44 protein-coding genes (1 of these 44 running past the window's edge) are annotated in these 57,671 nt (G+C 65.1%); 13 read left to right on the top strand and 31 right to left on the bottom strand.

The features are described 5' to 3' along the window. Positions 1 to 555, top strand: the 3' end of a protein-coding gene (locus KTJ78_RS05340; RefSeq protein WP_369807996.1) for an MMPL family transporter. Its footprint begins 1,665 nt before the window's first position; 555 of the gene's 2,220 nt are visible here — the last part of the coding sequence; the start codon falls outside the window, past its left edge; the stop codon is at positions 553 to 555. A gap of 89 nt (positions 556 to 644) precedes the next feature. Here KTJ78_RS05340 and KTJ78_RS13885 read toward each other — a convergent pair whose 3' ends face one another. From KTJ78_RS13885 to nrdI, 21 genes are all read right to left on the bottom strand, one after another. Beyond that, a complete protein-coding gene (locus KTJ78_RS13885) occupies positions 645 to 1,523 on the bottom strand; it encodes a MurR/RpiR family transcriptional regulator (protein WP_217133339.1) in 879 nt (292 codons plus the stop codon). Further along, the gene (gene phnE, locus KTJ78_RS05330) at positions 1,501 to 2,364 is read right to left on the bottom strand and encodes a phosphonate ABC transporter, permease protein PhnE (protein WP_217133337.1); all 864 of its coding nucleotides are present in this window, start codon (positions 2,362 to 2,364) and stop codon (positions 1,501 to 1,503) included. Before phnE (KTJ78_RS05330) ends, KTJ78_RS13885 begins: the two co-directional genes overlap by 23 nt. Continuing rightward, entirely contained in the window at positions 2,361 to 3,242 is an 882-nt protein-coding gene (gene phnE, locus KTJ78_RS05325; protein ID WP_217133335.1) for a phosphonate ABC transporter, permease protein PhnE, read from the bottom strand. The genes phnE (KTJ78_RS05330) and phnE (KTJ78_RS05325) overlap by 4 nt, the downstream gene beginning before the upstream one ends. Further along, the gene (gene phnC / locus KTJ78_RS05320) at positions 3,239 to 4,069 is read right to left on the bottom strand and encodes a phosphonate ABC transporter ATP-binding protein (protein WP_217133332.1); all 831 of its coding nucleotides are present in this window, start codon (positions 4,067 to 4,069) and stop codon (positions 3,239 to 3,241) included. Before phnC ends, phnE (KTJ78_RS05325) begins: the two co-directional genes overlap by 4 nt. A 20-nt stretch (positions 4,070 to 4,089) precedes the next feature. Continuing rightward, on the bottom strand, positions 4,090 to 5,109 hold the full coding sequence (locus KTJ78_RS05315; protein WP_217133330.1) for a phosphate/phosphite/phosphonate ABC transporter substrate-binding protein: 1,020 nt from the start codon (positions 5,107 to 5,109) through the stop codon (positions 4,090 to 4,092). Between the two features lie 6 nt (positions 5,110 to 5,115). Continuing rightward, a complete protein-coding gene (locus tag KTJ78_RS05310) occupies positions 5,116 to 5,988 on the bottom strand; it encodes an HAD family hydrolase (RefSeq protein WP_217133329.1) in 873 nt (290 codons plus the stop codon). Between the two features lie 491 nt (positions 5,989 to 6,479). Beyond that, entirely contained in the window at positions 6,480 to 7,052 is a 573-nt protein-coding gene (locus KTJ78_RS05305) for a hypothetical protein (RefSeq protein ID WP_217133327.1), read from the bottom strand. Then, entirely contained in the window at positions 7,049 to 7,669 is a 621-nt protein-coding gene (locus KTJ78_RS05300) for an Asp23/Gls24 family envelope stress response protein (RefSeq protein WP_217133325.1), read from the bottom strand. The genes KTJ78_RS05305 and KTJ78_RS05300 overlap by 4 nt, the downstream gene beginning before the upstream one ends. Further along, entirely contained in the window at positions 7,666 to 8,232 is a 567-nt protein-coding gene (locus tag KTJ78_RS05295) for an RNA polymerase sigma factor (RefSeq protein WP_217133323.1), read from the bottom strand. The genes KTJ78_RS05300 and KTJ78_RS05295 overlap by 4 nt, the downstream gene beginning before the upstream one ends. A 241-nt stretch (positions 8,233 to 8,473) precedes the next feature. Next, the gene (locus KTJ78_RS05290; RefSeq protein WP_217133322.1) at positions 8,474 to 8,689 is read right to left on the bottom strand and encodes a hypothetical protein; all 216 of its coding nucleotides are present in this window, start codon (positions 8,687 to 8,689) and stop codon (positions 8,474 to 8,476) included. Positions 8,690 to 8,728: 39 nt separating this feature from the next. Continuing rightward, the gene (locus tag KTJ78_RS05285; protein ID WP_217133320.1) at positions 8,729 to 9,346 is read right to left on the bottom strand and encodes a hypothetical protein; all 618 of its coding nucleotides are present in this window, start codon (positions 9,344 to 9,346) and stop codon (positions 8,729 to 8,731) included. Continuing rightward, positions 9,343 to 9,933 carry an Asp23/Gls24 family envelope stress response protein gene (locus KTJ78_RS05280; protein ID WP_217133319.1) on the bottom strand — a complete coding sequence of 197 codons (591 nt, stop codon included), beginning with the start codon at positions 9,931 to 9,933 and terminating at the stop codon, positions 9,343 to 9,345. Before KTJ78_RS05280 ends, KTJ78_RS05285 begins: the two co-directional genes overlap by 4 nt. After that, on the bottom strand, positions 9,934 to 10,320 hold the full coding sequence (locus KTJ78_RS05275) for an NTP pyrophosphohydrolase (protein ID WP_217133317.1): 387 nt from the start codon (positions 10,318 to 10,320) through the stop codon (positions 9,934 to 9,936). Then, the gene (locus tag KTJ78_RS05270; protein ID WP_217133316.1) at positions 10,317 to 10,508 is read right to left on the bottom strand and encodes a DUF2273 domain-containing protein; all 192 of its coding nucleotides are present in this window, start codon (positions 10,506 to 10,508) and stop codon (positions 10,317 to 10,319) included. Before KTJ78_RS05270 ends, KTJ78_RS05275 begins: the two co-directional genes overlap by 4 nt. Beyond that, on the bottom strand, positions 10,505 to 11,014 hold the full coding sequence (locus tag KTJ78_RS05265) for an Asp23/Gls24 family envelope stress response protein (RefSeq protein WP_217133315.1): 510 nt from the start codon (positions 11,012 to 11,014) through the stop codon (positions 10,505 to 10,507). The genes KTJ78_RS05270 and KTJ78_RS05265 overlap by 4 nt, the downstream gene beginning before the upstream one ends. A 508-nt stretch (positions 11,015 to 11,522) precedes the next feature. After that, the gene (locus KTJ78_RS05260) at positions 11,523 to 12,320 is read right to left on the bottom strand and encodes a hypothetical protein (protein ID WP_217133314.1); all 798 of its coding nucleotides are present in this window, start codon (positions 12,318 to 12,320) and stop codon (positions 11,523 to 11,525) included. A gap of 221 nt (positions 12,321 to 12,541) precedes the next feature. Continuing rightward, positions 12,542 to 18,979, bottom strand: coding sequence for a fibronectin type III domain-containing protein (locus KTJ78_RS05255; protein ID WP_217133313.1), 6,438 nt, complete (start codon positions 18,977 to 18,979; stop codon positions 12,542 to 12,544). 229 nt (positions 18,980 to 19,208) lie between these two features. Further along, positions 19,209 to 19,793 carry an NADPH-dependent FMN reductase gene (locus KTJ78_RS05250; RefSeq protein ID WP_217133312.1) on the bottom strand — a complete coding sequence of 195 codons (585 nt, stop codon included), beginning with the start codon at positions 19,791 to 19,793 and terminating at the stop codon, positions 19,209 to 19,211. A 171-nt stretch (positions 19,794 to 19,964) separates the two neighbouring features. Continuing rightward, complete coding sequence (nrdF, locus tag KTJ78_RS05245) at positions 19,965 to 21,032, bottom strand: class 1b ribonucleoside-diphosphate reductase subunit beta (RefSeq protein WP_254259420.1); 1,068 nt, start codon at positions 21,030 to 21,032, stop codon at positions 19,965 to 19,967. A gap of 145 nt (positions 21,033 to 21,177) precedes the next feature. Further along, positions 21,178 to 23,397, bottom strand: a complete 2,220-nt coding sequence (gene nrdE, locus KTJ78_RS05240; RefSeq protein ID WP_217133311.1) for a class 1b ribonucleoside-diphosphate reductase subunit alpha — start codon at positions 23,395 to 23,397, stop codon at positions 21,178 to 21,180. Continuing rightward, a complete protein-coding gene (nrdI, locus tag KTJ78_RS05235; protein WP_217133309.1) occupies positions 23,394 to 23,885 on the bottom strand; it encodes a class Ib ribonucleoside-diphosphate reductase assembly flavoprotein NrdI in 492 nt (163 codons plus the stop codon). Before nrdI ends, nrdE begins: the two co-directional genes overlap by 4 nt. A gap of 292 nt (positions 23,886 to 24,177) precedes the next feature. On the opposite strand from nrdI, the gene KTJ78_RS05230 reads away from it, so the two are divergent. After that, positions 24,178 to 26,019 (top strand): phosphoenolpyruvate carboxykinase (GTP), encoded by a 1,842-nt coding sequence (locus KTJ78_RS05230; protein WP_217133306.1) that lies wholly within the window; start codon positions 24,178 to 24,180, stop codon positions 26,017 to 26,019. On the opposite strand, the gene KTJ78_RS05225 is transcribed toward KTJ78_RS05230, so the two are convergent. Beyond that, the gene (locus KTJ78_RS05225; RefSeq protein ID WP_217133305.1) at positions 26,014 to 26,595 is read right to left on the bottom strand and encodes a TetR/AcrR family transcriptional regulator; all 582 of its coding nucleotides are present in this window, start codon (positions 26,593 to 26,595) and stop codon (positions 26,014 to 26,016) included. The two genes, KTJ78_RS05230 and KTJ78_RS05225, sit on opposite strands and share 6 nt — an antisense overlap. 62 nt (positions 26,596 to 26,657) lie before the next feature. Here KTJ78_RS05225 and KTJ78_RS05220 point away from each other — a divergent pair, with 62 nt between their 5' ends. Further along, positions 26,658 to 27,560, top strand: a complete 903-nt coding sequence (locus KTJ78_RS05220) for an SDR family oxidoreductase (protein ID WP_217133303.1) — start codon at positions 26,658 to 26,660, stop codon at positions 27,558 to 27,560. Here KTJ78_RS05220 and KTJ78_RS05215 read toward each other — a convergent pair. Both KTJ78_RS05215 and KTJ78_RS05210 read right to left on the bottom strand, forming a co-directional pair. Further along, positions 27,557 to 28,294, bottom strand: a complete 738-nt coding sequence (locus KTJ78_RS05215) for a metal-dependent transcriptional regulator (protein WP_217133302.1) — start codon at positions 28,292 to 28,294, stop codon at positions 27,557 to 27,559. The genes KTJ78_RS05220 and KTJ78_RS05215 overlap by 4 nt on opposite strands. 268 nt (positions 28,295 to 28,562) lie before the next feature. After that, positions 28,563 to 30,197 (bottom strand): thiamine pyrophosphate-dependent enzyme, encoded by a 1,635-nt coding sequence (locus KTJ78_RS05210; protein ID WP_217133301.1) that lies wholly within the window; start codon positions 30,195 to 30,197, stop codon positions 28,563 to 28,565. 233 nt (positions 30,198 to 30,430) lie between these two features. On the opposite strand from KTJ78_RS05210, the gene KTJ78_RS05205 reads away from it, so the two are divergent. Next, on the top strand, positions 30,431 to 31,660 hold the full coding sequence (locus KTJ78_RS05205) for an RsbRD N-terminal domain-containing protein (protein ID WP_217133300.1): 1,230 nt from the start codon (positions 30,431 to 30,433) through the stop codon (positions 31,658 to 31,660). Positions 31,661 to 31,857: 197 nt separating this feature from the next. Here the strand turns inward: KTJ78_RS05205 and KTJ78_RS05200 are convergent, their stop codons facing one another. After that, positions 31,858 to 32,808, bottom strand: coding sequence for a C-terminal binding protein (locus KTJ78_RS05200; RefSeq protein ID WP_217133298.1), 951 nt, complete (start codon positions 32,806 to 32,808; stop codon positions 31,858 to 31,860). Positions 32,809 to 33,021: 213 nt separating this feature from the next. Here KTJ78_RS05200 and KTJ78_RS05195 point away from each other — a divergent pair, with 213 nt between their 5' ends. The 3 genes from KTJ78_RS05195 (at position 33,022) to KTJ78_RS05185 (ending at position 37,412) form a co-directional block, all read left to right on the top strand. Further along, positions 33,022 to 34,359, top strand: coding sequence for an MFS transporter (locus KTJ78_RS05195; protein ID WP_217133296.1), 1,338 nt, complete (start codon positions 33,022 to 33,024; stop codon positions 34,357 to 34,359). Positions 34,360 to 34,432: 73 nt separating this feature from the next. Next, positions 34,433 to 36,091 (top strand): amidohydrolase, encoded by a 1,659-nt coding sequence (locus KTJ78_RS05190; RefSeq protein WP_217133295.1) that lies wholly within the window; start codon positions 34,433 to 34,435, stop codon positions 36,089 to 36,091. A gap of 67 nt (positions 36,092 to 36,158) precedes the next feature. Continuing rightward, positions 36,159 to 37,412 (top strand): M20 family metallo-hydrolase, encoded by a 1,254-nt coding sequence (locus KTJ78_RS05185; protein WP_217133294.1) that lies wholly within the window; start codon positions 36,159 to 36,161, stop codon positions 37,410 to 37,412. Positions 37,413 to 37,516: 104 nt separating this feature from the next. On the opposite strand, the gene KTJ78_RS05180 is transcribed toward KTJ78_RS05185, so the two are convergent. Continuing rightward, complete coding sequence (locus KTJ78_RS05180; protein WP_217133293.1) at positions 37,517 to 43,384, bottom strand: CLIPPER-2 domain-containing protein; 5,868 nt, start codon at positions 43,382 to 43,384, stop codon at positions 37,517 to 37,519. Between the two features lie 43 nt (positions 43,385 to 43,427). Next, positions 43,428 to 44,771 carry a hypothetical protein gene (locus tag KTJ78_RS05175; protein ID WP_217133292.1) on the bottom strand — a complete coding sequence of 448 codons (1,344 nt, stop codon included), beginning with the start codon at positions 44,769 to 44,771 and terminating at the stop codon, positions 43,428 to 43,430. Positions 44,772 to 45,104: 333 nt separating this feature from the next. On the opposite strand from KTJ78_RS05175, the gene KTJ78_RS05170 reads away from it, so the two are divergent. Together KTJ78_RS05170 and KTJ78_RS05165 are read left to right on the top strand one after the other, a co-directional pair. Beyond that, positions 45,105 to 45,938 (top strand): siderophore-interacting protein, encoded by an 834-nt coding sequence (locus KTJ78_RS05170; protein WP_217133291.1) that lies wholly within the window; start codon positions 45,105 to 45,107, stop codon positions 45,936 to 45,938. Positions 45,939 to 46,005: 67 nt separating this feature from the next. Beyond that, positions 46,006 to 46,590, top strand: coding sequence for a hypothetical protein (locus tag KTJ78_RS05165; protein ID WP_217133290.1), 585 nt, complete (start codon positions 46,006 to 46,008; stop codon positions 46,588 to 46,590). A 38-nt stretch (positions 46,591 to 46,628) separates the two neighbouring features. Here KTJ78_RS05165 and KTJ78_RS05160 read toward each other — a convergent pair whose 3' ends face one another. After that, positions 46,629 to 47,564: a LysR family transcriptional regulator gene (locus KTJ78_RS05160; RefSeq protein ID WP_217133289.1), complete on the bottom strand. Its 936-nt coding sequence runs from the start codon at positions 47,562 to 47,564 to the stop codon at positions 46,629 to 46,631. 121 nt (positions 47,565 to 47,685) lie between these two features. On the opposite strand from KTJ78_RS05160, the gene KTJ78_RS05155 reads away from it, so the two are divergent. Further along, positions 47,686 to 48,096 (top strand): CBU_0592 family membrane protein, encoded by a 411-nt coding sequence (locus tag KTJ78_RS05155; protein WP_217133288.1) that lies wholly within the window; start codon positions 47,686 to 47,688, stop codon positions 48,094 to 48,096. A gap of 42 nt (positions 48,097 to 48,138) precedes the next feature. Further along, a complete protein-coding gene (locus KTJ78_RS05150) occupies positions 48,139 to 49,314 on the top strand; it encodes a hypothetical protein (RefSeq protein ID WP_217133287.1) in 1,176 nt (391 codons plus the stop codon). Here the strand turns inward: KTJ78_RS05150 and KTJ78_RS05145 are convergent. Next, positions 49,311 to 50,729 (bottom strand): APC family permease, encoded by a 1,419-nt coding sequence (locus KTJ78_RS05145; protein ID WP_217133286.1) that lies wholly within the window; start codon positions 50,727 to 50,729, stop codon positions 49,311 to 49,313. The genes KTJ78_RS05150 and KTJ78_RS05145 overlap by 4 nt on opposite strands. Positions 50,730 to 50,762: 33 nt before the next feature. Then, positions 50,763 to 52,385: an amidohydrolase gene (locus tag KTJ78_RS05140; protein WP_217133285.1), complete on the bottom strand. Its 1,623-nt coding sequence runs from the start codon at positions 52,383 to 52,385 to the stop codon at positions 50,763 to 50,765. A 123-nt stretch (positions 52,386 to 52,508) separates the two neighbouring features. Here KTJ78_RS05140 and KTJ78_RS05135 point away from each other — a divergent pair, with 123 nt between their 5' ends. After that, complete coding sequence (locus tag KTJ78_RS05135) at positions 52,509 to 53,174, top strand: TetR/AcrR family transcriptional regulator (protein WP_217133284.1); 666 nt, start codon at positions 52,509 to 52,511, stop codon at positions 53,172 to 53,174. Positions 53,175 to 53,233: 59 nt separating this feature from the next. Here the strand turns inward: KTJ78_RS05135 and KTJ78_RS05130 are convergent, their stop codons facing one another. Next, positions 53,234 to 55,015 carry an AMP-binding protein gene (locus tag KTJ78_RS05130; protein WP_254259418.1) on the bottom strand — a complete coding sequence of 594 codons (1,782 nt, stop codon included), beginning with the start codon at positions 55,013 to 55,015 and terminating at the stop codon, positions 53,234 to 53,236. Positions 55,016 to 55,240: 225 nt separating this feature from the next. Here KTJ78_RS05130 and KTJ78_RS13880 point away from each other — a divergent pair. Further along, positions 55,241 to 57,671: right-handed parallel beta-helix repeat-containing protein (locus KTJ78_RS13880; RefSeq protein WP_217133279.1), on the top strand; the 2,431-nt coding region annotated here is incomplete at its 3' end.

The following is a 57,671-nucleotide window of genomic DNA, read 5'->3' as shown; positions in this document are numbered from 1 at the left end:
ATTCCCATCGTGCTCGCGGTCATTCTCGTGATTCTCATGATGCTGCTGCGGTCGATCGTCGCACCCATCATCCTCATCGCAACGACCGTGCTCTCGTTCGGAACCGCCCTCGGGGTCGCCGGCTGGATGTTCAAGCACGTCTTCGACTTTCCCGGCGCCGACCCCGCCGTGCCGCTCTACAGCTTCGTGTTTCTCGTGGCGCTCGGCATCGACTACAACATCTTCCTCATGACACGGGTGCGCGAGGAATCGCTACGCCACGGAACCCTCGAGGGCATCTCGCGCGGCCTCGCCATCACGGGCGGCGTCATCACCTCGGCGGGCCTCGTGCTCGCGGCGACCTTCGCGGCGCTGTCGGTGATCCCGATTCTGTTTCTCGTGCAGATCGCGTTCATCGTGGCGTTCGGCGTGCTGCTCGACACCTTCATCGTGCGCTCACTGCTCGTGCCGGCCCTCGCGACCGACATTGGCCGCGCGATCTGGTGGCCGTCGCGCCTGTCGCGCGGTGGTGGCGGCGGGGCTGGGTCTGGGCCTGGCTCGGCAACTATTGCCTGATTTTGACGCCGAAAAGGGGCAAAAACCCGCAAATCGACTCTTAAATCAGGCAATGGTTGGCGCTTTGACGGGCGAAACCCGGCGCGCCGCTACTCGCCGCGGGGCTCCTGCAGGGAGCCGGCCAGCACCGAGAGGGCCGCGAGGCGCGCCTGGCGGCCGCGCTCGCCACGGTGCTCGACGAAGGCCTGCACGAGCAGCTCGGTCACGAGCATGAGGGCCGCGCGCGAGGTGTGCATGAGCTCGTCGTGAAAGCCACCGTTCACGGGAGGAACCACGAGGGTCGTGTCGGCGAGGTCGTGCGCGGCCGACTTCGCGAACGAGGTGATGACGATCTGGTGGGCGCCGCCCGCACGCACCGCCTCCATCACGTCGAGGGTCGCGCGGTTGGCGCCAGAGCCCGAGAGCACGATGCAGGTCGAACCCTTACCAAGCTGGTGAGCCGCGATCATCTGCGCCATACCGTCGCTGAAGTATTCGGCGGGGCGGCCGGCGGCGTTGAGCCGCAGCACGAGGTCGAGCGCGAGGGGGCCCGAGAGCCCGTTTGCGACGACGAGCACGCGGTCGGCGGTGTCGAGCGCCTCAACAAAGGCGTCGACCCCCTCGGCGGTCAGCGCCGCGACCGAGTCGCCGAGCCTGCCACTGAACTGCGCGACCGATTGGCGCAGCTTGCCGAGCCTCGTCTGGTCAGAGGGCTCGGCGTCGTCGGCCACCGTTTCGAGCGCGAGCTCCTGGGCGAGGGCCACTCGCAGCTGCGGAAACCCGTCGTAGCCCAGGGTGCGGGTCGCGCGAATGACGGTCGTGCGCCCGACACCAACCTGATCGGCGATGTCTTGAGCCGAGCATTCGACGGCCGCTTGACGATCTTGCGCGATCCACAGGGCAACACGACGCTCGGTCGGCTGCATCGAGGGCGCGAGCGACGCGATGCGCACGCTCGGGTGTGAGTCACTTGCTCCTTGCCAGGTCACGAACCGGGGCTCCCTCCATGATGCGACGGCGGATCTTGCCCGACACCGCGTCCATCAGCATTGTCGCGACGATCACGACGATGAGTAGCATACCGACCGTATCCCACTGCCTGAAGTTCGCGTAGTTCGAGAGCATGCTGCCGATGCCGCCGGCGCCGACGAGGCCGAGCACCGCCGAGGTTCGAATGTTGATCTCGAACCGGTAGAGCGCAAACGAGAGAATCGCGGGGGCCGCCGCAGGCCAGAGGGCCCAGCGGGTGACCTCGGCGGTCGTTCCGCCTGCTGCGAGCACCGCCTCTTTCGACCCGTCTTCGACCGACTCGATCGTCTCGTACACCCATTTCGCCTGCGTGCCGATGCCCGCGATGCCGAGCGCGAGGGCGCCCGTGAGCGGGGTGAGGCCCGTGACGGTGAGCAGAATGAGGGCGATGATGACCTCGGGCACGGCACGAATGACCGCAAAGAGGCCCCGCAAGAGGGTGCGCAGCCAGAACGGGCCTACGCCACGCGCCGCGATCATGCCGAGCGGGATCGAAATGACCACGCAGAGAATCGCGCCGATCCACGCCATTGAAATCGACCGCCACGTCTCCATGAGCGCGCGCGGCAGCTTCTCCCAGTTGGGCGAGGCGAACATGAGCTCGAGATAGTTGCCGACCTGGGCGGGCAGCTTCGGCAGGTCGCTCCACGTGATCTGCAGGCCACTCGCGGCGGCAAGAATGATAATGCCGGCGATGAGCGACCACACGGTTGCGCCGAGCCGAGAGGGGCGCTTCGGCACGGCGAGGGGCGCCGGGCTTACCGTGCCGCGGCCCTGCTTCGTAAGGGGTGCGGGGGTCATACGAGCCTCCTTCGCAGCACGTTCGAGAGCACCTCGATGGCGATGACCACGACGAGAATCTCGAGAATGATGACCGACACGTCAGAGTAGGCGTAGAAGCCACGTCGCTCGTCGAGCAGCCGGCCGATGCCGCCAGCGCCAACGATGCCGAGAATCGCCGAGATGCGCACGTTGAGTTCGAGGGTGTACAGCCACTGGTTCATGAAGAGCGGCCAGGTTTGTGGTAGCGCGGTGGCCCGGTTGATCTGAAACTGGGTTCCGCCGGCGGCGCGGCCAGCCTCCATGTAGCGGTGATCGGCCGAGTCGATCGCCTCAGAGACGAGCTTCACGATGATGCCAATGTCGAAGAGAAAGAGCGTGATGACGCCGGGAAGAGCCCCGACGCCGACCATCGCGACGAGCACCATCGCAAAGACGAGGTCAGGAACCGCACGCACAACGTTCACGAGCGTGCGCACGATGCGCCGCGTCACCCCGTTCGGGTTGGTCGGCGAGGCAGCCCAGAGCGTCAGCGGAACCGACACGAGCGCCGCGAGCACCGCACCCACGACCGCCATTTGCAGCGTCTCAAGCATCGGCACCCACGTGCGCGGCAAGAACGCGAAGTTCGGCTGCATGAGCTGCGCGACCTTGTCGACACCGTTGCGCCAGTTCTTCACGAGACCCGCGAGGTCAAGCTCAATGCCGCCGATCGCCGGCAGACAGGTCGCGACCGTGAACGCCGCGAAGGCGGCAATCACGAGCGCCGTGCGCAGCCGGCTCGTCTGCTTCTTGGGCACGCGCTGCTCGCGCTCCCGCGCCGCGAGATCGTTTGGTGTCTCGGATGCCGCGTGATCCGCCGCTTGTTCCCTCGCCGCGGCCCGCGTGTGCTCGGTCATGCACCGGCTCCCAGGCGGTCCTTCGGCTGAATCGGGCGGCCGTAAATCTGCTCAAAGTCGGCGTCAGTCGCGCCAGCGCTCGGCCCGTCATAGACGATCTCGCCGTCGCGCAGCCCGATCATGCGAGTCGTGTACTCGCGTGCGAGATCCATGAGGTGAATGTTGATGAGCACCGTGAGGCCGCTCTCGGCATTGATGTGCTGCAGGTCGGCCATGACCGAGTGCGCAGTCGGCGGATCAAGGCTCGCGACCGGCTCGTCGGCGAGCATCACGCCCGGCTCCTGGGCGAGGGCGCGCGCGATCGCGACGCGCTGCTTCTGGCCTCCCGAGAGCGCTCCTGCGCGGGCCCACACCTTCTCGAGAATGCCGACCGAGTCGAGCGCGCGAAGGGCGATCTCGCGGTCTTTCGCCGAGGCGATGCCGAGCAGGGTGCGGTACGACGGGGTGTGCGAGAAACGGCCAACGAGCACGTTGCGGTAGACGTTCGCGCGCTCGGCAAGGTTGAAGCCCTGAAAGATCATGCCGATGTGGCCGCGCGCACGGCGAAGCGAGGCGCCCTTAAGCGCCGAGATCTCGTGCGGGCCGACCGTCACGCTGCCGCTCGTGACGGGAACGAGGCCGTTGATCGTGCGAATCAGCGTCGATTTGCCCGAACCAGAAAGCCCAACGATTGAGACGATCTCACCCGGCTCGATGGCGAGCGAAACGTCTTTGAGGGCGCGGGTGCCGTTGGGGTAGGTGACCGAAACATGGTCAAGCTCAATACGCCAGGAGGCGGTGTCAGGCATCGCCTGAACCGCCGCCCCCTGGGTTGCATTACTGTGCATAGGTGTGGGTTCCTGAAGGGTTAGTTCGCGAACTGTTCGAGAATCTCGCCGTAGCGGCTGATCTCGTCTTCTGCGGTCTCGCTCGTCCAGTCTGAGAGGCCAACGAGGTCGAACATGACCGAGGCTGCCTCGTCAGACGAGTCGGCGTAGTCGTCCATGAGCTTCGTGAGCTGCTCGACGAGGTCTGATGGCAGGTCTTTCGACGCGGCCACGCCACCGTTCGGAATCATCTCGGTGTACGCGAACGCGACAACCTTCTCGGCGACGTCTGGCGCCTCTTCGGTGACGGTCGTGCGGGCATCCCAGTAGCCGAAGCTCACCTCGGCGTCGCCGTTGTAGACGGCGAGTACCGCATTGTTGTTGCCCTCGACGGGAACCTGCGTGAAGTCTTTGTCGGTGTTCATGCCGAGGTCGCGCATTGCGACGACGGGGTACTGGTAGCCGGCTGGAGAGGTTGCGGCCTGCAGGGCAACCTTCGTGTCGGGTGTGATCTTCTTGAGTGCGTCGATCGAGGCAGCGCCCTGGCCCGTGAGCTCAGCGCCCTCCTCTTCGATGCCGTTGCAGAACGAGAGCTCGATGCCGCTCGCCGCGTAGGTGCCCATGACCGGCTCATCATCGCAGTACTTGTCGGGGTTGTTCGTGTAGGCCACCGAAGCGTACGAGGTCGCGCCGAAGCGCACATCACGCAGAATGAGGTCGGCGTCGAACTGCTGCATCGCGTGGTACAGCGAACCGGCGTCGCTAATGATCACCTGGGCCTGGTCGGCGCCGAGCGCCTCAACCGTCGCCGCGTAGTCGTTCGCGACGACGCCGTTCACCTCGATGCCGAGGTTCTCTGAGAGGTAGCCGGTGAGCGGATCGAGCGCCTCAGCGAGGTCTTCGCCCTCGACCGATGGAACAAGCGAGATGGTGATCGACTCGGGCCAAGCCTTGTCGCCCGATGCCTGGGCGTCGCCCTTGTCGGCGGTATCGGCCGAGCATCCGACGAGTGCGAGCGTGGCGGCGGTGAGAGCACTCGCCGCAATGAGGGTGGAACGCATGAGTGGTTACCTTTCGATGGTGGTGCCTGCGCCTGGTGCCGCAGGGGTTTGGATGGGCTGCTGTGCGGCCCAAGTTTTGGGGGGTTGCTGGGTGGGCGCGGGTGCGGCTTCGGCGAGGTGCTGCGCTGGTGCGCTTTCGGCGGGCTGCTGCGCAGGCGCGGCTTCGGCGGGCTGCTGCGCGGGTGCGCTTTCGGCGGGCTGGTGCGCGGGCGCGGCTTCGGCGGGCTGGTGCGCCGCCCAGGTGATGATGGCGTCGCGCAGCTCGCTGAGCGACGGAGCCTGCATCGTCACCGGGATCGGCGCGTGCTCGTACCGTGCGCCGACGAGGGCGGTTGCGGCTCCGCGCGCCGCTGCGGGCACGAGGTCGTTCACGGCGATGTCGCCGATCGAGAGCACGGGGCCACCCTCGATAAGCCGGTCGACGAGCCCCTCGAGCCCGGCGGGCTTGCCGAGATTGAAGTGTCTCTCGTCGAAGAGATCGGCCACACCCCAGCGCTCGAGCAACTCGGCGATGCCGGCCTCTGGCGCATTCGTGGCGAGCACGAGTCGCGCTACCCCGCCGAGTTCGGTGAGAAACGCTGCGAGGCCCGGCATCGTATCGACGTCGGCCCCGGCGCTGCCGAGCACGTCGCGGCTCGCGAGATAGGCGGCCTGCAACTCTTCGTCACTCGCCCCTGCCTCCTTCGCCATCGAACCAACGATGTCGTAACCGTCGCGAAACTCGCTCTGCCCCGCGTCGTAGCAGCTCAGCTCGGCCTCGACCCGCTCAAGAAACCCGTCTTGGCCCGTGGCCGGCGCCACCTGCTGGGCGTATGCCCGCACTGGCCCGTGCCCGAGGGCGAGGGTTCCGTCGAAGTCGAACACGATGCTGGGTTCCATGCAATCTCCTGAAGTGATTTGGACGATGATTCCAAATGTATAGGAAGAAATGGACGAAGTGTCTATCTTTTGGTGAACTGTGGGTGAATGATTGGGTGTTTTGGGGCCCAGGCGGGGGGGGGCTCGGGCCTCGGGACCCGGGACCCGGGACTCGGGCTGGGCGCGATCCGCGATCTATTTGACGAAAAGTAGGGTGTTTCGGCGATAACACCCTGCTTTTCGTCAAGTAGGCGGCGATAGCGCCAGGCACACGAAGGGGCACGGCCAGCGCAGAAACACCTCGGCCGGTTTACTTGACAGAAAGCAGGGTTATTTCACGAAAACACCCTGCTTTTCGTCAAGTAGACGATGCGGGGGCACAAATCAGCCGCCGGCAAGAACAGCACATCGCAGATCAAAGGCCGACAGAGCCCATGGCGACGCGGATCGGCGCCAGAACCGGCCCGGCAGAGAGCGAACGCGGGCGCGAGCACACGAGTGGGCGCTCGCGGCTACCCGAGAGCTTTGCGCGAAGCGGCAACAGCGCCGACGCGAGCGGCCGTCACTCGTACCGATGCAACGGGAAGCCCACGCTCAGCGCAGTAGGCAGTAACGGCCGCTGCAGCGTTTCGCGTAGCCGCGACGGCTCCCGATTCAGGGAACGCTCCAGCGTTACCCGCAGCCTCCGGGTGGGCATCGGCCCCGACCGCAACGTCTACGTGTAAGCCGTCGTCACCCTGTTCAACCGTCACGCGCGGGGTAGCCTGAGCCGGCTCGTTCAAGAGAGCGCGCACGCCCGCCGCAACCGCCTTCTGCAGCACACCACCAACGTCGTATACCGCGGCAATCCCAGCGGCTTCGCGCACCGCGGCTTCGAGCCCCGCGGCGAGTTCGTGCGGCTCTGGCATCGGCATCGTTGCCACGCCCGACGGCAGCGTCACGCCCAACGGCGGCATCTCTCCCGACGGCGGCGTCTCGCCCGACGGCAGCGTCACGCCCGCCGCTGCGGGCTCTGGTCTCGCGGGGTCAGCTTCGGGCGGCTCGGCGCTCATGGGCTCTGCCGCGTTTGCATCAGGGTGTCTCACCGCTGGTCTCCATTCATTGCGGGGCGTTCATGCACATCGCGCACCGTAAGATCGACCGCTACGAGTCGAATGGTTGAGTGCACGCGAATACGGTTCTGAATCTCAGAACGTAGTTGTTCAACGAGTTCGGGAATCGGCAGGCCGTACCGAATGCTCACTTCGGCCTGCACGCGAACCGGCGCCCCCGGAGTGGTCAGGTCACCGTCGAACCGGCACTTACCGACGAGGGCTCCGGGTACCGCGCTCTCGGCCGAGCGAATGACGCCGCGAAGAGCGCCTTCAGTGATGCCGAGGTCGAATGTCGGGTCTTCAGCTTCGATGGGAATGCGCCGTCCCGCGCGTGCGTCAAGCGCGATACTCGAGAGAATGCTCTGCACAAAGCTCTCTTCGGGTTCAGCTTCGGCGGCCGCATCAACCTCGAGTAATTCAGGGGTGAGATCGCGAAGCCGCTCTAGCGCGTCAAGCACTAAGAGACAGCCAGGCGAATGCTCTATTTCAGGGTCATCTGGGGTTCGCCCGGCATCAAGGTAGTCAGACAGCTGCTCAACGGTATAACCGTTGAGCTCGTCTGCGCTGACTCCAAGATGGGGAGCCCGGGAATTCAGGGGATCGTTCATCGCCATTGCTCCATTCGAACGATGATGTCTTTTCTCGCCCGGGCAAGCAAGCCTCGTACCGTAGACAGGGGAATGCCCAACTCGTGAGAGATTTCTTCATAAGTGTAACCGCCCACTTCTCGCAACATCCAACACTCTCGCTGGGCGGTAGGAAGCTGCTGCAGGGCCTCTGAGAGCGCGGCTACACCGGCTCTCGCCTCGACCTGTCGTTGCGGCGTGATCTGCTCGGGTGCAGCAGGCTCAACCTCGTCGATCCCGTCGTGTGATCTCGACGACCGAATACGATCAATCGCCTTTCGGCTTGTGATGCGCATGAGCCAGCTCTTCACCCGTTCGGGATTTTCGAGGGTTGGCAGTTGGTGCCATGCAGTAATAAAGGTCTCTTGAACCACGTCATCGATCTCTGCAGTGCCAGGCAGCAGGCGCCGAACGTAAGCCCGCATCATGGGTGTGTAGCGCCTGATGAGTACCGCAAACGCCTCAGCATCACCGTCAACAGCACGATCAGCGAGTAACCGATCCTCTGCGCACGCGAGCGAGGTATGGGCCTGCCTCTTTCTCATTCCTCTCCCCCTTCAGAGAAGAGACTCTCGTCGTAGAGAGCCAACGGGCCCGGAGTCAGGCCCCTCTCTTTCCAGTCTGAAACCGCTCTCGCCGAGATTTCAAGGATCTTCATCTGTTGTTCACTTGTTCGTGACCTGATCGATGACAGCGTTTTGGGGTGCTGCCGCAGCGAGCCGGGCTTCGGTTGCGGGCACTGGGCCCGTTGATCCGCCCGGCCGCGCTTCTCACAGCACCCTCGCGTCAACTGCCAAGCAACGCCTTGCGCGTCTTATCAAACGACTTTTGGGCATTTTTGGCGAGGCGTCGGCGAGACTTTTTCGCCTCGGGACTCGTCCACAAACGCTCAATCTGATGCCTGAGATCTTCGTAATGTTTGCCCCGTTTCTTCGCAGACTCGACGCCAACCATGTAACCGGCGACCGCGACGATCACAACAATCAAGAGATTCTTTCGCATTGCACTGTTCCTTTCGTTTTGCGCCCGGAACAACCGGGTCTACTGCACTCGAGGCTGGTCGGCTGCGAACCTCGCACGAATGCCAGACCGAACTGACACGAGTGCATCAAGGTCGCGGCCGAGCAGCGTCGACAGGTTATTGACCAGTCCAGAAACACGCTCGACAATGATGCCCGGCGAGACGTTCTGGCGAGGAGCCACCTGAATATGCAGCACATCAACCCCGCGAATACGCCGAGTCGATACTTTCGAGGTGACCACGGCGTCATCTGCTTCAAGCGAGTGCGCAAGCGCATCGGCAGCAAACGACTCTTCGAGGGTGATAGCGCCGATCGGCCCTTCACCCGGTTCAAGCCGAGTGACCGATGCAGCCCGACCGCCGCCGAGTCGCGCCATGATGATGATGCAGAGCACAACGCCGATGATGGCGAGTAGCAAGGCCCCGAGAGTGACCCCGTTCAGGGCACCGCCCTCACCCATCTGGGTGCGACGTTGCGCCTCGGTCAGCCACGCCTCAGACGAGGTAGCGACTGAGCGCCAGACCTCTGCCGCCGCAGGCCAGAGCTGCGCCATGACAATGGCCAATCCCCCGGCAAGTAAGAGCAGGCCAACAAGACCGATGACGGCCCGATTCAGGCCACGGTTGGTTTCATTCATGAGAACTCTCCTCGCTCATCGGTCTTCACGACCCTCGTGCGCACTTTCACGGGAGGGCGAAGCTCGTAACTGGCAAGCTCGATTTGAGCAATGACCGAGGCCCGCTCACGATCGACCACCTGGCCTGGCTGAGGGCGGATCGTAATATCAGCGGTCCTGTGGCCGATACCAACGACCACGCTTGATTTCGGCAGGTCAAGTTCGCGGCGCAGGTTCTCGGCTACCGCCGAAGCAATAACACCGTTGTCGACGACCACCGAGTACCTCGAGATTTGGCTCTCGTGCCGAGGCCTGCGTGCTGACGAGAACGACAGCCACAGCAGAATGAGCCCGACAAGCGCCGCGATCACCCCAATGGCTACCGTGACGCTCGCCTCAGATCCCTCGAGATCAGGAACCCCGGCGATAGCGGCAAGGGCTTCATGCGGCGCCATGACGAGTGGTGCGGCTCCAGCGATGTGCAGCACCAGCTCAGTTGCGCCGTAGGCCACTGCCACCATAATGACGACGAGCAGCACGACGGTCAAGACCGTTCGAGGTGAGTGCGTCTCGCGACGCACAACCCTTGCTAATACCCCTTCGCTCATCTATCTCACCCGCTTTCGTGTCGGAACCACCGCGCCGGTCACCGTGATTGAAACCCGCTCAATCGTGCGACCGGTCAGGCGACCGCACTCTCGAGCAAGCTCCTCTTGCACGCTGCGCAACCGCTGTAACACGGGAGTTGCGCTCGCGACCGCCTCGGCGTCGGCAAGGTCAGGAATGGGTAACTTTGCCGCAACATTGACGGCGAGCCCGCGCCCCCACTCCGTGAGCGCGACCCTGACGTCATCTCTCGGCACACACAACACCTGAGCCGAGGTCTCGCGCACCACCTTCTCGAGTACCCGCTCACGAACGCTAATGCGTCCTGACGGGTGTGAGGTCATGCCGAGACTCGCGCCTGCAGGTGCCAGGGCGGTCGCGGCGCTCATGATGAAGTTTTCCGGCCCGTGAATGCGCCAGCGACGGCGCGAAGGTCAAGCTCGCCAGACATTACCCGCCCGATGAGCGCACCGACGCCCATCATGAGCGCGACGAGCAGAAAGCCCCAAAAGCCGAACAGCATCGCCGCAAACCCGAGCACCGCCCCAACGAGGGCTCCGGTTAGCGTCGTGCTCATGAGACTCGCGCCTCGCTGTCGTCGCCCTCACTATCGTTGTCTTCGCTCGGCAGGTGCACGTCATTCACGTCGACGTTCACCTCGACAACCTCAAGCCCCACGAGACGCGAGATCGCATCGGTGACCGCTGCTCGCACATTGCCCGCAACCTCTTGAATCGGGGCGGGGTAATCGACCACGATCGTGATATCGGCAGCCGCCTGAGTCTCGCCCACCTCGACCTTGACCCCCTGGGTAAGGTCGGTCGCGTTCACGACATCGCGGATCGCGCCCAGTGCTCGAGCCCCGCCACCCCCGAGCGCGTGGACGCCTCGAACCTCGCGAGCGGCAATGCCCGCGACCTTTGCAACAACGCCCTCTGCGATTGTGGTCTTGCCGGCAGAGTCTTCAGCCGATGGGTTCGGGGTGGTCGTTGAAACACGATCGACGCGTGACCCCGGTACCGGAGTCTTCGCGGCAAGATCGCCGTCAGTAACAACCGTCTTGTTTGTCTCTTCTGCAGCCATGAGATGTCCCTCCGTGTGGTGTGACACCGCCCGAGGGCAATGCCATCGTTGGAGCGAAGATTATCGCTCTACCAATGAGACGCGGCGGGCTGCAAAAATGTCACAAACTTTTTTGAAGCTGCGCTTGGGGGCGCGGGCCTCGGGGCTCCGGGCTCGGGGCTCCGGGCTCGGGACTCCGGGCTCGGGACTCCGGGCTCGGGACTCATCGCACGCAAGGCTGCGGCGCGATCCGCGATTCTCGATCTACTTGACGAAAAGCAGGGTGTTATCGCCGAAACACCCTGCTTTTCGTCAAACTGCGGCGATAGCGCCAGGCACGCGAAGCCGCACGGACAGTGCGCGAAGCCCCCCGTTCGGTTTACTTGACAGAAAGCAGGGTTATTTCACGGAAACACCCTGCTTTCTGTCAAGTAGACGGCGCGGCAAGGTGTGGGAAGCGAGGTGCGCCCGCAACGCACGAAGCGCCGGGCACGGAGCGCCGGGCACGAGGCACGGCGCCCCGCACGCGCTAGGGCATCGCGTTCCAGCGGTAGCGCGGGGCGCGCGCGAAGTCGGCGATGACGCCAGATGGATCGCCCTGGAACGGGAACACCGTAACGAGCTGCATGGTCAGCTGGGTGCCAACGCCCTCAACACCGTAGACAAGCACCGCCGGGTGCCCGTCGTGAGCGGGCAGGCAGACGACCCGGCTTCGGCGGGCGAGGTTCGGGCCCGCGTCCGGGGCCGGGGTCAGGCCCGCATCCAGGGTTGGGGCGGGAATCGGGGTCGGGTCGAGCGGGGCGAGCGGGGTGCGCGGGTCGAGCGAGGTGCGCGAGGCGGGGCGATCCGCCGCGGGTTTCATCGGGAGCTGGGTCTGGGCGAGGGCCAGCGCGTCGGCTGCCGCGTCGAGCGGGGCTTCAGCGACGAGGGCTCCCTCGGGGGCGTCGCTAAGTAGCGGGAGCGTCGCGTTCATGACGCGCTCGAGCGGGGTCGTCGCGCCGCGGTCGTGCAGGTGAAAGGCGTCGGCGGGCAGGCCGAGCGCGGCAGCGAGCTTGCCATCCTGCCAGCGCTCGCGCTTGAGTCCGTAGGGGGTCATGACGTGTGAGAACCAGTATCCGTAGACGTGCAGCAGGCCGGCGTTTCCGACGGGAAAGTCGGCGTCGATACCTGCCGCGGCGTGCAGCTCGGCGAAGAGCGGCTCGTCGAACGAGGGCACGCCCGTGTTCTCGTCGATGACGGTCGAGCGGCCCCACGCGGCGAGCCTGCCAGCGGCGGCATCGCGGCGGATGAAATCGAGTACTGCGGCGCGGTCAATGGGTGCGGTCATGCCTCGACTATCTCACGGGAAGGGCTTGGGACCGCGAAAATGTTTGCACTTTTGGGGCGTTTTCGGTGGTTTTCGGGGCAACATTGCCAACAATGTGATGAGGGGCGCGGATCAGCCCAGCCATCGGCCTGCCGGGCCCCGATCCGCACCCTGTGCGGGTACGCGAAAGCGGGGTGCAACCCGGGCCTACAGCCCCGGCGCACCCCGCCCCGCGTGTCGCGTTACATCGCGGCGCGTGCCTCACGACGAGCACGCGCGACCCACACTGAGCCACCGAGCACGAGCAACAGCACACCCGCACCGGCGAGCATGAACGCGGGCCCACCTGCGGCGCCGGTTGCGGCGAGCACGGTGACCGTTCCGTCGGCGTTGCGTTCGACCTTCACCGGAGTCCATCCGACGAGCGAGCCAGCTGCGTCGAGCGCCACGAGCCGGTGCTCGCCACTCGTGAGCGAGCCGGGCAGCGTGAGGGTGAACTCGCCGCGGGCATCGGGCACGCTCCACCCGAGGAACGTCGGAGTCGAGTGCACGAACATCGCAAGCGGATCGCCCGCGTACTTCGCATCAACCCGCAACGTGAGGGTGTAGCCGTCGCGCTTCACGATCTCGAGCCCGCCCGCGCCGGCAGCATCGAGCTGCGCATCCGTGAGCGGATCCGGGGTCGTAAGCGTGGGCGCAACCGGATCGACCGGCTGGCCTGGGTCGACAGGATCGACAGGATCAACCGGGTCGACAGGGTCCACCGGATCAACCGGATCGACAGGATCAACCGGATCGACAGGATCAACCGGATCAACAGGGTCGACAGGGTCCACCGGGTCAACCGGATCAACAGGGTCGACCGGGTCGACCGGATCAACAGGGTCAACCGGGTCGACGGGGTCAACCGGATCCACAGGATCCACCGGCTTCGTCGGCCCGGCCACGCACTCGGCCGGGAGCGACGCCGCGTCGCCCACGAGCTTCGTGCCGTCGGCCTGCTTGCAGATCTCGAAGGAGTCGACGACCTTGCCCGTTCCCACCTGGTAGGCGTTGTAGGTGAGGCGGCCGCCGTTGATCTCGATGCCCTGGTAGGTGCGCACGCCCTCGTAGGCGGTCACGCGCACCGCACCGTTGCCGGTCCAGTCATTGGGGTCGGCGGTGTCGAGCTCGTACTTCTTGGGGCCAAGCACCGAGACGGCGTAGACGGGCCCGCCGTGCACGCCACTTTCCGCGGCAGTCTCGTTCGCCTGCATGTGGCCGCGACCGTAGGTGTGGTCGTGGCCCTGCAGCACGAGGTCAACATTATGGCGCTCGATCACGTCGAGGTAGGCGGCGCGCAGGTGCTCGTTGTCACGCCCGACCGAGGTCGAGAAGAGCGGCTGGTGAATGCTCACGACCGACCAGTTGCCCGGGTTCGACTCGAGCTGCTCGTCGAGCCATGCGGCCTGCATGCCCGTCCAGATGCTGATCGGATCGGCCGAGGTGCCACAGCCAGCCGCGGCGAGCGCGTCTGATGCCGGGATGAGGTCGCGGGTGCCGATCGTTCCGCTCAGGGTGATAAAGCGCACGCCCTGGTAGTCGATCGAGTACACGATGTTCGCGAGCGACTCGGCGATCTTCTTCTGGTACACGAGCGTGCACGCATCGGCGGCGGGGTCGACGATGGGCCCGTTGCCCGGCATGGTGAAGTGCTCATGCCACGCGTTGTACAGGCCGCCCTCTAAGAACTCGTGGTTGCCCGCGACGAGCAGCTGGTCGACGCTCGCGGTTTTCGCCGGGTCGGCGTCGAACCACTCGCCCCACTGCACGTCGTTATCGGCGTGGTTGATCTGGTCGCCGGCGTGCAGCACGAGCGAGGCGTCGGGCAGCTTGGCGTAGGCCTCGCGCATGCCCTCGGCCCAGTGCGCCCGAAGCTCGTTCTGCGCATCGCCCACGTAGATGAACGAGAAGGGGTCGGCCTTCGCGCTCGCGGTCTCGAAGCTGAACCACTCGCTCCAGGCGTCTTGCCCATCGCCCACGCGGTACTCGTAGCGAGTGCCGGGCTTGAGTCCCGTCACGGTAGCCGAGTGACTGCGTGCCTTGTAGCTTAAGGTTTCGCCCGACTGGGTTCCCTTGCGATCGATCGCGTCGCGGCTCGTCGCGGGTACCGCGATGACCTGTGCAGCGGATCCCTCCCGGTACTCCACCTGCCCCGCAGCCACCGACTCGTCGGTGCGCCAGGTCACGGTGCGGCCCGTGGTCGCGTCGGCCGTGGGGCTCACGATGACGCGGTCAGGGGTCGCGGTCGGCGCGTATGCCTCAATGGGCAGGTTTGGCACGCCCGGTTCGACGGGGTCAACCGGATCGACCGGAACCTCGGTGCCGTCGCCGGGTTTCGGCAGTTCGGCCCCGCCGCGCGCCGCGCTCGCACCCGCGATCTCGACGCTGAAGAGTTCTCCCGCGCCGTTCGTCGTGAGGTGCACGGTTTCGACGAGCGACTGATCGGTGCCCTGCGTGGCAAGGTTTACCTCGAGGTCGGCGGTCGCCGAGACTCTCAGGCCCGTCGCGTACGCCGTGTTCTCTGCCGCCTCGCGGGGCTGCGTCACGGTAACGACGATGTGCGCGACCGCGCCGCCCTTGATGGGCTCGACCAGGAACTGGCCGACGTCAACGCCGAGCGCGTCGAGCACCTCGTTGATGTCGTCAATCTCGAGCGTGTACTCACGCACGATCGGCTTCGTAAGTTTGCCGCCGATGAGGCCGTCATTCTCGCCCACCTCCTGGCCGAGAATGCTGAGCGACCCAACGCTCACGCTCGCCGACGTGGGCTTCGCCTCGTCGTCTGGCGCGACTGCGGTTGCACTCACGTTCTCGGCGGTGATGAGCTCGTCGAGTCCCAGCACCGTGCCGATGCGCCCCTTCTTGTCGAGCGCAAGGTGGTTCAGCTCAAAACGGTCGACCGTGACGGTCGAGGTAATGCCCTCGTCGTTCCACACGTTGCGCACGACGACGTCACCGTAGCTGCTACCGCTGCCGAGGTCGCCCGAAGGCTTCCCGCTCGGCTTACCGGCTGCGTGCTCCTGCTCAATCGTCTCGCCGCGCTTCGGTGTTCCCGCCTCGGGCAGTTGGAAGAGACCGGGCTCGCCAATCTCGACGCCCTTGCTGAGCTCGGCGTTGATGAGCCCGCTCAGAGCGCCACCGATGGCAGATCCGCTCGCTTTAAGACCCGTGCTGCCCACTGTTAGCGGCGAGGCGAACGCGGCCAGCTCGCCCACTTCGCCCTCACCCGGCCCCTCTGGGTCAACCGGCTTCGTCGGGGTCGTCACGGTGAGGGTCGCGGGCGCCGTCGGGGTGCCCTCGCCAACGCCGTTCGAGAACATAGCCCGCACGAGCAGGCCGTTCTGGGCGAGCGTGCCGGTGAGGCTCAACTCGCCGGTCGCGGCAGAGGCCACCTGCGAGGCATCAATATCGTTCCAGGGGCCACCGAGCGCGTGGCGGAACTGCCAGCGCACGTCAGCCTCGGGGTTCGCCTCGGCGCGCGCCGTGAACGTCGCAACACCGCCATCTTCGACCGTCACGTTCGTGGGTTCTTCGATGATGCGCGGGGCATAGGCAACTGAGAGCACCGCGGCGTCGGTCGCCGTTTCACCAACTTCGTTCGTGAGCAGCGCGCGAACGCTCGAACCGTGATCTTCTGCCGCGAGCACGAGGTTCAGCGTCGGGCCGGTCTCGCCAGCGATGGCAACCCAGCCTGAGCCGCGATTCTGCTGCCACTCAACCGTCGGGCTCGGGGCGCCGTGGTAGCCAACCGTAAACGTCGCGGTCGCTCCCTCAAGCCACGATCCGGCCTGTGGCTGCGCGGTCACGACGGGCGCGTACTCGACGAGGAGCGCCGCCGCGTTACTCACTGCCTCGCCGGCAGCATTCGTGAACACTGCTCTGAACTCGGCATTCGTGTCGGCCGCAGTCGCCTGCAGCACGAGGGTCTCGCTGTTCGCGCCCTCGATGTCGCGCCAGGTGCCGTCACTGAGCCGCTGCCACTGCACTTCTGGCGTTGGGAAGCCGGTCGCGCGTGCCGTGAAGCTCACCTCGGCATCACCGCGGATCGTCGCAGGCTCAGGGTGCTCGGTCACCACGGGGGCGCCCGCAACCGTCAGGCCGCGGGTGTTGCTCTCGCCGCCAGCGTTCTTCACGCTTACGAGGTGCGCACCGCTCGCGAGGCCCTCGGGAACCGTAAACGTGAGGCTTGTGCCATCGGCCGAGACCTCACTCGGCGCGAGTGTTTCGCTGCCGAGTACGACCTGCGTTGCGGCGGTGAACCCGTGGCCCGTGAGCGTCACACTCTCGCCCGCTTTGACCGTGTTCGGGGCAGCCTGCTGCACGAAAGGTTTCACCGCGTCTGGTGACTGCGCCTGGACGGTGCCCACGACGCCGGTGAAGAAGTTCACGCGCTGACCACTGCGGTCGTCGCCCGTGCCGTGGCGCGCACGGGTCTTGAGCAGCCCGCCGTTCTCGCCCTCATACTTCAGCTGCACATCAGCGATGACGCGCAAGGCACCGGCCTCGGCCCTGCCCGACTCGGTCACCTGCGCAACCGGCTCAACGCGCACCCACACGGTAAGGGCACTGTTCGACTGCATCCGGTCATAGCCCTCGCGCGCATCGGCCCAGAAAACACCGTCGAGCACGCTGCTCGACCTCAGCTCGTCGCGGTTCCAGGTGCGGGTGAACTCTTGCGCGGTCTCGAGACGACCGTTCACGAGGTCAGCGGGGTTGCCGAGCACCCTGAGGCCTTCAAGCGTGGTGCTGGCCTCAGATGCTCCGCCCACCTCTGCCTTCGCGGTCGCGGCGAGCGCCTCGGCCGTCACGATTGGGGCGCCGCCGAACAGCGCCTGCCACGGTGCGGGAGCCTCGATCGCAAGGTTCTGCGCCTCGATGTTCGCGGTCATGCCAGCAAGATCCTGCGTGATCGTGCCTTTGAAACCGTGCTCACTCGTCGTCACAACGCCGTGCCCGGTCGCGTCAAGCGTGCCCGGCTCAAGGCTGTACAGCGTCGAGGTCGCGGTGTCGCCAACCGGGTTCGCGATCGTCGGGTTGCTCCAGGTCATCGCCTTCGAGTTGTCTTCGGTGAGCCGCACCGCGCTCTCGCGCTGCATGAGGCCCGTGACCGTGGCACCGCCCGATGCGGGAATCTCAGGTGCGGCGAGCGCCAGCACCGTGAACTGCGCGCTTGCCTGCTGCCCACGAACGCTCACCTCGAGCGTCGCCTCACCAACCGCGAGCGACTCGGGCAGGCGCAGCGTCGCGCTGAGGCCACTCTCGGCCACCTGCACGTCGGCCGCAGCAACCCGCGTCTCGACGCCCTCTGCGTCAATGATGCGAACGCTCGTGGCACCCGGTGCGAAACCAGACCCCGTGAGCGTCACGGTCTCGCCGTGCGTTGCCTGCTCTGGAGCGATGCCCGTCAACGAGAGTGCAACCACGTCATCACCAAGAATGGTGAGCAAACCTGCCTCGGCCGATCCGCCCTTCGTCGCAACGACAACGGGGTAGCTGCCCGCCGCGAGGCCCTGCGGAACCACGAATGAAAGCTGCGAGCCGTCGGGCGCAACCTCGGGAATGGCTGTCGCTGATCCGCCAACGGTCACACTCGTGCCGCCCACGACAAAACCGGTTCCCGAAACCGAGATGCTCTCGCCGGCCTCGGCCTCGGTGGCGCTAAGCGAGGCGACCGACGGCGCCATCGCCGCTGGTGCCGAGAGCGATGCTCCGGCAAACACCGCCTCGAGCACCGTCGAGTCTGCCGTCAGGTCAGCACCGCCAAGCCCAAGAATGAGCTTCGCCTTAATGTTCAGGGTGATGTGCGCGTCGAGGTGCAGGCCGCCCTCGGCCGGGGTGCTCGCCGTGATCGTGAACACGCCGTTCAGGCTGCTCGAATCGACGAGGCCCGAGTACGAGCCGATGTCTTCTTCTTTGATGCCGAGGCTGCGCAACAGCGCAACCACGTCATTGCTCTTGACCGTGAGCTCGCGGCTCACCGGCTGCTCCAGCACACCGCCCGGGGCCTCGATCGTTTCGCCGAGCAGGCGCAGCCCCTCGACCTTCGTCGTGGTGAGCGACTCGCCGCCAACGCCCACCGTCGCGGTCGTCGCCACGCGGTCGGCCTCGGCCACAACGCCGCGCCCCAGCACCTTCGCTACTTTGTCGTTGAGCTCTTCAAGGTCGATGACGATGCCCTCGATCACGGTCTCGCCCGTGAGCCCCGAGGGCGTGCGGGTCACTCGATCAGAGCCGCCGCCAATCTCGATGCCGCGGCCAGGCTCACTATCGACCTTGCCCTTCTTTGGGTCGGTCATGATGCCGTCAATCGGCCCCGCCTCGTACGCCTTCTCGGCGACCGCATTACCCGTGCGATCGCCCTCGGGGGCACCGAGGCCCTCAAGCGTGTAGTCGCCAATGTCACCGAGCAGCACCGGCAGGTCGACGAGGCCATTCAGTCGGCCGCTCGTCGTACCGTCAGCGCTCAGCGGGTGCAGCGTCGCCGCCACCGGATGCGTCACGAGGTCGCCGCCGACCGACGCTGCCGCCGGCGTCGCGCCGAGCGTCACACCGCCAATGAGCACCGACCCGGCAAGCGCGGCCGCGACGAAGCGCGACAGCCTTCCCGGTGGGTGAAGTTGTGTAGTTCCAGACGACATGCAAGTGCTCCGTTTCTCTCGACCGCGCGCGGCCCCGACCGCAGTGACCACGCCACCACGTAGGCAGTCAAACAGTGAGAGGTAACCGGTTCGTTGCAGCCGGTGAGCGAAGGGTGAACGGTGAGCCACCGTTTTCGCAATTTGCGATGTCGGGTCGGGGTGCGGATCAGCCCAGCCATCGGCATGCCGGGCCCCGATCCGCACCCTGCGCGGGTACGCGCGCCGGGCGTTACGCCGTCTGGTGCGGCGACCGCTCCCGCACGAGGCCCGCGAAACGGCCCACGTAATCACGCACGAACTCGGTCGTCGCGGGGTCGACGAAGCGGCCCTCAGGGGTGAGCAGCGTCGGCGACTGGCCGAGAAACACCTCGGGCTGCCCCGGCGAGGGCATGTCGAAGTACGAGAGTGCAAGGCGCAGGTTTTTGTGGGCACTGTAGCCGCCCATGCGGCCAACCGAGTGGCTGATGATGGCGAAGGGCAGGCCCTTCCAGGCCACGTCACTGTTGGGCTTCGAACCGATGTCGACCGCGTTCTTGAGGCACGCCGGAACCGTCCGGTTATTCTCAGGCGTCACAAACAGCACCCCATCGCTCGCCTTGATCGTGTTGCGAAACGCGGTGTACTCGGCCGGGAGCACCTTGTCGGGCACCGCGGGGTCGTCGTAGTCGAAGTCGTAGAGCGGCAGGTCACGAATCTCGACGATGCGGCCCTCGAAGCCCTCGGGCAGCAGCTCGATAGCCTGCTTCGCGATCTGGCGAGCATACGAGGCGCGGCGCAGGCTGCCGACGAGCACGGTGATCTGGTGGGTGGTCATGGGGTCCTTTCGTGGTGGGGCTGGGGTGAGGGTTTAACTCGGCTGGCTCTGGGCCGGGGCCCGGGGCGGCCGCGCCCAACCATTGCCTGATTTTTGCCCGGTTTTACCCCCTTTTGGGCGTTTTCGGCTCGAAAATCAGGCAATGGTTGGGCTGAAAGCGGGCCCCTCCCCCTAGAAATCCCAGTCGTCGTCGCTCGTGTCCTCGGCCTTGCCGATGATGTACGACGAACCCGAGCCCGAGAAGAAGTCGTGGTTCTCGTCGGCGCCGGGGGCGAGGGCGGCGAGAATCTCGGGGTTCACCTCGGTCTCTTCGGGGCTGAAGCGCGCGGGGTACCCGAGATTCATGAGCGCCTTGTTCGCGTTGTAGCGCACGAACACGGCAACGTCGTCCATGAGCCCGAGCGGCTCGTACAGCTCGCCCGAGTACTGGAGTTCGAGCTCGTAGAGTTCCTCGAGCAGCTCGTACGTGAACTCCCGCATGCGCTCACGCTCGGCCGGGCTCACGGCTTCGAGCCCGCGCTGGTACTTGTACCCCGAGTAGTAGCCATGCACGGCTTTGTCGCGCAGAATGAGGCGGATCATGTCGGCCGTATTCGTGAGTGTCGCGTGCACCGAAAAGTGCAGCGGCAGGTAGAACCCGGCGTAGAGCAGCAGCGACGAGAGCAGCGTCGACGACACCTTTCGCTTCAGCGGATCGTCACCGTAATAGTGCGCGAGCACCTTCTTCGAGCGCTCCTGCAGGAGGTCATTCGCGACGGCCCAGCGGTAGGCATCGTCGATCTCGGGCGTGCTCGTGAGCGTCGAGAACACCGACGAGTACGAGCGGGCGTGCACGGCCTGCATGAAGGCGATGTTCGTGTAGACGGCCTCCTCGTGCTCGGTGCGAGCATCCTGGATCTGGCAGATCTCGCCGACGGTCGCCTGCACGGTGTCGAGCATCGTGAGCCCCGTGAACACGCGCATCGTGAGGGTGCGCTCTTCGGGGGTGAGCTGCTGCCACGCCGGCAGGTCGTTCGAGAGCGGCACCTTTTCGGGCAGCCAGAAGTTGGCGGTGAGGCGGTTCCACACCTCGAGGTCTTTGTCGTCGCCAACGCGGTTCCAGTTGATGGGCCTCAGGCGCGCGGCGGGGTCGTGCCGGTACGAGGGCGGCGTCACCGAGATCTCGGTGAGCGGGCGCGCGGGGTCAAGGTGCGCGGCGGGATCGTGGGCGGGGTCGTGGGCGGGGTTGGGTTCGGTCATGGTGCACTTCTTTCGGTCTGATGCGTTCGGGGTGAGGGGTGCGCGGCGGCCGGCCGCGCGGCAGCGAGGCACGCGGCGGGGCGCGAGCAGCGGGCGCGGATCGGCGCAGCCTGACGCCGCCCACACCCGAGCCGGGCGCCCGCGCCTACAGCGCGCACGACACGCAGCCCTCGATCTCGGTGCCCTCGAGGGCGGGCTGGCGCAGGCGAATGTAGTAGATCGTTTTGATGCCCTTGCGCCACGCGTAAATTTGCGCGCGGTTGATGTCGCGGGTCGTCGCCGTGTCCTTGAAGAACAGCGTGAGCGACAGGCCCTGGTCGACGTGGCGGGTCGCGGCCGCGTAGGTGTCGATGATCTTCTCGTAGCCGATCTCGTAGGCGTCGGCGAAGTACTCGAGGTTGCTCTCGTTCATGTGCGCCGCCGGGTAGTAGACGCGGCCGAGCTTGCCCTCCTTGCGAATCTCGATCTTCGCGGCGATGGGGTGAATCGATGCCGTGGCATGGTTCACGTACGAGATCGAGCCCGTGGGTGGAATCGCCTGCAGGTACGCGTTGAAGAGGCCGTGCTGGGCCACGTCGGCTCTCAGCGCGGCCCAGTCTTCGCGGGTGGGTATGGCGAGGCCCGATCCGCCGCCTGCGTTTGCGAAGAGCTCGCGCACGCGAGCCGTCGCGGGTTGCCAGTCGCGCTCGGTGTACTTGTCGAAGTAGGTTCCGTCGGCGTAGCTCGAGGCTTCGAAGCCCTCGAAGGTCTCGCCTCGCTCGCGGGCGATGCGGTTCGAGGCGCGCAGCGCGTGGTAGGTGACGGTGAGAAAGTAGATGTCGGTGAAGTCGACGCCCTCGGGTGATCCGTAGTGAATGTGCTCTGAGGCGAGGTAGCCGTGCAGGTTCATCTGGCCGAGGCCGATCGCGTGCGATGCGTCGTTTCCGGCGGCGACCGAGGGAACCGCGTCGATGTTCGTTTGCAGCGAGACGCTCGTGAGCGCCCTGACCGCGAGCTCGACGGTGTCGCCGAAGTCGGGGGCGTTCATCGCTCGGGCAATGTTCAGCGAGCCGAGGTTGCACGAGATGTCGCGGCCCACCTCGCGGTAGCCGATCGCGGCGTCGTAGCTCGAGGGGGTGTTGACCTGCAGAATCTCGCTGCAGAGGTTCGACATGTTGATCCACCCCGAGAGCGGGTTCTCGCGGTTCACGGTGTCTTCGAAGAGCACGTACGGGTAGCCCGACTCGAACTGCAGCTCGGCGAGGGTTTTGAAGAACTCGCGCGCGCTCAGCGTCGTCTTGCGAATGCGGGGGTTCGCGACGAGCTCGTCGTAGTGGTCGTTGATCGACAGGTCGGCCATCGCCTTGCCGTACTCGCGCTCGACGTCGTAGGGGCTGAAGAGGTGCATGTCGCGATTCTCTTTGGCCAGTTGAAAGGTGATGTCGGGAATCACGACGCCCAGAGAGAGCGTTTTAATGCGGATCTTTTCGTCAGCGTTCTCGCGCTTCGTGTCAAGAAAGCGCATGATGTCGGGGTGGTGCGCGTGCAGATACACGGCCCCCGCGCCCTGCCTCGCCCCCAGCTGGTTCGCATACGAGAAGGAGTCTTCGAGAATCTTCATGACGGGCACGACTCCAGAGGCCTGCTGCTCGATCTTCTTGATCGGGGCGCCCGTCTCGCGAAGGTTCGTGATGAGCAGCGCCACGCCGCCGCCGCGCTTCGAGAGTTGCAGCGCCGAGTTCACGCCGCGGCCAATCGACTCAAGGTTGTCTTCGAGGCGCAGCAGGAAACACGAGACGAGCTCGCCGCGCTGCGCCTTGCCCGCGTTCAAGAAGGTGGGGGTTGCGGGCTGAAAGCGCCCGCTCATCATCTCGTCGACGAGGCCCAGCGCGAGCTGCTCGTCGCCCTGCCCGAGAAAGAGTGCGGTCGCCACGACCCGCTCTTCGAAGCCCTCGAGGTACTGTGAGCCGTCGAAGGTCTTGAGCGCGTACGACGAGAAGAACTTGAAGGCACCCAGAAAGGTCGTGAAGCGGTGGCCCGCAGCGTGAGCGCGCTCGTGGGCGAGCTCGATGAACGCGGGGCTGTAGGCCGCGAGAAACTCGGCCTCATAGTAGTCGTTGGCTACGAGCCAATCGAGGCGCTCGGTAACGCCTGCGAAGCGGCGCGTGTTCGGCGCGACGTGCTGTTCGAGGTAGGCCCTGGCGGCCTCCAGGTCCTTGCCCAACTGCATCGTGCCATCGGCGGCATAGAGGTTCAGTTGCGCGTTGAGCGCGTGGTACTCCTTGCGCTCGCCAATGCCCGCGCGGGCCGGGGCTCCCTCGCCCGGTTCGGGCACGGCGGCCTCGGTCGGCACCGAGCTCTCGGGTGCCTTCGTTTCGGTGGTCATATGGCGTTCCTTTCTGCGGGGGCGTTCGTCTCGGCCCAGAAACGGGCGAGACCGGTGTTCACGTTTTCAATGTCGCGCCCCGTGCCGAGCAGCTCGAAGCGGTACAGCTCTGGCACCCCGCACTTGCGCGAGATGATGGGGCCGGCGATGCAGTAGTGCTCGCCGAAGTTGGTGTTGCCCGCCGTAATGACGCCGCGCAAGAGGCCGCGATTCACGGGGTCGTTGAGAAAGCCGATGACCTGCTTTGGCACGGCTCCCGCCTGCTCGCCGCCGCCATAGGTGGGCACGACGAGCACGAAGGGGTTTGCGACACGAATGAGGCCGTCGACCCTGGGCCGAAGCGGTATGCGCTCGGCGGGCCGGTCGAGTCGCTCGACGAAGCGGCGCGTGTTTTCAGAGACGCTCGAAAAGTAGATGAGGTCGGGCGAGTGCTCCTGCCCCAGTTCTCGCACCGGGAGGGGTTCCCCCCGTCGTGTGTGTACGCTCATCACCCTGCTCCGTTCGTGTCGCTCGTCGTGTGCCCTACGCCGCCGGTCACGCCCACGGTTGCCTCGCGAATGTGCGCTAGGCCCTCGTGTCGCCCCGGCAACCACCAACACCGCAATTACTATATGTTGTGGTCAAGAGACGCCATGACCGGCACATCTAGTAATAACACCGAGTGGCCCATCTTGTCTACGACACGCCGCTCTTTCAAGTACGTTGCACCGAACAATAGTATGCTGATGCTACGAAGTACCGTCAACCTCAGGCAATGCCCACGACAGGAGCGAGCAGCGCATGACCAGCACGACCACCGAAACCCTCACCGCAGCAGGACTACTGAACCCGGCAATTCACGCGTTCGTTGCCGATTGGGCGGGGCACACACGATCCGCACGTATTGAGGTCGTCGGCTCCGGCGACGACGGGCGACTCATCGACGAGGCACTCGAGGCGGGCGAGCTGCTGCCAGCCGGGCCCGGGCGCTACTACGCAAGGTCGCACGAGAAAGACACCGCGCGCTCAGAGGAGCGCACCGTCGTCGCGACGAGCAACCCCAAAGACGCGGGCGTGTACAACAACTGGCAGCCCGCAGCCGAGACCCTCGACACCCTTCGCGAGCGCATGAGCGGTGCGGCCGAGGGCAAGACCCTGTACGTTGTTCCGTACCTCATGGCCGTGCCGAGCACGAAGCTCGCCCCCTACGCCGCGGGCGTGCAGCTCACCGACGACCGCACCGTCGTGCTGCACATGATGCGCATGGCCCGCGTCGGCGCCGAATACCTGGGCGAGGCGGTCGCCACGGGCGACACCGACTTCTTCGTGCGCGCCGTGCACATCACCGGCAACCTCGACGAGATGCAGCACGGAACCCCGGGCGACCAGCGCCTCTTCGCGACGATCGCCGACGAGCGACTCATCGTGCACTACGGCTCGGCCTACGGCGGCAACGCGATGCTCGGCAAGATCGCCCACGCACTGCGCCTCGCCTCGTACGACGGCCGGGCCTCGGGGGCGTTTCTCGCCGAACAGTTCATGCTGCTCGGCATCGTCGACACCGTGACCGGCGAGAAAACTCACGTGTGCGGCGGCTTCCCGAGCGCGTCAGGCAAGACGAACCTCGCGATGACGCTCGCTCCCGAGGCCCTCGGCGACCGCTACCGGGTCGAGTTCTACGGCGACGACATCGCGTGGATGTGGCCCGGCGACGATGGCCGGCTCTACGCCATGAACCCCGAAAACGGCGTGTTCGGCGTCGCCAAAGACACGAACGAGGCGACGAACCCCGCCGCGATGCGCTCGATCGGCCCCGGCAGCGGAACCATCTTCACGAACGTCGCCTACAACGAGATCACCCAGGACGTGTGGTGGGAGGGCCTCACGCCCGAGCCCCCGACCGAGCTCGTCGGGTGGCTCGACTGGCGCGGCCGCCCCATCACCGAACGCCAGGCTGCCGAGAAGGCCGAGCCCTGGGCACACCCGAACAGCCGCTTCGCAACCCCGCTCACGAACGTCGAATCGGTCGCGGGCGACGCTGCCGACCCGGCGGGCGTTCCGGTCGACATCATCATCTTCGGCGGGCGCACCCGCGACCGCGAGCCGCTCGTGCGGGCCATCACCGACCTCGCCGAGGGCGTGTACGACGGCCTCACGCTCGGAGCCGAGGCAACGTTCGCGGCCGAGGGCGTCGACGGCCAGCTGCGCTACGACCCCATGTCGATGCGCCCGTTCCTCGCCTACCCCGAGGGCGACTACGCCGAGCACTGGCTCACCGTGCTCGGCGCGCTCAAGCACCAGCCACTCTTCGCGCACGTGAACTGGTTTCAGCGCGGCCCCGCGGGCGAGTACCTCTGGCCCGGCTACCGCGAAAACCTGCGCGCCCTGCTCTGGCTCGCCGACCTCAAGGCCGGCCGCGCAACGGGCCGCGAAACCCCCGTCGGCACCGTTCCCACCCCCGACGAGCTGGGCCTCACCGGCCTACCGATCTCGCGCAGCGAACTCGAGTCGCTACTCACGATCGACACCCCGCGGTGGATCGAAGAAATCGCCCACCGCGAAGCCCACCTCGCCCAGTTCGCAGGCCTGCCGCAGCCCATTCGCGACGCGCACGCCAGGGTCGCGCGGGGGCTCGGGCTATAGGACCGACTTCAGGAGCGTGAGGGCTTGAGCAACTGACCGTGGCTCAAGCCCTCGCTCGATGACCCACTCGTCGGCCACTCGCAGCACCGCGAGGAGCGAGCGCATGTGCAGCTGGAGCGGCAGCTCGGCCGATACTTCGCCGCGGGCCCGCCATGAGGCAAGAATGCGGGCAACGGCGCGCATGACCGCAGCACCAAAGTCAGTGACCGCGGGCGTCGCAGGGGCATCAGGCAACGCAAGTAATCGACCGAGCATGAGCGTCGTCGGCTGCTCAACGGCGAGCTTCGAGAGCCAGCTCGCAATGCGATCAAGCGCTTCAGCCTTCGGCGACATGGCGACAGCATGCATTTCAACGCTGTCGATATTGAGATCGCCTCGGTACCTGCGAACGAGAGCGTCAAACAGCCCTGCCTTGTCTGCATAGAAGTGGTAGAACGAGCTTTTCGCAACGCCCGAGCGTTCAAGCATTCGGTTGAGCGAGGCGCGTTCGTACCCGTGCGCCGTGAACTCTTCGGCCGCCGCCGCAAACAGCAGCTGCTCCCGCTCTTTGGCAAATGGTTTCGCCTGTCTCGCCATGTTCACACCTTTCTCACTCCCACCCTATTCTATTCTTGTACCATTCAGTACAAGAAAGGGTGATGATGACGCAAGAACCACAGACCGTACTCCTCCTCGGTGCCACCGGCTACGTCGGCCGGCACTTCGCCGCTCAACTCCACGACGCGGGGTATCGCATTCGAGCCGTCGTGCGCGACAGGCAACGAGCCGAAGCTGAAGGCGCCTGGGGCTCACCGCCCCTCGCTCCATACGTCGCTGAATACGTTGTTGCGGCAAGCGCCGACGAGGCCAACGCAGACGGTTCGCTCATGCTCGGCGTGGCCCACGTGGTCTCGGCCCTCGGCGTCACCCGCCAGAAAGCCGACCCCTGGCTCATCGACTACGGCATGAACCTGCGCTACCTCGAACTCGCCGAAGCGAGCGCCGCCTCATCCTTTCTCTACGTCGGGGTCATGAACGCCACGGTCGGCACCTCACTGCTCACACGATCGAAGGCCGCCTTCATGGCGGCCCTTTCACGCAGTCGCCTGACCCCGCTCATCGTGAACCCCTCAGGGTACTTCTCAGATCTCACCGAAATCTACGACCTTGCCCGCCGCGGTATCGGGGCAGGTCTCGGCGATGGACAGGTACTGCTCTCCCCCATTCATGGCGAAGACCTCGCCGCCTTCTGCACCGGCCTCATCGGCGGGCCAGCCACAACCGTCGATGTTGGCGGTCCAGAAACGCTGAGCTACCGCGAAATCGTACGACTTGCCTTCGAAGCCGCTGGCAGAAAACCGCGTTACACGAGCATCGCCCCAGGGCTCGCCCATGCCGCCACCTGGGTTGCAGACCGAATCGGCCCGAGGCAATCGGCGCTCACCCGCTTCTTTCTCGAGGGCATGCAGACTGATGGCGTTGGAATTTCAGTCGGCACTCACCGCCTCGCCGAGTATTTTGCCTCACTCGCCGAAGCACACAGCGTCGCACAACGCCGCTAGAGCACCTCGACCCACACCGAGTCGGTCGCCGAACGGCCGAGCGGCAACGGAGTCTTCGCGGTATTGCTCGCGTTCGATCCGCCGCCCTCGGCCGCCTGCGATCCCGCGCCACCGCGCGCCGGCTGCTCGACGACCACCTCGACCGCGTCTGAGTACGGCGCCGCTGGCCGCGTCACGAGCACCGACCCGTAGCCGATGCCATGATCGGCGAAGAACTGCAGCAGCCCCGGATCATCGTCAGCCACCCGCTCGACGCGCACGCGCTGCCCCTCGCCCACCGAGCTCAGCAGCTGCGCGTTGGGCCGATGCACCTCGCCGGCCGCCGACGGAATCGGGTCGCCATGCGGGTCACGCTCGGGATGCCCGAGGTGCTCATCGAGGCGCTCAACCATGAAGTCAGACACCGCGTGCTCAAGCGTCTCGGCCTCGTCGTGCACCTGATCCCAGCGGTAGCCGAGCACCTCGACGAGGAACGTCTCAATGAGCCGGTGCCTGCGCACCATCGCGAGCGCGTGGCTGCGGCCCTCGTCGGTGAGCGTCACCGACCCGTAGCGCGCGTGGTCCAGGAGCCCCTGCTCGGTCAGCTTGCGGATCGCGTCAGACGCCGTCGACAGCTTCACCCCGACGCGTGCGGCGATCGTCGAGGCGGTGACGGGCTCGTCGCTCCATTCGCTGAGGCTCCACACGGCCTTGACGTAGTTCTGCGTGCTTTCTGAGAGTGCTGCTACCGACATGCGCACAGCTTACCAAACATGCAAGTTCGCCTCGCCGAACCTTGGTGTTGTGTCGGTCTGGGTGGGGGCGCTCCCCGCCCTGCTCGGCCCGCGAAGCCCGCCGAAAGGTCAAAAAGTGTCGAAATGTGCATAGAAAATCGACACTTTTTGACCTTTCGACGGGAGCCGGTCGGACGACCCCGCGATCCGTGCGAACCCGCGATCCGTGCGAACCCGCGCGGGGCACTACGGAGCGCGAGAGCGCGAGCACCCGGCAGGCGCCCCTGTGCTAGAAGCCCGCCCCGCTCGGCGACGGGGTCGCCGCGTCGATGACGACGTGCAGCAGGGCCGGGCCGTCGTGCGCGAGCAGCCGGGCGATGGTTTCTTCGACGCCATCGGCGCTGTCGATGCGGGCGCCGGCGCCGCCGAACGACTCCATCCACGCAACGAAGTCGGGGTTGACCATCGTGGTGCCCGAGGGGCGGCCCGGGTACCAGCGCTGCTGGTGCTCAACGATCGTGGCGTATTTGCCATTGTCGACGACCACGAAGAGGGCCTTCGAGCCCTGCGCCACAAGCGTCGCGACTTCCTGGCCGTTCATGAGGAAGTCGCCATCGCCGCACACCGCGACGGCCTTGCGCTCCGGGAAGACAAGCGAGGCGGCGACGGCCGCGGGAACCGCCATGCCCATTGCGCCGTTGCGCGATCCGACGAGGCTGTTGGGCACGTCGTGCGTGATCTGGCGGTGGCCCCAGATGGTCGCGTTGCCCGCGCCATAGGTGAGCACGCGCTCGGCAGGCAGCTGCTTCTCGAGCTCGGCGAAGATGCGCTCGAGGTCAGCTCCGGCAGTCGGAGTCTCGCCGCCGGTGTCGGCGGCGAAACGCTCCTGGCTCGCGCGCAGTTCGGCGACGCGGGCTGAGTCGCGCGATCCGCCGACCTCGCCAAGCTCGGCAAGGGCACGGACGAACGTCGCGGGCGTCGCCTGGATGATCTGGTCGACGCGGCCCGAGTGCTGCAGCAGCTCTGAGTCGGTCGTCACGAGCACGGTCTCGGCCTCGCGAGCGATCGTGTAGCCCTCGCTCATAACGTCTGAGCGCACGGCGCCAACCCCGATGAAAAGGTCGGCCGATGAGAGCGCCTCGACGATCGAGTCGCGACGGCCGTAGCCGGGCCAGCCAATGTAGGCCTCGTGGTTATTAGGCACGGCGTCGTAGTTGCGCCAGTCGGCGGCAACGGGAATGTGGTTGGCGAGTGCCCAGTCGGCGAGTTCGCGGCCGGTCGATCCGAAGAAGTTGTCGCCGCCGGCGAGCAGGAAGGGGCGCTCGGCGGCAAGAATGCGGGCCTTCAGCGCGGCCATGTCGTCGGTGCTCGGTGCGGGCGCCGCGATCGCGCGGGCGGCGGGAGCGGTGACCTCGGTCATCTCGCGCAGCAGGTCTTCAGGCAGGCCAACCACGACGGGGCCGGGGCGACCAGACACCGCAACGTGCATTGCCTCGGCGAGGATATCGCCCGCCTGGTCGGCGTTTTCGATCGTGAGCACTCGCTTCACGGTCGATCCGAACCAGCTGTCGATGCTGAACTCCTGGAACGACTCACGGCGGCGGTCGGCAAACGGTACGAGGCCGATGAAGCACACGAGCGGCGTCGCGTCCTGGTACGCGCAGTGGGCCGCAATGAAGAAGTTCGCAGCGCCGGGGCCGCGGGTCACCATCGCGATGCCGGGCTTGCCGGTGAGGCGCCCCTCTGAGAGCGCCATGAAACCAACGCCACCCTCCTGGCGGCACACGACGTTCGTGATCTCTGAGTCGTAGAGCCCGTCAAGCACGTCGAGAAAGCTTTCACCCGGAACCGAGTAAACGCGCTCGACGCCATGATTGGCGAGTGTATCGACGATTAGGTGGCCTACTGAACGCGACTGAGTCATCGGGGTTCCTCTCGAGAAGGTGACGAAATATGTGCTGCCGGGCAAAACCCTGGCCTCGCCTGGCACCGCACAGACCGGCTCAGTGCCGCGTCGCGAAGGGCCGGCCGCCGAATGATCTTGCGCCGTCTCCCGACCATCCTTTCAGGTCTTCGTGCACAATGCACGGGGCATACGCCGCCAAAAAACGTCACTATGCTGGGTATTTGCACATCATCCGCACAAGGAGGTCATGCATGAGCCACGAACCGGTCACCCCCGTCACCACCCCCGACGGTGAGCCGCTCCCGGAACCGGGCAGCACCGCAGCGCCCGCGCCAGACACCACCCTCTCGAGTTCTCCCCTGCCCGAAGATCGCGAACGCTGGCTCCAACTGCTCGCCATGCTCGACATCGACGAGTTGAGCGCCGACTTTGTGCAGCGCATGTCGCAGGTCGAGGAATACCAAGAGGGCAAGATCTCGAGCGCCGACCTGACGAAGGCAGCCCGCGGATCATTTCGCGGCCTCATCGGCTGCATGCGCGAAGGCAGCGAGCGCGAACTCGAGTCGGTCGCCTTCAACGTGGGCACGTCACGGGCGCGGGCCGGGATCTCGCGCACGGCGCTCATGACCGCGATCCGCATGGATTACGCAGTGCTGTGGAACGCACTCGTCGCCGTCGCCTCGGTCGACGACGCCCAGCTTCTCTTGCGTCACGCAGACCTCGTCTGGCAGGTCGTCGACAACTACGCAAGACAGGCTCACAACGGCTACATCGCTGAGAAAGAGATGCTCACCGACACCAGGCAGCTCGCCCAGCGTGCCCTCATTTCAGAGCTCGTTGACGCGAAAGAGCCCCGCCCCGAGCGGATCGCCGAGATCGCGAAGGCCCTCGAACTTCCGTTGCGCGGGCCCTACGTGCTCGTCGCCGCCGCTGGTGCCGAGGCGCAGACGCTGCGCGATCACCTCACGAGTGAATACGGCGCCCGCGCCCTCGTCACCTCGTACTACTTCGAGGGCATGCTCGTGCTGCTCGTGCGCGAACGCATCTGGCTCACGAGTCAGGAACTGCAGGCGCTGCGCGGCAGCGAACTCGGCGCCCTCATTCTCATCACGGGACTCGAAGAGATCTGGTCGGGAACCCGCCTCGCGGCCGAACTCTCGAAACTGCCGTCGTCGCACTCGGGCGGCAGGCGCAGCTTCGACGACTGGCCGCAGCTCGTGCGCGCCCGCCTCGTCGACACGCACCTCGAGCCGGTGCTCAACATCGAGGCGAAGCTCGCCGAGTGCAGCCCTGCCGAACGCGAGAGCATCGAGGAGTCGGTGCGCGTGTTTCTCGAGACCGGCAGCGTGCAGGAGGCTTCGGCCCGGCTGTTCTGCCACCGCAACACGATGACCAATCGGCTGCGCCGCTTCACCGACCTCACCGGCATTGACGTGACGGTGCCGGTCGAGGCGGCGCGCGTGGTGCTCGCCTGGGCGTGATGCGCTGAGCGGGGGCGAGCCGCCGGGGCTGTCGGGGCTGTCGGGGCACGGGCGACGCTCGGGGGCTGCCGGGCCGCCGCGATCCGCCGAAAACGGTTCTACTTGACGAAAAGCAGGGTATTTCGCCCGAAACACCCTGCTTTTCGTCAAGTAAACGGCAAAACGCCGCGCAACAAGCCGCGCAGCGCGGCCCTCCCCTAGTTCACGAGCGTGTGCGGCTTCTCGCCGCGAAGCACACGGCTCACGTTGTCGGCCGGCACCATGAAGTACTCGCGCAGGGTCGCATCGCTGCGGAACGCCGAGTGCGGGGTGACGAGCACGCGCGGGTGGTGCACGAGCGGGTCGTCGGCCGCGGGTGGCTCGACCTCGAGTACGTCGAAGAAGGCGCCGCGCACCTGGCCGCTGTCGAGGGCCGCGATGAGGGCCGCCGTGTCAACGAGCTCGCCGCGAGCGACGTTCACGATGTAGGCGCCCTGCGGAAGCTTCGCGAGGTTTTCGGTGTTCAAGAAACCGCGGGTCTCGTCGGTGAGCAGGGCGTGGAGGCTTAGCACCTGCGACTGCTCGAGCAGTTCGTCGAGGCTCGAGACGCGCTCGACGCCCTCCTGCCAGGCGTCTTCGGGAACGAAGGGGTCGTAGGCGACGACGCGGTCGAAGAACGGCAGGGCTCGCTCGGCGACCTTACGGGCAATGCGGCCGAGGCTGAAGAGCCCGAGGGTCATCTCGCTCGCGCGGGGAGGGAGCGGCAGCGCCGAGTAGTCCCACTCGCCACCCTCAACCTGCTCGACCGAGGCACGGAGTTCGCGCAGCATCGTGAGCATTCCAGCGAGGGCATGGGTCGCAACCTCTTCGCTTGCAACGCTCGGCATGTTGCATACGTCGACGCCGAGTTCACGGGCGACGGTGACGTCGATCTTGTTGAAGCCGACCGAGGTCGTGGCAATGACCTTGAGGTTTGGCAGCTGGCGGAGCGTTGCCGCGTCGAGCTCAATGAAGCTGGCTACGATGCCGTCACAGTCGGGGGTCTTCGAGACGAGCTCGGCGGGGTCGAGCGTGTCGAGCAGCGTGACCTCGTGGCCCTGGCCCTCAAGAAAGGCGATGGCTTCGTTCGGGTCGAGTGCGCCCCGGTCGGTGATGGTGATCTTTGCCATTTCGGCTCCTTTACGTTAGCGGCATAATTCTGCGTTCAACCTTGGCACACCGGCTGCTATGCATGTGCACATTGAAGGGCTGCAGGTCGGCGACACTTGCCTAGTGCCGCCTGCCAAGCCCGCTGGTAACTTCTCTAGGGCAGGTCTGGTATCTGCCCGACGGCTTGGCCGTTCGAGGACGAGCGGAATCACCTATAAAAGGAGACTGAACACATGAGTTCTGTGTCACACACTTCATCGGCGGAGCGGGAAACCGCAACCGTCAATGTCATCACGCCCCGCGAAGCACGCAAGGCCGCCATCGGGGCGCTCGTTGGCAATGTGCTTGAGTGGTACGACTTCTTCCTGTTCAACACGGCAGCGGCGCTCGTGTTCAACGTGCAGTACTTCGTCTCTGACGATCCGGCGCTCGCCTCGATGGCGGCATTCGCAACGCTTGCGGTGGGCTTCATCGTGCGCCCGCTCGGCGGTCTCATCTTCGGGCGTCTCGGTGACCGCATCGGCCGCAAGGCGGTGCTCATCATCACGGTGATTGGCATCGGCGTCGCGACGGGCCTCATCGGTATTCTCCCGAACTACATGTCAATTGGTATCTGGGCCCCGATCTTCCTGCTCACCCTGCGCCTTCTGCAGGGCCTCTTCATCGGTGGCGAGTGGTCGGGCGCGATGACGCTCGCGGTCGAGAATGCGCCGCTCAAGCTGCGTGCGCGCATGGCCGCCATTCCGCAGCTCGGTTCGCCCATCGCGACGCTGCTCTCGTCGGGCTTCTTCTTCCTACTCACCTACTACCTGAGCGCCGACAACTTTGACGCTTGGGGCTGGCGCATTCCCTTCCTGATCGCCATTCCGCTGCTGCTCGTGGCGCTGTGGATGCGCGCAAAGATGCAGGAGTCACCCGTGTTCCAGGAGGTTCAGGCGAGTGGCGACGGCGAGAAGGCTCCCCTCAAGGTCGTCTTCACGACCGCTTGGCGTCAGCTGCTCGTGGGCGTCTTTGCCGTCATTCTCGGCACCGCCGGCTTCTACATCGTGACGACCTTCGTCATGAACTACGGCACCCGCGTGCTCGGCATGGAGCGCAACATGATTCTCGCTGCGACCCTCATCGGCTCGGTCTTCCAGCTACTCTCGGTGCTGCACGCAGGCCGCCTCGGCCAAAAGTACGGCGCAACCAAGGTCATCATGGGCGCCGGCATCCTCACCGCACTCGTCGCATTCCCGTGCTTCCTGCTCATTCAGACCACGAACTTCGTGCTCGTCACGATCGGCATCGTCGTCTCGGTCTCGCTGCTCACCTACTCGTTTGCTGCGGCGGGCCCCGTGCTCACGGGCCTCTTCCCCTCGAACGTGCGCCTCTCGGGCGTCGCGGTCGGCTTCAACGGCGCCAACGTGCTTGCGGGCCTCACCCCGCTCATCGCTACGGCCCTCGTGACCGCGAGTGGCGACGAGTGGTGGCCGGCTGCCACGATGCTCGTGGTCTTTGCGGTGCTCAGCGTGATCGGTGCGAAGCTCGCCCCGAAGTACAGCCAGCAGTACGCCGACTACAAGCACTAACCCCCAAGCGATGTGGCCCGGAGTCGTTCCGGGCCACACGCGCACCCAGGACCCGACACCCGAAAGGAGCACCGTGCAACTCGACCTCATCATTCACGCCAGTGATATTGTCACGCTCAACCCGAACCGGCCGCGTGCCAACCGTGTCGGTGTGCTTCACGGCCGCATTGTCGGCTTTGACGAAGAACTCGACGGCCTCACCGCCCGCCGCGAAGAGCAGTTGGGCGACGCAGTCGTCACCCCCGGGCTCATCGACGCGCACTGCCACACCTCGTGGTGGGGGCTCAGCCTCGACTCGGTCGACCTCAGCACCGTTCGCTCGCTGGCCGAACTCTACGAAAAACTCGATGCCGCGGCACGGGCGTTGCACGTGAAACACGGGGCGTGGATCCACGCTACCGGCTTCAATCAGGCACTCACGGGCGGCCAATTTCCGAGCATCGAACGCCTCGACGCAATCACGGGCGACCACCCCCTCTACATCAGGCACACCTCTGGCCACGCGGCCATCACGAACACCGCCACGCTGAAGCTCATCGGCGCGCTCGATGAGGGCTTTGAAAACCCGGTGGGCGGCGCGGTCGTGCGAGACGCAGACGGCACCCCGACCGGGCTCATCGAAGAGTCGGCGCAGGGGCTCGTTCAGGCGTTGCTGCTGCCCTACTCAACCGAGCGTCTCGTCGACGCGATCGACGAAGCCACCAAGCGCTACGCCGCCCAGGGCATCACCTCGTTTTGCGAGGCTGGCATTGCGGGCGGGTGGATCGGCCACAGCCCCATCGAGGTCAGCGCATACCAGGCGGCTGCCGCGAGTGGGCGCCTTCACGCTCGGGCCCAGCTCATGCCCACGCTCGACGGGTTGCAGCCGCTCACGGCGCACGCCGCCGACTTTCAGGGCGAAGGCTCGGGGCTCGGGGCGAGCCTCGGGGTCACGTTCGGCTTTGGCACCGATATGGTGCGGCTCGGCCACACCAAAGTGTTTCTCGACGGCTCCCTGCTTGGCGCGACCGCAGCGGTGACCGAAGACTACTGCGGGCATCCGCACAACACCGGCTACCTGCTCGACGAGCCAGGCACCTACCGCGAACGGGCCCTCGCTGTCTACCGGGCCGGCTGGCCGCTCGCGCTGCACGCCATTGGCGACGAGGCGATCGATCTCGCGCTCGACCTCATTGGCGAGGCGCAGGAGCGGTACGGCACCCTCGCCGTGCCCTGCCGCATCGAGCACTTTGGCATCGCCCGGCCCGAGCAGCTTACCCGTGCTGCGGCGCTCGGCGTCGCGGTCACCCCGCAGGCGGGCTTCATCGGCCCCATCGGCGACCAGATGGCCGAGCGCGTCGGACCATCACGTGAGGGGTGGCTGTATCGCGGCCGCTCGGTGATCGACGCGGGCATTCTGCTCGCCGGATCCTCTGACCTGCCCGTCGCCGACAATAACCTGCGGCGCAGCATGCAGAGCGCCGTCGACCGGCTCACTTCTGGCGGCAAGGTGCTCGGCGAGGCCGAGGTCATCACGCCGTTCGAGGCGCTGCGCTGTTACACCGAGTGGGCAGCGATCGCGTCGGGTCAGGGCGCCGACCGAGGAACGCTCGAGCCCGGCAAGCTCGCCGACTTCACCGCATTCTCGGCATCGCCCCTCACGGCCGCGAACATGAACGACCTCGAGATCGTCGCAACCTTCGTTGGCGGTGCGGCGACCTTCGACTCTCGAACCGCTGCTGGGCCTGGCTAGCGCTGCGCTACCCCGCGCAACTCCCCCACCCCAGCACCCTTTATCTTCTTCTGCGAAAGGAACCATCATGCAGACCAACGACCAGGCTTTTCTCGATGATTGGGCCATTCACGCCACCTTCGGGGCGGTCGAAGGCACCGACGGCGTCGACCGACAGGCGGCGAGCGCACCAGACGGCGAGCAGCGCAAGTGGTTTGCCGAGCTGCTCACCTCACACGGCTTCACCGTTCACCGCGACGCAATCGGCAACCAGTTCGGCCTGCTCGAGCTCGTGCCGGGCGCACCGTACGTGCTCACCGGATCGCACATGGACTCCCAGCCGACCGCTGGCCGCTTCGACGGCGCCTACGGCGTCATGGCCTCGGCCTACGCCTGCTTTCGCGTGGCCGATGAGCTTCGCGCGGCGCCCGAAAAGGCCACGTTCAACCTCGCCGTCGTCAACTGGTTCAACGAAGAGGGCTCGCGCTTCAAACCCTCGATGATGGGCAGCTCGGTGTTCACCGACAAACTCGCCCTCGAAGAGGCGCTCACGACCACCGACCCCCGCGGCACCACGGTACGTGAGGCGCTCGACGCGATCGACGAGCGCGGCGATTTCGAGGGGCTTCCCGTCGCTTCGTACGCCGAGATTCACGTTCAGCAGGGCCGCAGCATGGAAGAGGAGGGCGTGACGATCGGTCTCGTCAACGCGACCTGGGCAGCCCACAAGTTCGAGTTTCGGGTGCGCGGCGAGCAGGCCCACAGCGGATCGACCCTCATGAGCGATCGACGCGACGCACTGCTCGGCGCGGCTCGCCTCATCGTCGCCGCGCGTGAGCTGGTCGACGGGTTCGACGACGGCGCGCTGCACACCGCCTGCGGTGAGATCAGCGTGTACCCGAACTCTCCGGTGGTTGTCGCGAGCGAGGTGCACCTGCTCGTTGACCTCAGGTCGCCGAGCAACGAGGTCATTCGCGAGGCGTACGAGCGCATGATGCGGGTCGTCGAGCGCGTTCAGGTCGACGATCGCGTCGAGATCGACATCGTCGCTGAGCACTCGTGGGAGCAGAACCCCTACCCCGAGAATGGTGTTGAGCTCGCGCGGGAGGTCGCCGTCGAGCTCGGGCTCACCCACGACCGGGTCATGACCGTCGCGGGCCACGATTCAACAAACATGAAAGACGAGGTACCCACGGTCATGCTCTTCGTGCCGAGCGTGAACGGTGTCTCGCACAACCTGCAGGAATTCACGAAAGATGAAGACCTGATTGCAGGCCTGAACCACCTCACCGGTGTGGTTCGCCGCCTCGCTGCCGGAGCGCTTGTGAGCACGAGCGCCTGACGGCGAGCGGGTGGGCCTCGGGTTACTCACCTGGTACCAAGCCCGAGGCACTCCCCCAGGAGCGCGGGTCGCATGATGCGACCCGCGCTTTGTCGTTTCAGTGCCTAGGTCCTGCTCCTTCGGCGCACGAGCAGTGTGCCACCGGCGAGGGCAACGAGGGCGAGCACCGCGAGACCAGTGAGGCTCGCACCGCCGGTGTTGCCGAGCATGCCACCGGGCTTGTCACCCTTGCCATCGCCCTTGCTGTCGCCCTTGCCGTCACCCTTGCCGTCGTCTCCTGGCCCGCCATCGTCGGGGCCCTCCGGTGTCTGCTCTGCCGCAACCGCTACCTCGGCACTCGCTGCGTCGGTGATCACATCGCCGCCCGGCACCTCCGCAGACACTGTCGCGGTATTCACGACCGTGGTGCCGCGGTGCTCGTCGGTGATGCTCAGTGTCGCGGTTGCCTGAACCGTTTCGCCCGGTGCGAGCGTGCCCTCGGCGCCAGGCCACACGGTCTCGAGCTCGCTGAGACCGGGCAGCGTGTCGACGAGCGAGACGTTACTGAGCGTCACATTACCGCTGTTGTGCGCCTCAATCTCGTAGGTGATCTCGGTCTCAGCTGCGTTCAGCTCTGCACGCTTGATAAGGCTCAGCCCCGGGGCCTGCACCAAGGTCACGCTCGCTTCGGCAGTATCGGTCACCTCGCCACCATCATGTGTAGCGACGACCGAGGCGGTGTTCACGAGCTTGCCCAGGTCGACGTGGCTCTGAGTGATGTCAATCTCAGCAAATGCCGTCACCGACTCACCGGGCAAGAGGGTGCCCTTGGTCTCGGGCCACTCGGCGAAGGTGATCTCGCCGAGGCCTTCGAGTTCGTCATAAAGCGTGATGTCATGAAGCGTCGACTTGCCCGCGTTCGTGATCTCAAAGTCGTAGCGAACGGTGTCGCCCACGATGCCCTCGCCCAGAACCTCTGCGTGCTTCGAGAGCGATACAAGCGGTAGCGCGTCGAAGGTGAGTGAGGCCTCGGCGGCAGTGTTCGCCTCAGCGTCACCGCTCAGCGAGAGCCCCGTCGCCTCGGCTCGGTTCGTGAGCAGGCCGCGGTCGATGTGCTGTTGTGTCAGCTTCAACGTCGCAGTCGCCGTGACGGTATCTCCCGGCGCAAGCACACCCGGCCGTGCGGCATCGGGCCACTCGCCGTAGGTCACCTCGCTGAGTCCCGCAAGCGCGTCGGTGATGGTCACGTCGCGCAATGTCAGCGATCCGCTATTCGTAAGCGCGAACGAGAACTCGGCGGTGTCACCAGCGACCGCGTCTGCCGGGTCTTTCCCGCCAACGATAGCCGCTTCCTTCTCCAGCGCGAGCGCCGCAGCGCCAGGAATGAGCGTTGTCACGCTCGCTTCATCGTTCACCGCGGTTGTGACACCAACAGCAGTGACGTGCGCGGTATTCGTGACCGTGCCCTCATCTCGGTGCTGCTGCGTGATGCTGAGCGTGGCGGTCGCGACCACCACTTCGCCCGGCGCGAGGGTGCCTTCATCGCCCGGCCACGCGACTTCGAGCCCCGAGAGCCCCTCGAGTTCATCGCTCACGGTGACGTCGGTCAGGGTCACATTGCCACTGTTTCGGGCGGTCATCGTGTACGTGATGCTGCCGCCGTCGGCTGAGAGCGCCGATTCCTTCGTGAGACTCACCTCTGGTGTCTGGGTGAAGCGCGCCGTGATCGTGTCAACATCGCTCACGGTGTCTCCCGCGGGGCTCTTCGACTGAACCGTCGCGGTGTTCGTGAGGCTTCCCGAGTCGAGGTGTGCCTGGGTGACGTTGAGGCTCGCGGTCGCCGTCACTGACTGACCAGGGTCAAGGGTGCCTTCGGCAGCCGGGTCTGGCCAGTCGCCAAAGGTCACGGCCGAGAGGCCCTCGAGCGAGTCGGCGAGCTGCACGTCGGTGAGTGTCACCTTGCCCACGTTCGTGATCACAAACGTGTATTCGGCGAGTGAACCGAGCGCGCCGCTATCGGTGAGGGTGACCGACTTGTCGAGGTCGATGAGTGCCGTCACCTCGAAGCTCAGCGCCGCGGTGTCGCTGTGGGTGACAGTGTCGCCGGCGGGCCTGCTGCTCTTGCCGGTCACGCTCGCCGTGTTCTTCAGCTCGCCCGCGTTGACGTGCGCCTGCGAGATCGTGAGCCGAGCGGTCGCCGTCACCGACTGGCCGGGAGCGAGGGTGCCCTCGGCGGCCGGGTCTGGCCAGGCACCATACACCAGGTCTTCTTCGGCGATCAGCGGATCATCGAGCGTCACCCCGGTGAGCGTCGATTTACCCACGTTCGTCACGACGAAGGTGTACTCGACTTCTGAGTTCACCTGGCCACGGCTGAGCACCGTCACCGTCTTATCGAGATCGATGCCGGGAGCGTTGTTCAGCATCAGCGAAGCGCTGTTACTACTCGTCACCGTTTCGGCGTCAGGCTGCGCGGGCACTCCCGCTGCCGTCGCGGTGTTGTTGATCGCTCCAGCGTCAACGTGGGCCTGGGCGACGGTCAGCTTTGCCGTCATCTGCACCGATTCTCCCGGTGCGAGGCTGCCCTCGGCGTCGGGGTTTGGCCACTCGCCGGTTGCCCAGTCGTGAAGCCCGGGGAGCGGATCGGTGACGGCCACTTCGTTCAGCGTCACTTTGCCCACGTTGGTCACCGTGAAGGTGTACAGCAGCTCTGAGTTCACTTGCCCTCGGCTGAGTACCGTCACCGTCTTGTCGAGGTCGATGAGGGCCACCGTATCGAGCGCGAGGTCGTAGTCGTCGAACCCGATTACCTCGCTCCCATCGGGGGCATTGGCCAGGGCCGAGGCAGTGTTGTGCAGCACCGAGCCAGCGTCGAGGTGCTCCTGCGTGATCTCAAGCTCTGCGGTCGCGGTGACCTCATCTCCTGGGCTCAACTGCCCCTCATCGCCTGGCCAGGCGCCAAAGGTGATCTCTGAGAGCCCCTCGAGTTCGTCGGCAAGTCGCACGTCGCTCAGCGTGAGCGTTCCGGTGTTCGTGACCACGAACTCGTAAGAAACAGTGTCACCGGCCTCGGGCTTGGAGTCTGATCCCTGAGATCCAACAACCGTGCCGCGCTTCACGAGATCAATACCGGAGACACCGGGCAGGCTGAGCGCCGCACGGTCGTCATCGCTGACGGTGACGCCCTTCGGGGTCTTGCCCGTTGCCGTGGCGACGTTTTCAATGCCGCCCTCGTCAATGTGCTGCTGGGTCACCGTGAGGCTGCCCTTGGCAGTGACCGTCTCGCCTGGTTTGAGCACACCATCGGCGCCCGGCCAGGAGTCAACGGTGACGCCGGCCGCACCCGATAAGAGCTCATCGACGATGGTGACTTCGCTCAGCGTCAGCCCGCCGGTATTTTCGACCGTGAACGAGTACATGAGAATGTCGCCCACGACGGTCTCATCGGGGTCATCGCGGCCCTGAACGGCGACGGTCTTCTCAAGTTCAAGACTGCCAACCGCGGCAAGCGGTATCGTCGCCTTGTCGTCGTCACTCACCGTCGCACCCGCAGGGGTTTCTGCCGTGGCGGTGACGATGTTTTGCACACCGCCAGCATCAACGTGTTCTTGCGTAATCTCAACCGTGGCGCTCGCGCTCACGCGCTCCCCCGGCTTCAGCTGGCCTTCATCGCCTGGCCATGCCCCGTAGGTCACCTTTGACATGCCAAGCAGCGGATCGTAGAGTTCGACCCCCACAAGCGTCACCTGACCGGTATTTTCAACCTCAAACGAGTACTCAATGGTGTCGCCCGGCCCAGCGTCGCCCGCGTCGTCGCGACCGGCGATCGAGGCCTGCTTGGTCACCTGGATGCCCGCTGCGCCCGCGATTGCAACCTTCGCCGTGGCACTGTCGGTGAGGGGCTCGGTGGCAACGGCCGATTCAGCGGTCACGGTGACGATGTTCTTCGCCTCTGCCGCGTCAATCTCGGCCTGGGTAAGCCCCGACGAAGCATGGGCGGTCACGCTCTTGCCCGCGGGCAGTACGCCCGGTGCTTCGGGATCGGGCCATGCGTCAAAGGCAATCTCGCTCAGCCCAGCGAGTTCGTCGCTCAGCTCGACATCGCTCAGCTCGACGTTGCCTGTATTCGTGATCGTAAAGAACCATTCAACGGGTTCGCCCACCTTCACAATGCCGGGGGCTGTACCGGTTTTCGTCACTTCGATCGCTGGTGCCTGGACGAAGTACCCAAAGTCCTGGCCAGTAATCGTTGCTCCACGAGTGAGGTGGATCGTGCCAGAGGTACTCTCGCTGCCACCGCTTGGCGCGAAGGTGTTTGACCATACGCCCGACGTGCTCGGCAACGACCCCTCGTCAATGTGAACCGTGTATTCGCCCGAGACAAGCCCCGAAAAACGGTACTTGCCTGACGCATCGGTGGTGACGACATACTGTGGCGTTGCATCTGAGGAGCCGTTCGACGAGTCATCGCTTGCGTACAGCGAAACGCTCACACCCGGAAGCACTGGTTCGGTTGTCTCCTGCTTTCCATTCGCATTGGTGTCCTCCCACACCGTGCCCTGAATCGTGCCGCCCACCACATTCGCGTGGGTCGCCTCGCCCTCAGGCAGCAGTGTGGCACCGTTCATGACCGATCCGCTCGCGGTGTTGCCGAGGGTGTCGCCCGACATCGAATCGGGCAGGTTAAGGGTATAACTGAGCTTTCCGTTGCTGTTCGCACCAGAGACCAGCTCGCCAACGTCTACCTTCAGGGCCGTCGCGGCGGCACGTTGCTCGGGTGTCGCTGAGTCGTACGCGATCCACTCAAGATCATCGGCTGGAGCCTGGGGGCGCGGAACCTGCTGCACGCTCTTGTCAGTCGTGATCAACAGCACCGCTTGCTGCGAATCGTGCACAGTAAGCGATGCGCTCGCGAGCGAGATCTCACCATGAACCGAGGTGCCGCGACCATCGCCTGCGTGCGGCAAGACGGTCACAAATGAGCTGTGCTCCTGGCTCGTGCTGAGAAAGTTAAACCAGACAATCTCAAACATGGCCTGCTCGCCGGCTTCAAGCTGGGGGTTCACGACGTGCTGCTCGTACTGGGCCACGTTCACTTGGCCAGCAACCATCGAGACCTGTTTCTCGAGCGTCGCCCCCGTGTTTTCAAACACGTGATCAGCACCAAACTGCACGGGAACGACAAAGGTGCCACCGTTCGGCGGCGCGATGAGTGAGGTGCGTACGTCGAATTCAACGGGCCCGCCGAGCGATTCACCGTAGCGCAGCTTCGGGAGGTAGGTGAACAGGAGTTCTGTTTGCCCTGAGGCATCGGTTTCGCCCAGCTTCCAGCTCCATCGCTCGGCATCAACCCGAGAAAAGTCGAGTGTTGAAAGCTGCAGGTTTTCGGGCAGCATCAGCCGAAGCGTAGCGCCGGTGATCTCGAAGCCACCGTCTTCGCCAACTGGTGGGCCACCGTGAACCACACCAATCGCAGGGTTGAGCTGATACCGCACCGCCTGTCCGGCGTTGAGCCTCGTGCTCTCTGGCTTCTGCACCTCACCGGCCTCGGTGAGCGCCATGCCCTTGGCGTTGAGACTTGCGCTCCCCGCACGAACAAACATCGAGTCTTGCGAGTCTGTTTTACTCTGCCTCGGCGGTTCCCACACAATGTTCGACCGCTCGGCACCAACGTGAGTGAGTTTGGCAAGGTCATCGGCCTCGACAGGCAACGCTCTCGTCACAACGAACTTCGGGTAGGCGAGCACGCGAAAAGTATTGATGCTCGTCGGGTTTTGAGACTCGGTTTTGAGGGCGCCATCATTGGCGATGTACTCGTACCGAACACCGTTCACGTTCTTGATATCGCCCGTAAACTCGTCGCTCGGCACCCATAGAAGCTCGAACGGGTCCTTTTTCAGGGGGCGTACCAAGAAGTCTGGCGCAGCCTCTTCGGTATACAGCACCCGATAATCGACACCCTCTTCGAGTTGTTCGCCATTGTCATACTGCACAAAGCCGTTGCCCGCGAGCGATGAATCAGTATTGTCCCAGAAGTCAAAAAAAATTCATGTCTGTCGAAGTAACCGACTGCCATGCGGTTTCACCATACGGCCTTTGCAGCTGCGGGCGGTATGCGAGACGATGATGGTACTCGTACCCAGGGAACACCTTGGCGTTGTTGCGTGTTTGGGTAATACTCTTCCCGTCAACGAGGGCCGTCGTCAGCGACGCAGACTGTATTGTCGGGGGGCGCGTGTCAGGGTCAGCGAGGCGATAGCTCGCGGTCGCACGGTTATTGTTGTCATTGTTTTCAATGACGATATCGCCACCAACCGTCGTCCATGGATCGTCGTCGGTCTGGCTAATCTTGCTTGCCGAAGGAATCGCCGTTGCGGGCTCCATGGGGGTCAAACGCTTCGGAATCAAGATTGAAACATCAACCCAGACACGTTCAATGGCCTCAATATTTCCGCTAACCAGCAGATCGAAAACCCCTGCCTCAGTGTCAATCTTGTCGAGTGACGCCTGCACGGCTGAGCTACTGGTGCCAACGATCTCAATCACGCTCGGAATATGCGCTGGCTGCGTTTCATCATTCGTGAAAGAGTAGGTGTCACGAATGCGCAGTGGCGCTGCCCACTCAGCCGGCCGTGTACCGATGACCGTTGGTTTTGCTTGAGTGATGACCACTCGGTAGGTGTGCGCGACCGCCGGCTCCGGCCCCTGGCCGAAGTCTTTTTCGTCACCGGCGGCTGTCTCGACACCGCCGGTTGCCGTGCGAGTGGTCTGGCTCAGGTCGAACGAATAAAACCCAACGACCGTGACGGTTTGCGGGTCACCCGTCGCTGCAAACGTTCTCGTTTCAACACCATCAGTCACGCTGGCTGTCGGGGCATACTCGTATCCCACAACAGCCGACGCTCGGTTGACATTAGCGGTGAGGGGCCTGAACTCAATTTCTTGCGAGCCCGAACCGGTTACTGCCGACGAGAGGTTTACCGTAAGCAGACGGCCGTCGGGGGAGATCGTATACGTCGAGGTATAGCCCCTCAGACCGCTCGGGTTATTCAGCCCCGAGACCATAAGCGAGCCGTCATCCCAACTCCAGCCCTCGGGAAGTTCTTGCGTGAGCACACCGTTTTCAAGCGAATTGAGCGTGAGCGCCCAGTCAAACGTCACTTGATTGCCGAGCGCAACCAGCCCGTCAGTCGGCGAGGTATCGCCTGGCACCTCACTCGTTCCATCGTCAATGATGGCCAGTTCAAAGTCGGTGATATTTCCTGCCGGCTCCTCTGCGTGCGCCGGCGCGACGAGTGTCAACGAGCCCGTCATTGCAATGAGCGCGGCGCTGAACCAGCCGAGTGCGCGAGTGTGAAATGCCCGTTTTTGCGTGTGCATGGCCACCGTGTGTTCCCCCAAACATCTGTGCGGCGGTCGTTCTGCACTGGCATCACGCCCGCAAGTTACCGAGCTCCTCTTCCCTCACGGGCGGGCCTTCCCTATTCAGCCGAACAAACACCACACTCATTCAACTGCATGAACGCGGCGAAAGCACTGAAGCTTCGGCACTCCTGTCGCTTATCTTGACATCGAAAATAGACGGCCGTCAAGCTTTTCTTTCTGAACACCTGGTGCGGGCGATGAAACACACCCTCTAGCGCGACACCCAGACCACTCAGTTAGGCTTGCCTTACTTGAGACACGTGTTACGACCACCACGAGAGGGTGCCCATGAGCCAGACAACGACGCCAAGCCCACGACCCAAGCGCACCCAGATCGTGCTCGAGGTTATTGAGCGCATTCAACTTTCGCCTCGCATGGTGCGCATCGTTGCGGGCGGCGCAGGCATGGCCGAGGTCGAGAACAACGGCTTCACCGACGCTTACACGAAGATGCTCTTCGCGCACCCCGGCACCGACGTGACCCCACCCTACGACCTCGAGGCGCTGCGCGAGACGCTTGGCCCCGAGCTCATGCCCTCGCGCCGCACCTACTCGATTCGCCGCTTTGACCTCGACAATGGGCAGCTGTGGATCGACTTCGTCGTGCACGGCACCGAGGGCATTGCTGGCCCCTGGGCCGGCAGCGCGAAGCCGGGTGACGCGGTCGTGCTCGGCGGCATCGGCGGCGGGTACCGCCCTGACGAAACCGCCGACTGGCACCTGCTCGCGGGCGACGACGCCGCGCTTCCTGCCATTGCCTCGGCACTCGAGGCCATGCCGGCCGAAGCCCAGGGTGTTGCCCTCATCGAGGTCGACGGCCCAGCCGATCACCTTGAGCTGAGCGCACCCGCTGGCATCACCGTCGAGTGGCTGCACCGCGATGGTCAGGAGGCCGGAACGACAACCCTGCTCGCTGACGCAGTTCGTGCGACCGAGTGGCGCGAGGGGCGCGTTCAGGTCTTTGCACACGGCGAGCGCGGCGCAATGAAGGCTCTGCGCCCCTACTTCACCGATGAGCGCGGCCTCGAGCGTGCACAGCTCTCACTGTCGGCGTACTGGGCTCACGGCCGCAAGGAAGACACGTTCCAGGCCGAGAAGCGCGAAGCGATCGGCCAGATCTAGCAGATTCATGGTTCAGGGTGCTTTAGGTCTCTGAGCTGGGCACCCTGGGCCATGGCAAACTAACATTATGAACGCACTCGAGCAGTACATTGCAGATCGCCTCGTCGCGGGAGCGAGCGGAACCGTTATCGAGGGCGAGCTCGTCGCAGCCGGTTGGAGCGTCGCGGTTGTGCAGCCGGTCATTCACGCACAGATTGCCCTGGCGCAACGCTCAGCGCCGGCACCGACAAGCCAGCCCCGCTCGGCAAGCCAGCCAAGCGCTGCAAGCCAGCCCCGCAACGGTGAGCCGCTGCTCATCACGAGCCTCGTGCTCTTAGCAGCCGCGATGGTGCCCTTCATCATCATGTTCTTCGTGCCGTTTTGGCAGTCGGCCACGGTTGAGGCCGCGGTGGCCGCGGTGGGCGAGATGGCGATCATGATGCTTTTTCTGCTGCCCGTCTCGATTGTGCTGTGGATCGCCGCCTTCGTGTGCTTCCTGGTTGCGAAATCTGGCGGGCGTACGGCTCGCACGAGGCTCTCAATCTGGTCGATCATCATGCTCTTCGTCTCGCCCGTGGTGACGGCGACGTTCTTTACCCTCGCCATTCTCTTCGCAACGATCGTGGGCGTCATGTGCGGCACGACGGTCTCACCGGGCTGCGGCATCCTTTAAGGCCCAATCCCGCATCGGGCCGATCTCTCACCGCAAGCTCAGCTCTGGGCTTCGGCGCCTTCACCACCCTCGTCACCGGCCGCGACGAAGCCGCGCACGAAATTGATGGCCGCGCGCAGAGCCGGGTTCGGGCGACGCGATTCGCGGTAGCAAAGCGAGATACGGCGAAAACCGAGGCCCGGCAGCTCGTGGGTCTCGACGCCCGGGGGCAGCTCACCCTGCAGAGCCAGTTGCGGCATGAGGGTTGCACCCTCTCCCGCGGCGATCATCGCGAGAGCAGCGTGGTAGCCGGCGTAACGGTGCGGCGAGGTCTCTGAGTCACTGAGCCCACGGCGCACGCGGCGCACGGCCCCGACCCCTCCCGCTGCCCCGTCGAGCTCGAGCCACGGCACCTGCAAACGCTCGAGCTCGACGACGCCGAGTGCGGCCTGGGTACCGGCTGGCACGACGAGCAGCCAGGGGTCATACATGAGGGTGATCTCGCGAATCTCTGGGCCGAGCGGCACCGGCTTCATCGAGTCGTCACGCTCGGTGACGATGAGATCGACATCGGCGGCACGCAAGGCGCGCACGAGCTCGGCCTGTTCGGCCTCAACGACCTCGAGTTGCACGCCTGCGAGTTCGTCCTTCCAGCGTGGCAGGGCGGGCGCGAGCACGGCCGAGATAAAACTTTGAAAGGCACCGAGACGCACCCGGCCGCTCGGCAGCTGGCTCGCCGCCGCGACGCGCAGGGCCGCCTCGTTGACCTCACGCTCGACGTTCTCGGCGAGCTCGATCAACTCGCGCCCGGCGGCCGTCGGGCTCACCCCGCGCGGTGAGCGTTCAACGAGCGGAACCCCCACTTCTGCCTCAAGTCGAGCGAGTTGCTGAGACACCGCAGAGGGTGTCAAACGCATGGCGTCAGCCGCCGCGAGCACGCCGCCGCTGCGCGAAATCTGCAGCAAATACGGCAGCCGAGAAACCGTGATTTTCATATTAAGAAATTCTAAATGCTCAGTATCACATTATCCAATTGCGCTAAAACAAGAAAAAGATCACAATTGAGTCTCGGTGCCTGATCTCGATGGCGCCTCAAGACCCTCGGAAGGAGCAGCGATGGAAGACATGATCGGTACGGCACTCGGTTGGATCGGAACAGTGGGTACCCTCTCGGCCTATATTCTCATCACCCGTGGCATCGTTTCGCCGACCGGCAGGCGCTACGCTGCTCTCAACATGATCGGCGGCGCTTTCGCGGCAGCCGGGGCCATCGCTTTCGGCGCATGGCCGGCCTTCTTCTCGAACGTCGTCTGGGCAGGCATCGGCCTTCACGGGTTCATCACCGCAACGCGCCGAGCACGCCACGAGCGCAAGCTGGCACTCGCCGCGAACCTGCTCACGATGCCCACGCCAACCGAGTTCGCCGAGGCCCTCCTCAAGACACAGCCGATTGCGATTATGCACCCGCAGGCGATCATCCTCCCCACGCAGGAAGAGCTGCTCGCCGCGAGCCGCCAGGCAGCCTAAACGCATGCCGCGGGCCCGCTCGCACTGTGAAAGAATGAGCGCATGACTGAGGCTACGCCCGTGAGCGACCACCCCTTCGATCGCGGCGTGTGGCGTTGTTGGACGTGGATCTCGTGGCTTTTGCCGGTGGTGCTTATCGCCTTCGCCCTCACGAACTCGCACGACGGCCTTGTCACCATCGTCATGCTGTACCTTTCGCCGGTCGTGCTCGTAACCTTCGGGCTGTTGAGCTCGCTCCCCCAGTGGGTTCTGAAGGCCCGCGGGCACGAGACCGCGCCCGCGCCCATCAGCGCGCTCATGGTGACAGCGTGGGTAAGCGCCGTCGCAATAGCCATCGTGGTGCGAAGCGACCTGCAGGGCGGGGCGGTGACGGCGAGCGCGCGCGGGCTCACCGCGCTCATGGGCACCGCGACCGCACTGTTCGTCATCGCCCTCGCCGGTGCGATCGTGGGCGCGATCGCGCTGCCCGCCAAAGATGACTGGGGGCCGTGGCGCTTCAGCGGCCCCGCCGCAGTCTTGGTGGCACCGCTTGCCCTCGCCTTCGTCACCGGGGTGCAGAGCACGGCGCCGATCCACGTTTCACACGATTCCCAGAACATTGATGGCGAGGTCGCCATGCAACTACAAACCGAGCGCTGGCAAGCCTTCAACACATTTCTCACGCCCGCACGCACGGCAGCCTGCCCCACCGAGTGGCGGCTGAGCGGGGGCAGCGGGTTAAGCGTGTACGAGGGCACCTCGTTCGACGACAGCCAGTACACGCTCTACAGCAACTGGCGCTGCGAGGCACCGCTCACGAGCGACGAGTTTCTCGAGACGATCGTGCCCGCAATCGAAGCGAGCGGCTGGCGGCTCATCGCGAGCGGCGAGGGTGAGAACCCCGGGTCAGCCGAATACCAGGACGCTTCTGGCGCAAAGACGCAGGGCTTCCAGGCCCACTTCGAGGCAGCCGAGCCAAGCGAGGGGCTCGGCCTGCCAGCCTCACCCGAGGGCACGAACGGCACGCTCGCCCTCATGCTCGAACCCGGCGACACGAAGGGCGAGTTCTCGCTACTCTTCAACGCCGCAAGCCCCGCCTTCTGGCTCGAGGGCGGTTCGGTCTTCTGGAACACCGAAACCGATACCCAGCTCGCCGAAGAACTGCTCTGGAGCCCCTCGCCGACCACCTTCGCGGCCGACGAATGGCCGGGGCTCGAGCGCGTGGTGCGACTGCCCTAGCGCTGCGACTCGAAGGGGTAGTCGGCGCCCATCTGGTCAATGGCGCGGGTCGTGGCGCCCTCCTCTGAAAAGTCCATCATGGGCACGGGGCGCTTGAAGCCTCGCGTCACGGCGACGATGATGCCGAGACCAAGCACGACCCAGATGCCGCCAGCGATCCACGTGAAGGTCTCGAGCGAACTCCACAGCCACACCGTCACGCCTGCTCCGATGAGCGGCAAGAGGCCGTACCGCAAGAGGTAGCCCGCGGTGAGGGGCTTCGTGCGCCCTCCTCGGGGAAAGAGGTAGGTGCGAATGACCGAGAGATTCACCATCATGAAGGCTGCGAGCGCGCCGAAGCTGATCATGTGCGTGATGATCTCGAGCGAGATGAACAGCGAGGTGAGTGAGATAACCGACACGAGCGTTGCCGCAACGATCGGGGTGCCGAAGCGCTTGTGCACACGTGCGAGCCCCCGAGGCAGCACGCCGTCGCGACCCATCGCGTAAATGATGCGTGAGACCGAGACCTGGCTCGTCATTGCCGAGCCGAAAGAGCCCGCGACAAACACCGCCACGAAAAATGAGGTGAGCGCATCACCGCCCACGAACTTCATGACCGTCACGCCAGCCGCATCAAGCTCGGCTTCGCTCATCGTCGACCAGTCGACGTCGAAGGCGATCGCGCCAGACCAGGCGACGAGAATGAAGAAGAAGCCGCCCACGAGGGTCGCGAGCACGATCGCTCGGGGAATGTCACGACGCGGGTTCTTCGCCTCTTCAGAGAGGGTCGAGACCGCGTCGAAGCCGAGAAACGACAGAGCGAGAATCGCAGCGCCAGCGGCAATTGCGCCAATGCCACCCTCGCCGAAGGTGAAGGGCTCAAGCAGCCCAACCGTGGTGTCGCCGCCGAGTGCCGACTTGAATGCGAGGGCGATGAACACCGCGACGAGAATGACCGAGAGCGAGATGATGACGGCGTTCGCCTTGCTCACGAAATTGATACCGAGAATGTTGAAGCCGAGCACGAGCGCAATGGCCACGAGCGAGAATGCCCAGGAGGGCACCGCGGGAAACTGCGTGTTCATGTAGATGCCGATGAGCAGGAAGTTAATCATCGGCAAGAAGAGGTAATCGAGCAGCATGACCCAGCCGGTCATGAAGCCGACACCGCCGCCAAACGACTGCTGCGAGTAGGTGTATGCCGATCCCGCGATCGGGTACTTGCGCACCATCGCACCGTAACTGAGCGCCGTGAACAGCATGGCGATGATGGCCAGCAGGTACGCGGCGGGCAGGTGACCGCCCGTCTCTTTATTGACGAACCCGTAGGTGGTGAACACCGTCACCACCGTCATGTAGGTGACGCCGAAGGCCGTGAGGCTCACGAGCCCCAGCGTGCGCTTCAGCTTGACGGGTGTAGCGGTATCGGTCATGAATGCTCCTTTGAATTCGTTGCTCAGTGTGCGTTAATGCGTTCGGTGCCCCGCGAGCCAGGTGCCGTGCACCTGTACCCCGGCGATCTTCGCGACGTCAATCTCGGTCGGGTTTTCGCTCAGCCACACGAGGTCGGCCGTCGAACCAACCGTCAGGGTTCCTCGCTCTGGAGCGAGTGCCTGCCGCGCAATACCGGTGGTGTAGCCGGCGTAAGCCTGCCTCGCCGAGACGCGCTCTTCAGGAAGCCAGGGCGTTGATTCAGCCTCACTCGGGTCTCTCCGGTCGATCGCGGTCGCGAGCGCCGGGCGCCAGTCTTCGGTCGTGACGGGCCAGTCGCTGCCAAACGAGACGGTGGCACCGCTCTCAAGCACCGAGCGAATGAGGTACTGTTGCCCCTCACGGTCATGCCCGAGGTGCGGAATCGTGAGGTCGCGCATCACGGCATCGCACTGCGCCCAGTACGGCTCAAAGTTCGCAACGACCCCGAGCTCTCCGAAGCGCTGCACGTCATCGGGGTGCAGTAGGGCGACGTGCGCGATAACGTGCGGGCGTTCTGGCGTCGTAATGTCAGCGATGGCCTCAAGCCCGTCGAGCGCGTGCCGGTTTGCCGCGTCACCGATCGCGTGCAGGTGCAGCTGAAACCCGGCCTCGGCAAAGGCCCGCATCGCGAGCTCGAGCTCATCGACCGACCAGTTAAGAATGCCGCGTTCGTCAGGCCTGTCAGCGTACGGGGCGATGAGCGCCGCGGTGTGGCTCTCGACGACGCCGTCGAGAAAGAACTTGATGGTTTCGCCGCTCAGGCGTTCGTGTCCGAGCTCGCGCACCGCGGCCCTCGCCGCGCTGAACTCGGCCACCTGCTCCCGCCAGAGCGCGGGGTCGGCTCGAAAAGCCATATTGACGCGCGCGTGCAGGCGATCGGCACGGGCGGCGGCGAGATAGACCTCGATGTTCTCGGGGTCGACCCAGGCGTCTTGCACCCAGGTGGTGCCTTGCCTGGCGTACACCCGAGTCGCGTGCTCAAGCGCGCCCACTCTCGTGTCGAGGGAGTACGGTGGCACAACCTCTGCCAGGAAGTTGTTGGCCGCGGTCTCTTGCAGCGTGCCCATGGGTGAGCCGTCGGCCCTGCGCACGTACCTGCCGAGCTCGGGGTCGGGAGTCTCGCTCGTGATGTCGCCAGCCCGCAGCGCTGCGGTGTTGACCCACGCCGTGTGGTAATCCCACGCCCGAAGAATGGTCGGGGTATCACCCGTGACCTCATCAAGCCACCGGGCATCAAACAGACCGCCCTCTGCGAAGGTGGCGTCGTAGCTCGCCCCCACGATCCACTCGTCTTCTGGGTGGCTGGCCTTCCACTCTCGCACCGCGTCGAGAATGCCGTCGAGGTCGCTCGCCTCGCGCACCGCCGGCCCGAGGGTTTCAAAGCCCGCGAGCAGCGGGTGTGCGTGCCCCTCGCCGAGCGCCGGGGTAAGCACCCCTCCCTCGAGGTCGATGACCTCGGCTCCTGGCTCGTTCATGAGCGCTTTGGCGTCGTCGCCGAGCGCCACGATGGTGTGCCCCTGAACCGCAAGCGCGTCACTCATCGTCGCCTCGTCGCCCCCGAGGTTGAGGTCGACGAGCACCGAACCACCGGTAAAAATCGTTGTCGTGTTTGGCATCGTTGCTCCAAGATCGAAGATGGCAGCACGTTAAATGAACGTGATTCTTTTATCTACACTGGGAGTGTACAGTGAAACTCGCGCTCAATGCCACTGCCGAGTCACAGCAAGTGAGGGAGCAACATGCAAACCGGTAAGCGTCGCGTGGGCAGACCAACGACGAACGTGCTCACCCGCGACCTCATCATGCAAACCTCGCTGCGCCTCATCACCGAGCGCGGAGCAGCAGGAGCGAGCATGCGCGACATCTCGCGCGAACTCGGGGTGCAGCCCTCGGCGCTCTACAACCACGTTTCAGGTCACGAAGACGTGATCGGCGGCGTACGCGAGCTCGTAAGCGAGCGCATCGACGTGAGCGGCTTTGGCACTGAACCGTGGATCGCGGCCCTCGAACGCTGGGCCAAGTCATATCGCCTCGCCTTTGCCGCCCACCCGCCAACCATCGCCCTACTCGCGGTACAGCCCCTCACCGAGCAGTCACGCGTGGGCACGATGTACGACGCTGTGTGCCGCGGGCTCATCGACGCGGGGTGGCCTGACGCCAGGGTACTGAGCCTCGTCGTGGCCCTCGAAAACTTCATTCTCGGCGCGGCCCTCGACCGTGCGGCGACGAGTGAGGTGCTGCGCCCCGGCGTGAGCGACAGCACCCCCTCGTTTCAGCGCGCCTACGCGGCACGCGAGGCATCGCTCGGCGAGGCCTCAGCGGCCGACGCCGCATTCGACTTCGGCCTCGCGACGATGCTCGCGGGGCTCGAAGCCGAGTATGCGGCGCTCAGCCAGGGTGCGTAGCGCGGCCCGTATCGCGGCTGCTGGCTCTGCTCCTGGAGCGGCTCCCGGCGCGTGGCGGCCTAGCGCCCGCCGTCTTTCAGCTGCGGAAAGTCGTCGTCACGCCACTCGCCCGCGAGGCGCTCACCCGAGTTGAAGGCCGCGACCTCGCGCTGCCGCAGCTCAACCCGTCGAATCTTGCCCGAAGCCGTCTTCGGCAGTTCCCAGAACTCGACCCTGCGCACGCGCATGTAGGCGGGCATCGAGGCCCTCGCGTGCGCCAGAATCGCGCTCGCGCTCTCGGCGCTCGCTGGGGCACCCGCGGCGAGCGCAACGTATGCCTTCGTGACGTTGAGACGCGTATCGTCGGGGGCACCAACGACGGCGGCCTCGGCAACGAGCGCATGCTCGAGCAGCGCGCTCTCAACCTCGAACGGTGAAACCTTGTAGTCACTCGACTTAAAGATGTCATCGGTGCGCCCCACAAACGTGAGCACCCCGTCTTCGCCCCGCTCGGCGACGTCTCCAGTGTGAAAGAGCCCGCCCTCGGTCGCCCGCGCGGTCGCCTCTTCGTTGCCGAAATAGCAGGTCATGAGATTCACTGGGCGCGCAGCGCCCGATCCGCCATCTTCAGGGCCAAGCCGCAGGCACACCTCGCCCTCTTCGGCCTCAGCTCCCGTCAGCGGATCGACGACAACCGCGTCGACCCCAGGCAGTGGCCTGCCCATCGCGCCCGGCACGACCGGCTCGCCGGGGAGAGTACCCACGAGCGCCGTCGTCTCGGTCTGGCCGTAGCCGTCGCGAATCTCAAGCCCCCACCAGTCGCGAATGCGCGCGATAACCTCGGGGTTGAGCGGCTCACCGGCCGAGAGGGCCTCACGCAGACCGCGGGGCTTCTCGCTCAGCTCGCTCTGAATGAGCATGCGCCACACGGTTGGCGGCGCGCAGAACGTGTTGACACCCGCTCGGTCGAGCTGGGCCACGAAGCTCTTGGCGTCGAAGCGATCATAGTTGAGCACGAAAATCGTCGCGCCCACGTTCCACGGCGAGAAGAAGCTCGACCAGGCGTGCTTGCCCCAGCCGGGAGCGCTCACGACCGAGTGCACGTCGCCGGGACGCACGCCGATCCACGCCATCGTGCTCAGGTGGCCAAGCGGGTAGCTCGTGTGCGAGTGCTCGACGATCTTGGGCAGGTTCGTCGTACCCGAAGTGAAGTAGATAAGCGCGGGCTCAATACTCTTGGTGCGCTTCGCGACGGGCGCGGTCGATGCCGAACGTGATTCGTCGTACGAGAGCCAGTCGTAAAGGGCCGCGCGTTGATCTTGCGTCGCTTTCGCGAGACCAACACCAACCCCGTGGTAGTCGCCTGGAACATCGCGAAACTTCATCGCGTCTTCGGGGGCGGCAAACACCCAGCGCACCCGGCCGCGGCTCACCCGGTCATTGAGGTCTTGTGCGCCGAGCACGACCGAGGTGGGCAGCATGACCACGCCAATCTTGAGCGCGGCGAGCATGATCTCCCAAAGCTCGATGCGGTTGCCAAGCATGAGCATCGCCACGTCACCCTTGCGAGCCCCCTGCTTTAAGAGCCACTGTGCCACCTGGTCGCTACGCTCCTTGAGCTCGGCAAAAGTGCGCTGCTCTTCAGAGCCATCGGCCTCGGCAATGACGAGCGCGGGGCGGTCATTGCCCTCGGCGATCACGTCAAAGACATCATGCGCCCAGTTAAATTCAGGCCCCACATCGGGCCATCGAAACTCAGAGCGCTGCAGTTCAGGCCTGCCTGCGAGTTCGAGAAGTTGGTCGCGTGCTTCGAAAAAAGCCCTGCTGGCATCATTGCCACGGCTCATCTGTGGGTCGTCCATGAATTCAGCCTACCCCTCGATTATTTCCTATGGGGTTTCTTCACTCTCATTTTCCTGCGAACTTGAGTCATGTCTCCAAAAGACTTGCTTTTGCCGCCAATAGACGAGAATCTATACTCACTGGGGTTTTGTTGTGATGACCCGACCCCAAAAACGGGCTTCTGCCCGCTCAACACACAAGAGCGAGACAAACACTCATCGCGCTCGTGCCCAACGGGGGAACACGTGAAACATCAGAAACAAAACGCCTGGCTTGCCGCAACACTCAGTGGCGCCCTACTCTTCACCATGCTCGGGCTCGCCGGCCCGGCACAAGCTATTCAAAGTGAGGGCGCGGGCGATCCGCCGGTCATGGATTCTGTGGCAGCCAAAAGCGCTCTCGAAGATGCTGACGAGGGTGCGGCGGGTGGCGCTCCGGGTGATTCCGGCGATTCGGGCGACGCAGGCGTGATCGGCGATGCGGATACTTCGGGAGAGCCTGGCGACACGGGCGCGGGCGACGGCGACGCAGCCAATCCGGGCGACGACGGTGCGGGCCAGGGCGACGACGCGGGCCAGGGCGACGATGAAGCTGGTCACGACGGAGCAGCTGCCTCTGAAGGCGACGCCACCAAAGACGACAGTGCCCACACCACCGAGAGCGACGAGTCGGGAGCGAGCCCGAAAGCGGCTCCCGAAGCGGCCAGCCTCACCGAGGTCGCCTCATACACCGAGCTCGCTGAGGCGATCACAAGCCTCACCCCGGGCGAAGCAGAGATCACACTCGCAGCCAACTTTGACCCCGTCTCGGCGCCGACAAACCTCACCCTCGCGGCCGGTGTCGAGCTCACGGTGCGCGGTGCCGAGGGCGGCACGACCGTGCTACTCGCCGCTGGCGCGAGCGGGCACCACATGAACTTCATCGGCAAAGGGTCGAACAGCCTGCACCTCGACAACCTCACGTTTCAGGGCCACAACGCAGCCGAGCCCACGGGCGACCCCGGTGGTGAAACCGGTGGCGGCGTGGGCATCTCAAGCATCGACACGGTCACGGTCACGAACAGCACCTTCGCTGGCATTGATGGATCATCGGCCATCGCGCTCACCGGCATTGCCACCCTCGGAGTGCACGATACGAGCTTTCTCGGCAACAGGGCCGGTTCGGGAGCGGTGACCAGCCTCTCAAACGACATGACCGGCACGCTAAGCAACGTCACGGCAATCAAGAACTGGGGCACGGGCCCTGGTTATGCCGGTGGCGCGATTCGCCTCACTGGCACCGCCGACCTCACGGTCAAGAACTCACTCTTCGCCGAAAACCGCTCAACCACGCGCGGCGGAGCCATCGCCTTCCACCAGATGAACGGGCGACTCACCGTGCTCGATAGCGTTTTCGAGGGCAACACCGTTCCGCTCAGCAGCGTTGCCTCACAACGAAACCTCAACGACGGTGGCGCCATCGCCGTCTCAGAACGCCCGATCACCGGCCCGCAAACCGGCCAGACCGTCATCAAGGGCACCACATTCAGCGAGAACGTCGCTGCCGACGAGGGTGGCGCACTCCTGCTGCAATCTGGCAACGGCTCACTCGCGACGCTCGAGAACAATACATTCTTTCGCAACAGAGCGCAGGGACTGCAAACCACCTTTGATGACGCCAGCGCCGGGGGAGCCTTTGAGGCTTTTGGTACCAAGGTCATCGTCACCAACAACACCTTTGTGCAAAACTACGCCGAACGCGGCACATCATTGTTTTCCGCACAACGCGGTGGCGCCATCTCGGCCACTGGTGACACCAACTACCTCAAAGCGCAGCCACTCGTCGTCTCACACAACCTCTTCGTGGGCAATGACACGCTCCGACGCGATGGAACCCCCGAGTCGAGTAGCAACTACCGACAGGTCAGCGCTTCTGGCGGCATCGAACTTCCCGCCGGCGCTACCGTAGAGAGCAACGTCGGCATCGATAACGGCACCAGCGGCTACGACTACGATGCGGTCAGCCCTCTGAAAGCGCTCGGAACCGACACACCCACGCCCAGCGCCAACGCAAGCACCGTGCTCGCGGGCGACGCACGCTCAACCCAGGTGGTTCCCGGCACGTTCCCACTTGTGCCGAACGACGTACCATACCTGACGGGCATCGCCGACAACATCGCCGAGAGCAACACGGGCCTCACGAGCGACCAGCGTCACTTCCCCGTCGACACCCCCAAAGCCGATGCCGGATCAGTGCAGCAGGCGTTCATACGCTACGACGCAAACGGCGGCGATTGGGAGGGCTACGGCGACGAACCGTTTGACTCCACTGCGGGCGGCACGCGAGTCGTGCAACGCGATGACTCAGGCGACGCCCCGGCAACCAGGGTGTGGGCCATCGGGCCCGTCGCCTCGGTCACGGCAACCGAGCCAGCCCCCACCACCGCTCCCGAGGGCAAGGTTTTCGATGGCTGGAGCGAAAGCCCCGACGGCAATGACGACGCGCCCTACCGCGGCGACACCATCACGATTCCCGCAGGCGACCTGCGCCTGTACGCCCAGTGGAAAGACGTTCCCGTCGTCACCGGCACCGTCACGGTCACGTACGTCGACACCGACGGAACCCCACTCACCGACCCCAAAACCCTCACCGGCACCATCGGCGACACCTACGAAACCGAACAACGCACCTTCGACG

This window comes from Leucobacter chinensis (assembly GCF_019049105.1).
Taxonomy (GTDB): domain Bacteria; phylum Actinomycetota; class Actinomycetes; order Actinomycetales; family Microbacteriaceae; genus Leucobacter_A; species Leucobacter_A chinensis.
Note: the sequence above shows the minus strand (reverse complement) of the source record. Positions and strands in the feature narration are given on the sequence as shown.

Excerpts from the sequence above, each read along its gene's own strand:
- KTJ78_RS05195 (WP_217133296.1), top strand. The coding sequence starts at position 33,022 with ATGAGTTCTGTGTCACACACTTCATCGGCGGAGCGGGAAACCGCAACC.
- KTJ78_RS05185 (WP_217133294.1), top strand. The coding sequence starts at position 36,159 with ATGCAGACCAACGACCAGGCTTTTCTCGATGATTGGGCCATTCACGCC.
- KTJ78_RS05155 (WP_217133288.1), top strand. The coding sequence starts at position 47,686 with ATGGAAGACATGATCGGTACGGCACTCGGTTGGATCGGAACAGTGGGT.
- KTJ78_RS05255 (WP_217133313.1), bottom strand. The coding sequence starts at position 18,979 with ATGTCGTCTGGAACTACACAACTTCACCCACCGGGAAGGCTGTCGCGC.
- KTJ78_RS05175 (WP_217133292.1), bottom strand. The coding sequence starts at position 44,771 with ATGCACACGCAAAAACGGGCATTTCACACTCGCGCACTCGGCTGGTTC.
- KTJ78_RS05165 (WP_217133290.1), top strand. The coding sequence starts at position 46,006 with ATGAACGCACTCGAGCAGTACATTGCAGATCGCCTCGTCGCGGGAGCG.
- KTJ78_RS05145 (WP_217133286.1), bottom strand. The coding sequence starts at position 50,729 with ATGACCGATACCGCTACACCCGTCAAGCTGAAGCGCACGCTGGGGCTC.
- KTJ78_RS05170 (WP_217133291.1), top strand. The coding sequence starts at position 45,105 with ATGAGCCAGACAACGACGCCAAGCCCACGACCCAAGCGCACCCAGATC.
- KTJ78_RS05280 (WP_217133319.1), bottom strand. The coding sequence starts at position 9,933 with ATGAGCGAAGGGGTATTAGCAAGGGTTGTGCGTCGCGAGACGCACTCA.
- KTJ78_RS05315 (WP_217133330.1), bottom strand. The coding sequence starts at position 5,109 with ATGCGTTCCACCCTCATTGCGGCGAGTGCTCTCACCGCCGCCACGCTC.
- KTJ78_RS05270 (WP_217133316.1), bottom strand. The coding sequence starts at position 10,508 with ATGAGCACGACGCTAACCGGAGCCCTCGTTGGGGCGGTGCTCGGGTTT.
- KTJ78_RS05265 (WP_217133315.1), bottom strand. The coding sequence starts at position 11,014 with ATGGCTGCAGAAGAGACAAACAAGACGGTTGTTACTGACGGCGATCTT.
- phnE (WP_217133337.1), bottom strand. The coding sequence starts at position 2,364 with ATGACCCCCGCACCCCTTACGAAGCAGGGCCGCGGCACGGTAAGCCCG.
- KTJ78_RS05290 (WP_217133322.1), bottom strand. The coding sequence starts at position 8,689 with ATGCGAAAGAATCTCTTGATTGTTGTGATCGTCGCGGTCGCCGGTTAC.
- phnE (WP_217133335.1), bottom strand. The coding sequence starts at position 3,242 with ATGACCGAGCACACGCGGGCCGCGGCGAGGGAACAAGCGGCGGATCAC.
- KTJ78_RS05150 (WP_217133287.1), top strand. The coding sequence starts at position 48,139 with ATGACTGAGGCTACGCCCGTGAGCGACCACCCCTTCGATCGCGGCGTG.
- KTJ78_RS05250 (WP_217133312.1), bottom strand. The coding sequence starts at position 19,793 with ATGACCACCCACCAGATCACCGTGCTCGTCGGCAGCCTGCGCCGCGCC.
- KTJ78_RS05135 (WP_217133284.1), top strand. The coding sequence starts at position 52,509 with ATGCAAACCGGTAAGCGTCGCGTGGGCAGACCAACGACGAACGTGCTC.
- nrdE (WP_217133311.1), bottom strand. The coding sequence starts at position 23,397 with ATGACCACCGAAACGAAGGCACCCGAGAGCTCGGTGCCGACCGAGGCC.
- KTJ78_RS05210 (WP_217133301.1), bottom strand. The coding sequence starts at position 30,197 with ATGACTCAGTCGCGTTCAGTAGGCCACCTAATCGTCGATACACTCGCC.
- nrdI (WP_217133309.1), bottom strand. The coding sequence starts at position 23,885 with ATGAGCGTACACACACGACGGGGGGAACCCCTCCCGGTGCGAGAACTG.
- KTJ78_RS05215 (WP_217133302.1), bottom strand. The coding sequence starts at position 28,294 with ATGTCGGTAGCAGCACTCTCAGAAAGCACGCAGAACTACGTCAAGGCC.
- phnC (WP_217133332.1), bottom strand. The coding sequence starts at position 4,069 with ATGCACAGTAATGCAACCCAGGGGGCGGCGGTTCAGGCGATGCCTGAC.
- KTJ78_RS05160 (WP_217133289.1), bottom strand. The coding sequence starts at position 47,564 with ATGAAAATCACGGTTTCTCGGCTGCCGTATTTGCTGCAGATTTCGCGC.
- KTJ78_RS05260 (WP_217133314.1), bottom strand. The coding sequence starts at position 12,320 with ATGACCGCACCCATTGACCGCGCCGCAGTACTCGATTTCATCCGCCGC.
- KTJ78_RS05200 (WP_217133298.1), bottom strand. The coding sequence starts at position 32,808 with ATGGCAAAGATCACCATCACCGACCGGGGCGCACTCGACCCGAACGAA.
- KTJ78_RS05140 (WP_217133285.1), bottom strand. The coding sequence starts at position 52,385 with ATGCCAAACACGACAACGATTTTTACCGGTGGTTCGGTGCTCGTCGAC.
- KTJ78_RS05275 (WP_217133317.1), bottom strand. The coding sequence starts at position 10,320 with ATGAGCGCCGCGACCGCCCTGGCACCTGCAGGCGCGAGTCTCGGCATG.
- KTJ78_RS05225 (WP_217133305.1), bottom strand. The coding sequence starts at position 26,595 with ATGGCGAGACAGGCGAAACCATTTGCCAAAGAGCGGGAGCAGCTGCTG.
- KTJ78_RS05300 (WP_217133325.1), bottom strand. The coding sequence starts at position 7,669 with ATGAACGATCCCCTGAATTCCCGGGCTCCCCATCTTGGAGTCAGCGCA.
- KTJ78_RS05205 (WP_217133300.1), top strand. The coding sequence starts at position 30,431 with ATGAGCCACGAACCGGTCACCCCCGTCACCACCCCCGACGGTGAGCCG.
- KTJ78_RS05130 (WP_254259418.1), bottom strand. The coding sequence starts at position 55,015 with ATGGACGACCCACAGATGAGCCGTGGCAATGATGCCAGCAGGGCTTTT.
- KTJ78_RS05310 (WP_217133329.1), bottom strand. The coding sequence starts at position 5,988 with ATGGAACCCAGCATCGTGTTCGACTTCGACGGAACCCTCGCCCTCGGG.
- KTJ78_RS05220 (WP_217133303.1), top strand. The coding sequence starts at position 26,658 with ATGATGACGCAAGAACCACAGACCGTACTCCTCCTCGGTGCCACCGGC.
- nrdF (WP_254259420.1), bottom strand. The coding sequence starts at position 21,032 with ATGACCGAACCCAACCCCGCCCACGACCCCGCCCACGATCCCGCCGCG.
- KTJ78_RS05285 (WP_217133320.1), bottom strand. The coding sequence starts at position 9,346 with ATGAATGAAACCAACCGTGGCCTGAATCGGGCCGTCATCGGTCTTGTT.
- KTJ78_RS05295 (WP_217133323.1), bottom strand. The coding sequence starts at position 8,232 with ATGAGAAAGAGGCAGGCCCATACCTCGCTCGCGTGCGCAGAGGATCGG.
- KTJ78_RS05230 (WP_217133306.1), top strand. The coding sequence starts at position 24,178 with ATGACCAGCACGACCACCGAAACCCTCACCGCAGCAGGACTACTGAAC.